The organism is Aeromonas sp. PrichA-15 (genome assembly GCF_017939245.1).
In the GTDB taxonomy this organism is placed as follows: domain Bacteria; phylum Pseudomonadota; class Gammaproteobacteria; order Enterobacterales; family Aeromonadaceae; genus Aeromonas; species Aeromonas caviae.
In genome coordinates, this window is the sequence record NZ_JAGKRH010000014.1 from 1 (window position 1) to 43,973 (window position 43,973).

Below are 43,973 nucleotides of genomic sequence, written 5' to 3' on the forward strand. Positions count from 1 at the left end.
AGTGGATACTGAACATGCTGAAGCAAAACAAATCACGTAATCTAAGCATGGCCAACAAGCGCAGGCTCTGCTGTCTGAATGAACAATATTTGTTCGAATGTATGGGGTTGTTCAAAGTATAAACACTGATGCGTCAGCCCTGGCCTTTTTATTGCCATCAGATCGTGTCATGCCCTATTTCGAGGCAGCTCCCCGTGGCCGGATATATTTCCCGAGAGACACTGCTGATGACATTGAAAATAAAAAGAGAGGCAGCCATGGCTGCCTCTCTTTTTTATTGGCTCGGGGTGCAGAGATTATTTGCAACCCTCTACCGAGGTGGAGTTGATATAGCTGACCTCGCCGGCCGGCTGATAATCGGCGACCTGAATGGTCTTCTTCGCCGCGATATAATCCTTCAGCACACCGGCATCCACCAGACCGGCATTGATGGTGTCGATCTTCGGATAACCGTCACCACCGGCCGCGCTGAAGCTCGGGATGGAGAAGCTGTAGGTTGCTGCCGGATCGAAGGCCTTCCCGCCGATGGTGGCGATGTCCACGCTCTTGGCCTGGCAATCCACCGTCATCTTGATGCCGCCGAACTGGGCATAGCCACCGGTATTGGCGGTCTTGGTCGCGACCTGACCCAGGTAGGTCAGCAGCTCGTTGCCGCTCATGGTCGCCTTGTTGACGGTGTTGCCGAACGGATGCACGGTCAGCACGTCACGGTAGCTGATGTCCCCTACCGCGATGGAGGCACGCACCCCACCGGAGTTGACGATGCCAAAGTCGGTGCTCAGCTTCTCGGCAGTCGCGGTGGTGATGAGACGACCCAGGTTGGTCTGCTTGTTGCGCACGTTGGCGCGCTCACCGTCCAGTACGCCATCGGTGGCACCGATGACCACACCCAGCTCCTGCTGTCCCTTCTCCTGATAGGTGAGCAGGGTGTTGTAGAGCTCGGGCTCCTTGACGATCTCTTCCTGAATGAAATCACCGTCCGCGTTCTTCAGGTTGACCGGGATCAGATCGTACTGGGTCAGGGTCAGCTTGCCATTCTGATAGTCAAACTGGGCACGACCCACATACTTGCCCCACTCGTGAGCCTGCATGATCCAGGTGCCGTTCTGCTGATCCGGCTGGCAGTCGTCGCCCGGCTTGAAGTCGGCGTACTTATCCGGGGTGCCCGGCTCCATGCAGACCGGGTTCTGGGAGTGACCACCGATGATGGCGTCCAGGGTGCCTGCCGGCAGCGCACGGGCCATCTCCACGTCACCCGGTGCGTTGCTGCCGTGCTGACCATTCTCGTAATGGCCCATGTGGGTGATGGCAAGAACCAGGTTCGCCTCTTTGTTGTCGCGGATCTGCTTGCCGAGATTGGCGGCTTCCGTGGTCGGATCGCGGAACTCCAGGGTCTGGACGTTGTTGGGATCCACCAACTGTGCGGTGTCCTCTGTGGTCAGACCCAGCACGGCGACCTTGAGGCCGCTTTCCAGCTTGAACACCTTGTAGGGATCGAAGTAGCGCTTGCCGCTCGTCTTGTCATAGATGTTGGCGGAGATCATCGGGAACTGGGCCCACTGACGCTGTTTCTCGAGGATGGTCAGGGGGTTGTCGAACTCGTGGTTGCCCACCGCCATGGCATCGTAACGGATGCTGTTCATGGCCATGAAGTCCGGCTCTGCATCCTGCAGATCCGACTCTGGCACCCCGGTGTTGACGTCACCGCCGGAGAGCACCAGCACTTCGCTGCCCGCCGCTTTCGCCTCGGCACGCAGCCGCTCGACCAGGGTCTTCTGGGCCGCCATGCCATATTCGCCCTTGTCGTTGTGCCAGAAACGACCGTGGGTATCATTGGTATGCAAAATGGTCAGCTTGCAGACATTTTCGGTGCAGGGGGCGACGCTGTCGTTGCTTGAGGTATTGCAGCCGCTCAATGCGGCAAGCACTGCCAGTGCGATACTTCCTTTGACAAATTTATAATTCATTTCCATATCACCTTGTTATTTTGTTATTGGACGACCCTATCCAGGATCGGGCGGTAATATAACAAACAACATGTGACGGTTTTTCATCGGCGACTCACAAATTCCGCCAAATGTGATCATCCACGCAACCTGTTTCCCCTATTTGGAACAGAGGCACCCCACTCGCAGAGCAATTTCCCCCATGATGGCAGCCCGCCGGTAACGGTTATGGCATACTGCCCGCCAATCAATGCCAAGGAGTGCCTGGAATGGCCAAGTACGACAAAATTTCCCCCGAAACCCAGCAGGAGGCGATGAAGATCGCCCGTGCCAACCAGAAGCCGGGGCAGACCAAGGAGCAAACCCAGCTCATCGCCCAAGGGATCCAGAAGGGCATAGACGAATACAAGAAACAGATGAAAGCGAAGGCCCGCGAAGCCAGCCGCCAGAAGAAACTGCAAGCCAAAGCCAGGCACTCTTCCCAAGAGACGCCGGAAGAGGAGAGCGAAGCCGAGGTCATCGAGCTCACCCGCCAGCACCCGCTGCCCTGGATCCTGCTGGTGCTGAGCTGGCTGGTATTTGCCGTGTTCTGGTTCCGCTGATCCTGCCCAGGCAAACCTTTGCCCTGCGATCCGCTTCACAGCCCGGGCGCGGGGGACTGGTCATTCCCCACCCGGACTGCCTACACTCTGCCCCCCTTATCAGGAGACACTCATCATGAACCCGGCCCCGCTCTATCTGCTGGCTCCCCTCGCCCTCTTCCTCGTGACCCTGGTGCTCTATCGCATCTCGCCACTGCGGGCGGTCGCCGCCGGCCATGCCCGCTGGTTTATCCTGCCCGCCTTCACCCTCTTTATCCTGCTCATCGTCATCAATGGCGCTGCGGATCCCGCCCTGCGAAGCCCTGCTTTCCACTGGCTGATGCCGGGGTTCGGCTTTGCCCTGAGCCTGTTCCCTGCCCTGCCCAAGGCACTGGTACCGCGCCTGGCTATCAAGGAGGGAGCCTTTGCTGCCCTGGGTCTGATGCTGATGAGCCTTGCCATGGTCTACTGATCGGCAAGCGCTGGCGTCACGATGGCGCCAGCCCTCTTCTTGTACAAAGAATGGCCTTCAGGCATCTTGGTGGGCGGATAACCGGCATGGAGGCCAGATGAACAATCCGCCCGATTTCATGGCACTGTGGGATTATCAGGATCCCGCCGCCAGCGCCCAGCGTTTTCAAGCACTGCTGCCCGAGGCGCGTGCCACCAACCTGCAATGGGAGCTGGAGCTCCTCACCCAGATAGCCCGCACCCATTCGCTGCAACGCCAGTTTGCACAGGCGCACCAGCTGCTCGACGAGATAGAACCCCGCCTCACCGAGGCGACTCCACGGGCCCGCCTGCGCGCCTTGCTGGAGCGTGGCCGCACCTTCAACTCCGCCGGTGACAAGGCCAGCGCCAGAGCCCTGTTTGAACAGGCCTGGCAACTGGGAGAGCAGTACGAAGAGCACTATCTGGCCATCGATGCGGCCCACATGGTGGCCATCGCCGCCCCCCTGGAGAAGCAGAGCCACTGGCACCAGCTGGCGATGACCCTGGCCGAGCGCAGTCACGACAAGCGGGCACGGGGCTGGCTCGCCACCCTCTACAACAATCAGGGCTGGACCCTGTTCGAGCTGGGTCGCCTCGACGAGGCCATCGCCTGTCAACAAAAGTGCCTGGCCTGGCACGAGCAGCACAACAACCAGGGCAAAGCCTTTATCGCCCGCTGGAGTCTGGCGCGCCTGAGCCGGGCCCAGGAGCGCCATGAACAGGCCATGGCCGAACTGGCGCAGTTGCGCGACGACATGGCCGCCGCAGGCACCCCCGAGGATGGCTATGTGTTCGAGGAGCTGGGGGAGAATGCACTCGTGCTCAATGATCCCGCGGCACCCGAGTTCTTTGCCCGCGCCTGGTTTCTGCTGTCACAGGATGGCTGGTTCACCGCCAACGAGGCAGAACGGCTGGCCAGGCTCAAGCAGCTCGCCAAACTCTGATAGGCGTGCGGGGCGGCCAATTGGCCGCCCCGCACATCAGCATGTCTGCCCGGGAGCAGAGGTGACGGCTCAGGCCGGACTCGCCTCTTCCCAGCTCTGCTTCTTGCGATAAATCGTGGAAGGGCTTATTTCCAGCAGGGCCGCCGCCTTGGGGATGTTGCCGTCACAACTGGCGATGGCCTGCTCGATGGCCTCCTTCTCCACCTGCCAGAGCGGACGGACCTGCCTGCGAACGACCACGGGTTCTGACTGGGGATCCGCGATCCCGACCGCAGGCTCCGGGGCCAGGGTACGCCCCCCGTTGAGGGGAGGTGGCAGGATATCCGGGCTCACCAGCTCGCCATCGTTGAGCACCACTATGTTGCGCACCACGTTTTGCAGCTCGCGCACGTTGCCGGGCCAGGGGTAGTCGAGCAGCACCTGCACTGCGTCCGCATCAAAGTCCCTGAACCGCTTGTTCTCCTCACCGGCATAACGCAGCAGCAACTCCCGGGCCAGCAGCAGGATGTCCTCTCCCCGCTCCCTCAGGGGGGGCAGCGCCAGCGGGATCACGTGCAGGCGGTAGTAAAGATCTTCACGAAACCGTCCGGCCTTGACCTCCACCAGGGGATCTCGGTTGGTGGCGCAGACAAAGCGCACATCCACCGTCTCCAGCTTGCCGCTGCCGACCCGCTGCAGGGTGCCGGTCTGAATGAAACGCAGCAGCTTGCTCTGCAGGTCGAGATCCATCTCGCAGATCTCGTCGAGGAAGAGGGTACCGCCGTCCGCCAGACTGGCCGCCCCCTTGCGATCCCCCTGGGCACCGGTAAACGACCCCTTCACGTGGCCGAAGATCTCGCTCTCCATCAGATCATGGGGAATGGCGGCGCAGTTGAGGGCGATGAAGGGCTGATCCCGACGCGGGCTGCACTGGTGGATGGCCTCGGCGCACACCTCCTTGCCGGTGCCGCTCTCGCCGGTGATGAAGACGGTGGCCTTGCTCGGCGCCGCGCTCTCGATGATGCGATAGACCGCCTGCATCGCCATGGAGGCGCCAATGAAACCGGCAAAGGAGCTGCGCTCGAAGTTTTCCCGATACTGGGCCACCAGCGAGCTGAGTTGCTGGTGCTTCAGGGCATTGCGCGCCGTGGCGCACAGGCGCTTGCCATCGAACGGCTTGGTGAGAAAATCGAAGGCCCCGAACCGCATAGCCTCCACCGCCACATCCACCGAGCCATGAGCGGTGATCACCACCACGGAGCAGGGCAGTTGCCGCTCAGTGATCTGCTGCAAGATGTCCATGCCGGACATGTCGGGCAACTCCAGGTCGAGCAGCACCACGGGGGGCGGGCTTGCCAGCAATTGTGCCAAAGCCTGCTGGCCACAATCTGCCAGCTGCACCTCGTAGCCATCCTGGGCCAGATACTGCTCATAGACGACCGCCAGACTGCGGGTATCTTCCACCAACAGGACACGGGGTTTGCTTTCAGCCACGAGATCCATCCTTGCGCTTGATTTTGTTGTCTATTCTGGGGGCTAGCCGCCACACACTCAAGACGGCCTCATCGCTTTATCCGGGGGATTGCGACAATACACAAGCAAAAACGGCTCCCTGGGGAGCCGTTTTTATGGTGCTTTGAGCTTATTTCTTGGCGTTGTCGCCATCGGCAGACGGTTTTTCGATGGCCAGCAGCTCTACGTCAAATACCAGCACGGCGTTGGCCGGGATGGAACCTGCACCGTGCTCGCCATAGGCCAGCTTGGACGGCAGGAAGAACTTGAACTTGGAGCCGACCGGCATCAGTTGCACCCCTTCGGTCCAGCCCGGGATCACCTGGTTGAGCGGGAAGGTAGCTGGCTCGCCGCGATCGACGGAGCTGTCAAACTTGGTGCCGTCGGTCAGGGTACCGGTGTAGTGTACCTTGACGATGTCGGTGGCCTTCGGCTTGGCGCCGTCACCCATCTTCTCGACCTGATATTGCAGGCCGGACTCAGTGCTCTTCACGCCCTCTTTCTTGGCGTTGGCAGCCAGGAACTCTTCACCCTTCTTCAGGTTTTCCACGGCATCCTTGTCGGCCTTAGCCTTGGTCAGCTCGTTGATCTTGGCGTCGTATTCCTGCAGAACCTTCTGGATCTCCTCGTCGGTCATCTTGGCTTCTTTGCCCAGACCGTCGGTGACACCCTTCAGGATCACGGTGTTGTCCAGCTTGATGCCGAGCTCCTGCTGGCGCTCCAGGGTATTGGCGATATAACGACCCATGGAGAGGCCGATCGCATAGCCGGATTGCTCTTCAAAGCTCTTGGCCTCAGCCTTGGGGGCCTCTGCCGGCTTGCTGGCTTCTGCCTTGACCTCTGCGGTGTTGGTCGCAGCAGGTTTCTCATCTTTTTGGCAAGCAGTCAGACCGACGGCAACCGCCGCAGCCAACAGGGACACCTTCAGAAAATTGTTCATCAGTTTCTCCAAAACTCTAAATACCGCTCTCGGTTCCTTCGTGAAATGAGAGGTTTATCGTGATAAGCGCCTTATACTAACGCCGTGATCGCAGGTAACGAAAGCATGAGACAGGAAAAATGATCAAAAGTGCCATTTATCTCATCGGTATTTGCCTGATGCTGACGGGGTGCGAACAACGCTCACTTCCCAGCCAGCAGATCCACCTCGCCAACCAGGGTCTGCTGAGCGCGGATCTCGCCAGTTCCGGCAAGCTCGCGCTCGTCTCCAGCCTGAGTCAGGGCACTGTGGTGTGGGATCTGGAACAGGGCAAGGAGCGCTGGCGCTGGCGCCAGAGCGATGATCAGGAGGAGTTCGTCACCCTGACCCGCTTCTCCCCCGATGACAGCCATGCCATCACCGCCACCCAGCACACCTTCGCCATCTGGCGCTTGCAGGATGGCCGCTCTCAGGGCTACTACTCCCTGCCAGAATCCCGCCTGCGCGATGCGGCGATCTCGGCGGATGGCCGCCAGGTGCTCATCGGCCGTGAAGACGGCAAGGCGGAAGTGGTCGACACCCAGACCGGACGCCGGCTGCAATTCCTCGGCCACACCGAACAGGTCAACACGGTGGATCTCTCCCCCAATGGTCGCTATGCCCTCACCGGCGGCAACGATTACAGCGCCTATCTGTGGGATACCCGCACGGGCCAGGTGGTGTGGCGCTTCAACCACGCCGGGCGAGTCGTGATGGCGAGACTGGATCCGTCCGGACGCTTCGCCTTCACCGCAGACAGTCGCCAGGCCAGCATCTGGGATCTCAAAACCGGCAAGGAGCACAGCCGGTTGCAATATGATCACCGCTTCGAGGTCTACACCAGCGCCCGCTTTGCCAACGGCGGCAACTGGCTCATCACCGGCGCCCCCTCCCGCCAGCTCACTCTGTGGCAGGTGAGTGACGGCCAGCCGTTGCAGAGCTGGCGCGTCTCGCCCCATCCCAAGGTGAAACCGCCGAGCGCTGTGGTCTATGGCGTGGCTTTGCGCGACAATGACCACCTCGTCAGTGCCAGCTCCAGTGGCCTGGCTGAAATCTGGACTATCAAGTAAGGACCAAAAGGCCCATGAGTCAGCAACTAAACGAACGCCTCGAAACCCTGGAAAGCCGCCTCGCTTTTGCCGAATACACGGTGGAGCAGCTCAACGACGAGGTCACCACCCAGGGTCGCGAGCTGGACCGGCTCAAACACCAGATCCATCTACTGGTGGATAAATTGCAGAGCGTACAGCCGAGCCAGATCGCCAGCATGGCCGAAGAGACGCCGCCACCGCACTACTGATGAGTGCCAGCCATAAAAAAACCCGCGCCATGCGCGGGTTTTTTTATCATCGGCCAGGCCGTGATCAGTGCTGATGGCCCTTGCCACCACAACCGCCACCACCGCAGCAACCACCGTGACCGTGATCGTCGCCGTGATCTTGTGCATGGTTGTGACCATGGCCGCCACAGCAGCCACCGTGGTCATGATCGTGATCATGGCCGTGATCATGGTCATGACCATGATCGTGACCGCAGCCACCAGCGCCGTGCACATGGCCATGGGCCAGCTCTTCGGCGGTCGCGGCACGCACGTCCTTGATCTCGACCTTGAAGCCCAGGGTCACGCCAGCCAGGGGATGGTTGCCGTCCACCTTGATGAACTCCTCGGACACCTCGATGACGGTCACCGGACGGTGACCATCGTCGGTCTCGGCCACAAAAGTATCCCCTTCAGACACTTCCATACCGTCGAACAGCTCGCCGGGCACTTCCTGCACCAGATTCTCGTCGTACTCGCCATAGGCCTGGTTCGGCGTCAGGGTGACGTCGAACGCCTCGCCCACGCTGCGACCTTCCAGCTCGGCTTCGAGGCCGGAGACCAGGTAACGGGTACCGTGCAGATACACCAGCGGCTCTTTACCGACAGTGGTGTCGATGACTTCACCGTGTTCGTCGGTGACCGTGTATTCCAGCGTAACCACGCTCAGGGGAGCTACTTTCATGTCAGGGATCCTGCGGATAGAAAAAAACGGGCCCAGAATACCTCAAAAAGGCAGACAAGCATATGGTCGGCCCGGCTTCAATGTGATGAAAAAGTCATCAACAGCGACCAGCCTGACCGGCGTACCATCACCTTGAGGCATGGCACTCACTCGGGACGAAACACCCCAATCACCTGCTCCGCCTCGCGCGTCACCTTGTCCACCTGCTCCTGGGTCTGCACCTGGGTATCCCCGCACTCGACACAGGTCACCTTCTCGACTCCATGCTCCATATACAGCATCATGGTGTCCATCTTGCCGCACGCCGGGCAAACCGCCCCGGCAATGAAGCGTTTTTTACGTCTGGTTTCCATTTTTGTTACCTCCAGGCAGCATCATATCAGGGTTTTTACATGCATCACGCCATCGAATATCAGCATTTTTCCACTTCCACCCTTCAGGTCGGCCCCCGCAAGCGCTCCCCCATGGGCCAATTGCTGCGCGTCACCCAGGGGGCGGCGCTGCTGAAATTGGGTGCCCATGAGCTGTTGTTGACACCTGGCAGCCACTTCTGGCTCTGTGCCGATGCCCTCGCCGCCTTCACCCCTCTGGCTGGCTGCCAGCATGATCTGCTGGCCTGCTCCGTGCGGGTGCCCCAGCCCGCCCAGGCTGGCTGGTTGCAGGCAAGCCCGTTGATGGACGCACTGCTGGACAGCCTGGCGGCCTGGTCACGCCCCCGCGACTGGCAAGGCCCCTATGGGCAGCGGCTGCAAGTGGTGGGGGATGAGTTGCATGGCTGCACCATCTCGTCACTGGGAGATCAGGCATTGCAAGATGCCTGGCAAGCCCTGGCCAGAGCGCAGCCGGATAGCGTGGCTGCCTGGCAGACCCTGCTGGGTACTCGCGGTCTCGAGGGCCCGGACGCCCGGGCACTGAAGGATCAGTGGCAACTGTTGCAGGGGATTCGCCTGCTGCGAAGCGGCAGCACGCCGTCACAGGTGGTGAGCAGGCTGGGTTATCGGGATGAAAGCGCGCTGGCCGAGGCTCATCTGCAATGGCTCGGGGCGCCCCTCTCCCCTCAGCCTTCCGCGACCCGATAAGAGAGGCATAAAAGGATGGCAAAAGAAATCCAGTTTTGCGGCTCACCGCCGCTAACAACAAAGGAGTCATTCATGTCACCATCCTTTATGCTGAACACCCGATTGACCGTCACCGACTAGATCAACAGGACATCCGCCATGACGAGCAAGGCCAACCAATCCCAGGGCATGTTGCTGTTCCACCTCTCTGCCAGACAATCCTTCGCCATCGGTACCCTCAAGGTGAAGGAGATCGTGCCCTACACCCAGCTCACCGCCCTGCCACAATCCCATCCCACCGTGCTCGGGGCCGCCAGCATGCGCGGCACCACCATCCCGGTGATCGACATGGCAATGGCCGTGGGCTACCGCCCCATCAGCCGGGAGGAGATGCCCCGCTGCTTCATCATCATCACCGATTGCCGCCGCACCCTGGTGGGCTTTCTGGTGCGGGGCATCGACAAGATCACCGAGTGCAACTGGCGTGACATCGAGCCGCCCCCTCCCTCCTTGGGACAGAACGTCTTCGTCACCGGCGTGACCCGGGTGGGAGATCAGTTGATCCAGTTGCTGGATGTGGAACTCATCCTGTCGCGGGTCTATCCGGACGATCCCAGCCATCTCTACCCCGTGCTGACCGACGTGCAGCGCGAGCGGCTCAAGCCGATGCGGATCCTGCTGGTAGACGACTCCTCTGTCGCCCGTCGCCAGCTCATGGCGGCGCTCGATTACATCAACATCCCCTACGAGGTCTGCACCAACGGACGCGACGCCCTCACCCTGATGCAGACCCGGGTCTCCCAGGGCAAGCGGATCGACATCCTGGTGAGCGATATCGAGATGCCGGGACTGGATGGTTACGAGCTGGCCTTCGAGGTGCAGAGCGATGCCAAGCTGGCGGGAGCCTACATCATCCTGCACACCTCCCTCTCCAGCGAGATCAGCGTGGAGCGGGCCCATCAGGTCGGCGCCCACGAGGCGCTCACCAAGTTTGAAGCCAACGAACTTATCCAGGCCATGCTGCGCGGCGCCGAGCACCACGATCGTCTGCTGGCCTGATGTCGCGGCGAGCCAAGGGCTCGCCGCCCCCTTTTCCTCCCTGCTCTTCCGAGTCGTTGCATGTTGACAGAAAGCCACTTTCACGCCCCCTGGTGGGCCCGCAACCCCCATCTGCAAACCATTTTGCCCAAGTGGCTGCGCCGCTCGCCTGCCCGCTTCATCCAGGAGCGCTTCGAACTCCCGGACGGCGATTTCGTTGATCTGGCCTGGAGCGGCGAACCCGGCCAGGATGAACAACCCCTGGTGGTGGTGTTCCACGGACTGGAGGGGAGCATTCACTCCCACTATGCCAAGGGGCTCTTTGCCCACCTGCAGCGGCAAGGGAACGAGGCGGTGCTGATGCACTTTCGGGGGTGCAGTGGCGAGCCGAACCGGCTGCTGCAGGCCTATCACTCGGGCGCCATCGAGGACGCCCAGGCGGTAATTGCCGAGCTGGGGCGGCGTTTTCCTGGCCGTCCCCTGGTCGCCATCGGCTATTCCCTGGGGGGCAACATGCTGGTCAATCTGCTGGCGCGGGCCTGCCCGGCACCATTGAAAGCGGCGGTAGTAGTATCGGCACCGCTGCAACTGGCAAGCTGTGCCGATCGGGTCAATCAGGGCTTCTCACGGGTCTATCAGAACTACCTGCTGCGGACTATGCGAACCAACCTGCAAAGCAAGATCCGGCGCCAGAGCGCGGCACGGGCGCGCTGGCAGCCGACCCAGATCACCCGCATCGCCACACTGAGGGAGTTCGACGAGCTGGTGACGGCACCGCTCCATGGTTTCGAAAGCGCCGATCACTACTACCAGACCTGCTCCGGCCTGAGCCTGCTGGCCCGCATTCCCATCCCGACCCTCGTCATTCACGCCGCCGACGATCCCTTCATGACCGATGCCGTCATTCCGGCGGCGGAGCAGCTCTCCCCTCTGGTGCGCTACGAGCTGAGCCGCCAGGGCGGCCACGTGGGCTTCCTGCACGGCTCTCCCTGGCGCCCCCGTTTCTGGCTGGATGAGCGCATCAGCCAGTGGTTGCGGCAACAGACTCAGGGTGCGAGCCGATAACCGTTGCGCCCCTCTTCCTTGGCCTGATAGAGGGCGCCATCGACCCGCTCGAGCAACATGACGAGGCTCTCCCCGGCTCGCCACTGGGCTATCCCCTGGCTCAGGGTGAGGTGGGGGGCTACGTCGGAATCCTCATGGGGCAGAGCCCTGGCCGCCAGAGTGGCGCGAATGCGCTCCGCCACCTCCTGGCCACCGGCCAGCGTCGTCTCCTGCAGCAACACCACGAACTCCTCTCCCCCGTAGCGCGCCACCAGATCGCCGGGCTCCCGCACACTCTCCTCCAGGCACTCGGCCACCAGGATCAGGCACTCATCCCCCGCCTGATGCCCATAGCGATCGTTGTAGCGCTTGAAGAAATCCACATCGAGCAGGATCACGGTGAGCGGTACATCCTGGGTGGTGCCTTGCGCAATGGCACGCTTGCACGCCTGATCGAAGTGGCGACGGTTGGCTATGCCGGTCAGGGGATCCCGGTTGGCCATGGCATTCATCTTGTTTGCCAGCATCAGGTTGTCGTGTTCCCTTGACACCGCAAGCTCGAACCAGCCGTTGAGCATGCGCCGTCCCGTCTCCAGCACCACTAGCAAGACCCCGACCACTATGGTGTTGACCAGAACAAAGGGCTCAGGACTCCAGGAGGCTCTCACCAACAAGAACAGCAGGGGGACCGACACCAGTGCGTAAAACAGCCGCACATCGCAATACGCGGCGACGAGACCGGTCAGCAGCAACAGACTGACCATGTTGAAAATGAAACTGAAGCCCCCCTTCAAGTCGACGATCGAGATGGTGTAACCCACCATGGCCCAGGCCAGCCCCCAGGCCAGGGCACAGACGCACAGGGACACCAGCCAGATGGCATGGGATTGACGGGAGAGCCAGCCCCACCCGAGCGGCAGCAGCAGGCCAACACCTATCATGGCAAAGAGCTGCCATTTGTAGGACCAGGGCAGGTTGCCGACCAGTACCAGGTGTGCATCCCGATAGATGTAGAAGCGGGTCAGCAGAAATACGAGGGCGATGAGATTGATGACCCAGTACCAGCGCAAACCGGCGCTCAGGGCGCGGCGGCGGGCATCGAACAGGTGCTGTTCGAATTGACTGGAGGGTCGGCGTGCGTCAATGGATTGCATGGCACCCCTCGTCCAAAACGAGACAAATCCCTTGCGCTTGCCGACCAGACACCGACAATATCCGCAACCCACTGAGTGAAGATGAAATCATGATTATCCCCTGGCAAGAACTGGAGCCGGACACCCTCACCAACCTGCTCGAACACTTTGTGCTGCAAGAAGGCACCGAATACGGTGAACAGGATGTCAGCCTGACCGACAAGGTCGAAGCAGTCAGGCAACAATTGCTACAAGGTAGCGCCGTGCTTGTCTACAGCGAGCTGCACGAAAGTGTCAATGTCGTCCCAAAGACTCATTTAAGCAAGTCACCCACTGACGACTTCCCCCAAGCGTAACGCGGTCACGGCTTATCGGGCGGCTCACCCCGCCCTCCACCTATCCAGCTCACATCATCAGGCCGCATGACCAGTTCGCCACCCAGCAGCACCTATTCCAACGTACCCAGAGCACAGGGCAGCCCTTGTTCACCGCTATTGCCGGGAAGCGTGGGGGCAGCGGGAGGATGACGGCGCACTTGACCGCACTTTGGGCCACCCCTTATAACGGAACTCCCAAGGAAGAGAGAATTCTATGTCCGCCAAGCATCCCATCATCGCGGTCACCGGTTCGTCCGGTGCCGGTACTTCCACCTCCACCAACGCCTTTCGCTCCATGTTCCACCAGCTTGGATACAAGGCGGCCGTGGTCGAGGGGGACAGTTTTCACCGCTACACCAGGCCCGAGATGGACGTGGCTATCCGCAAGGCCCGGGAGCAGGGGCGGCATATCAGCTACTTCGGCCCGGAGGCCAACGACTTCGGTCTGCTCGAGTCTTTTTTCCAGGAGTATGGCCAGAGCGGCACAGGCCAGTACCGGCGCTATCTGCACAGCTTCGACGAGGCAGTGCCTTTCAACCAGATGCCTGGCACCTTCACCCCCTGGCAGGATCTGCCCGGCGAGACGGATCTGCTGTTCTACGAAGGACTGCATGGCGGCGTGGTCACGGGGGAACACAACGTGGCGCGGCACGTGGACTTTCTCATCGGCGTGGTGCCCATCGTCAACCTGGAGTGGATCCAGAAGCTCATTCGCGACACCTCGGAACGCGGCCACTCCCGCGAGGCGGTGACCGACTCCATCGTGCGTTCCATGGACGACTACATCAACTTCATCACGCCGCAGTTCTCCCGCACCCACATCAACTTCCAGCGGGTGCCGACCGTCGATACTTCCAACCCCTTCAGCGCCAAGGTGATACCCAGCCTGGACGAGAGTATGCTGGTGATCAGGTTTCGGGGCATCAAGCAGGTGGACTTCCCCTACCTGCTGTCGATGATAGACGGCGCCTTCATGTCCAGGATGAACACCATCGTCGTGCCGGGTGGCAAGATGGGCTTTGCAATGGAACTGATCCTGCGCCCCCTGATCCAGCAACTGATCGAAACGGGCAAGATCACCTGAGCCAAGGAGCTTAATGATGCGCGCTGCACTTCTCTCATTCACGCTGGCAACCCTGCTGGGCGGTTGCAGCTCCGGCCCCGCCGCACCCACGGTCGAAACGGGCACCATGGTGGTTCGCCCGGCGGAGCATTGGACCTACGGGACGACACCACGCTATGCGCTGGCCGAACAGTTCCAGTATGCGGGCAACAGCGCCGCGTCCTGGCTCGAGCCGGTACAGCAGGCCGTCATCCGGCAACTGGACGGCAAAGGCTGGCGCAGCGTTCCCCTGGATGAGGCCGACGTCTGGGTCGCCATCGGGGTAGCTGGCAGCCAGGACATGAGCGATGGCGAGATCTTCTCCCGCCTCGGCATGACACCGGGCCTGAACGCCGCCGCCAATGCCCGCAAGGGGACCCTGGCCGTCGTGCTGCTCGACGGGCATAGCCAGAAAGCTGTATGGAGCAGCGCCATCCAGCTCGCCAGCGACGCGCCTGTCGCAGAGGAAGCCCGTGGCCAGCTTAGCCAGCAACTGGCCGCCCAGCTGCTGGGCTCGCTACCGTCAGAGTGATGTCTCTTTCAACAAAAACGGCCTGCTTCACGCAGGCCGTTTTCCATGCACGCCGTGACGGCATCAGGGTCACTTCAACTCGCAGGTCAGCTGGGTCACACCGCTCTTGACCAGGGTAGCCTGCTTGTCCTGACGGGAGAAGGTAGTCACCCCGTCGGAATAGCTGGCAGTCTCTTTGGGCGACTCGATGCGCCCCAGCTTGTGATAGACACCGGCATAAGGGAACTGCACCATGTCGGCCTGGGCATCATAGGTGATGGCCAGCAACTCTTCCCCGCACTGATACTGGCTGTATTGATACTGGGTCGGCTGCGGCATGCTGCAGGCGGCCAGACCGAACAGGGGAAGCAACATCATCATTTTTTTCATCGCACTTTCCTTATGTCATGGCGTTATCGACGGGACAAACTATAGCGGTCAACCCTCAAGAATTTGATAACTATGGGTAATTTCTACCGCTTTTTCCAACATCAGGGAAACTGAACAATATTTTTCCATGGACAGATCCACCGCACGGGCGACCTGCTTCTCCGCCAGCCCCTTGCCGGTCACCACGAACTTGAGGTGGATCTGCTCAAATACCCGGGGAACGGTATCGGCGCGGGTCCCTTCCAGTTCGACATGGCAGGCGGTCACGGACTGACGAGCCTTCTCCAGGATGGAGACCACATCGATGGAGCTGCAACCGCCGACAGCCAGCAGGATCATCTCCATCGGGCTGGCACCTTCACCCGGGTTGGCGCCATCCAGGGTCACCTGATGACCGGACTCGCTCTCCCCCACAAACTTCATGCCTTCCACCCAGCTGACCTTGGCTTTCATCTCTCACTTTCCTCTCAATGACGACGGTTCTAACGCCCATAGCATACCTCAAGCCGGGGTCGAGTGGCACATGCGCCAGGATCTTGCCCGTTCCCGACGATAAAGCCCCGTTTGTGGCGACAGCAGCCTCTCCTGCGAAACGGACGACGACCCAAAGGGAAATAGATCGAAATCAACATCCGACCTCCTCTTCTTGCCTAGAATGCCCCGGACGACGCAGCAAATGGCGGCTCACCGGTGGACGGCAAAACCCCAAAGCCTTGTCAGCACAGGCAAAGGCTCTTATTCTACTGCGACCAAAGAGTAAGGAATGGCAAGCTTGGCAACTTGCCTGGACGCACAGTCCATAAAAATGACACTACAGAGGAAGTCTCATGATCATTGGCAAACCGCAAAGCGATCCCACCCTTGAGTGGTTCTTGTCGCATTGCCACATTCATAAGTATCCCGCCAAGAGCACCCTGATCCACGCCGGTGAAAAAGCGGAAACCCTCTACTACATCGTCAAGGGCACCGTCGCCGTCCTAATCAAGGATGACGAAGGCAAGGAGATGATCCTCTCCTACCTGAATCAGGGGGATTTCCTGGGCGAGATGGGGATGTTCGAAGAGAACGAGAATCCGGAGCGTTCCGCCTGGGTGCGTGCCAAAGGCGCCTGTGAAGTCGCCGAGATCTCCTACAAGAAGTTCCGTCAGCTGATCCAGGTCAACCCGGACATCCTGATGCGTCTATCCGGTCAAATGGCCAAGCGCCTGCAACACACCAGCCAGAAGGTCGGCAACCTCGCCTTCCTGGACGTGACAGGCCGCATTGCCCAGACCCTGCTCAACCTGGCCAAACAGCCGGATGCCATGACCCACCCGGATGGCATGCAGATCAAGATCACCCGCCAGGAGATAGGCCAGATCGTCGGCTGCTCCCGTGAAACCGTCGGCCGCATCCTCAAGATGTTGGAAGAGCAGGAGCTCATCTCCGCCCACGGCAAGACCATAGTGGTGTTTGGTACCCGCTGACCGGGTTCCGCCGACGGCGCCCGCACAGCGCCGTTGGATAAAAAGGCTGCCCATGGCAGCCTTTTCCGATCCTCTCCCCTATAATCCCGAACGCCCCGCCGTCATGGCCTTCGCCAAGAGAACTTCTATGCACCTTCAATGCCCCCTTTGCCGCAGCCCCCTGCACCTTCATGCCGCCTCCCGCGGGGTCTATTGCGACAACAAGCACCACTTCGATCCCGCACCGGAAGGCTATCTGGACCTCATCCCCGGCAAGAAGAACCCCAAGGACAGTGACAGCCGGGCCCTGCTGCGCGCCAAGCGCCGCTTCCTGGAACAAGGCCACCAGCTGCCTCTGGTGGACGCCATGGCGAACCTGCTCGCTCCTCTTGGCGAGCGCGAGCTTGTCCACCTCGGCTGTGGCGAGGGGTACTACTGCCGCGCCCTGGCTGAGCGGCTGTCCGGCTGGCATGTCGGCGGTTTCGATCTGGCCAAGAATGCCATCTTCGCCGCCAACAAGGCGCAACCGGAAGGCCAGTTCGTCATCGCCGACCCGGCGCGCGCCCCGCTACTGCCTGGCACGGCCCAGGTGCTGCTGGTCAACGACCTCAAGGTCAAGACGGAACTCCTGGTCAGCTGGCTGGCGCCGGGCGGCTATCTGCTCCACGTGCAGCCAGGCCCTCGCCATCAGTGGCAATTGCGCGTCAGCCTCAATCCGGTGAGCATGGAACATCCCCTGAGTTGGCCCGCCCTCACCGGGCTTGTCAGTGTTGCCCAGCAACGCGCCCAGTTCAGTACGGCGCTGGATCAGGGCCTGCGCGAGCACATTCTGGAGACCAGTCGCCTCGGCTGGCGTGCCAGCGGCGAGCAGCGCCACGCCTTCACCCACCAGGGGCCCGACGCCCTCGAGCAGGATCTGCTGCTCAGCCTGTGGCAAAAACCGCTGTAAACCGGTGACAAACCATGAAAAAAGGCCCTGACGGGCCTTTTTGACAAAGCGAGTGCGCCTTTCCCCTGACAGGAAGAGACACCCGACCACGCAGCAAGACAAAAATGGGGCCCTCGGCCCCATTTCTCATCACGGCAGATCAGTTGCAGCTCGCCGCGCCCTGATCGACCCAGACGGCGGCCTTGCCGGGCTCATCGCCCTTGGTCCAGTACTGGGCCTTCCACTTGCGGCCGTTGTGGCTGGTGACATCACCGCCGTTGTAGACCACTCCGGCATCCCAACCCAGTTGCACCTGGCTCACCAGTTTCCACTGATCGGCGGTGCGGCTCGGCTCGTTGCCCTGGGTCCAATACTTGGCCTGCCACACCAGTTGCTTGTGGCTCACCTTGTCATTGGTGTTGTAGACGGTACCAGCACTCCAGGCAGGATGGTTGGCCGCATCCGGATCGCTGGCCTCGCAGCCACCACCTGTACTGGCCGGCTTGACGGTCAGGCGGGTAACGGCTGTGGCATCCAGCGCCCCGTCGGTGACCACCAGGGTCAGATCGTAGGCCGTATCACTGGTCACGTTCGAGCCCGTGACCACCAGGGTCGCGCTGTCCAGACCGGTGGCGCTGAGTCCGGCCGGCACTGTCCACTGATAGCTCAGGGCATCACCATTGGGGTCGGAAGCGGTGGCCTTGATGCTCACCTGCTTGCCGGCCTCGACGGTCGCACTGGCCGGTACGCTGACCACGGGGGGCAGGTTCGGCTGCGGCGCCTTGTTGGTGACCACCACCTGATCCTTGGCCGAGAGCCCCTGATCGTCGGTCACGGTCAGCTCGAACACCAGATTGATGTCGCTGCTGACGGCATCCAGTACCACACGGGCCTTGGCCTGGGTGGCATCCAGCAGGCTGGCCTGGGGTCCGGAGACCTGTTTCCAGCTGTAGGTCAGCGCCCCGTTTTCCGGATCATGGGAGGCGCTGCCGTTGAGGGTCACCTCGGCCGGACCGGTGGCACTCAGATCGCTGCCGGCATTGGCAACCGGCGGCTTGTTGACCGGCGGCAGCGTACCCTCGCCGTGGCCCAGCCCCTCGTGCATGGCGTTGAGGATGTCGCCGTTGTCCGCATCAATTTCCCAGGCGAACAGACCGCCGAGCTGGTTCGCCAGCACGTACTGCCCCTTGGCCTTGACCGAGCGGTCGTTGTCAAAGGTGATGAGGTCGCCACTGCTGGCCTTGAAGACATAGGGGGCCTCGGCCGACTCGTCATAGCCCTGCTCCCAGCCTGCGCCCATGCGGTTGTTGACGATGTCGCGGTAATCCACCACGCCATTTTCCCAGGTACCGCTCACCGGTCCGGTGGCGGTGCCGGTGAAGGGGTTGCCGGCCTGGTAGTTCTTCACTCCGGTCCAGCCACGGCCATACATGGCCGCCCCCACCACTATCTTGCCCGGTGTCACCCCCTGACCCAGCAGCGCCTTGACGCCCTTGTCGGTGGTGTACTTGGTGGCCGGATCCCAGCTGGAGGCAAAGAGGTTGGTCTGGTGGGCCAGATTCGTCAGGTCGAAGGCGCCGCTGAAGTCGTAGCTCATCAGGAAGATGTGGTCCATGTACTGCTGGGCCGCCTGATAATCCACCTTGGCAATCTTGTCACCGCCGGCGCTGATGGCCGAGGTCAGCTCATACTGGCGGCCGGTCTCGGCTTCCAGTTCATCGAGCATGGCTCGCAACTCCTTCATCAGCACCACATAGGTAGCGCCGTCATTCGGGCCGCCCAGGCTGGGGTTGGCCCCCTGTCCGCCCGGGAACTCCCAGTCGATGTCCACGCCGTCGAAGAATTTCCAGGTCTGCAGGAACTCTTTGACCGAGGCGACGAAGGTATCGCGCTTGGTCTTGTCACCCAGGAAATAGAAGGGATCGGAGAGGGTCCATCCGCCGACAGACGGCAGGATCTTGAGGTCCGGGTGGGCCTGTTTGAGGGCCATCAGGTTGCCGAAGTTGCCCTTGTAGGGCTCATCCCAGGCGCTGAGGTTGCCCTGAGACATCTGGATCGCCGCCCAGGGATCATGGATGGAGACCTTGAAGTCTTCGCGGCCCGCACAGGAGCGCTGCAACGCCTCGAAGCTGCCGGAGATCTCTTTGAGGCTGTCGTTGATGCCGTTGCCACCGCAGATGGGGGTGAAGCCGTAGAGGATATGGGTCAGGTTCTGGGCCGGGATCTTGTCCACGGTGAACTTGCGACCATAGACACCCCACTCCACGTAGTAGGCCCCCACCACCTTGCCGGACTTGTTGGCGTAGGGCTTGTTGTTCTCCTTGAGGGGCGCATTGAGCGGCGCCAGGTGGCTGCCGTCGGTATCGGCGACCATCAGCTCCTTCTTGTCGGAAAGGGTGCAGCCATCGGCGTTGCACAGGGCCACCTGCATCTGGTAACGCCCCCCCTTGGTGACCTTGAAGTTGGCGGTACCCGCGGCGGAGGCCGGGCCTGACCACACCTCCTTGCCGTCGAGCAGTACCTTGGCGGTCTGTCCGACGTCACCGGACCAGAGGTTCCAGGTCACGCTGACGGGAGCGCCATCCTTGTGGACGGTCACCAGCTGGTTGTAGGCCGAAGCGGCCTGATTGACTTCAACGATGGCAAACTTGGTGGGGCCGGAGCCAATGGTGGGTTTGCCCGGGGCAGCGGCGAAGGCGGAGGTAGTGCAAAGCCCCCCGACCAGAAGCGCCAGCAGGGAAAGTTTTGGACTTAACATATTTGAACTTCCTTATTTCGTTATTGGAATTAACAACGAAAAAGGCAACGCAACCTGCCAGGTAACGCAGACAACATCGCAACCATGGCTTGGCCCATGGACGATACAACCTGTGGTGGCCCCGCTATCCTAGGTACGCAGACCCTTAGACCGGAAGCTTTGCGTCCCGGACTTTCATCCGGTTTGCCTTTTTGCACAACTTGATTTGCGACAAAAATAATCGCCGAATGACTATAGAGGAGAGTCGCCCGGGTGCCACCTGCCAAAAGTGACACCCAACAAGACTCAATTATCACCAAATCTGGAAAATGGCGACGAAAGAGGCGCAATCATCGGCGATCATGACGTCTGGATGGCATCCAGAAAATGTTCAGCCAATGCTCGATTCTGTGAGACCAGTCACTGAACCGGCATCAGCAGGCTGTTCATCAGGGCGCGCAGCTTGAGAGGTTTGACCGGTTTGCTCACGTAGCCGAAGCCGTGCTCACGGATCTGTGCCTGCAACTCGCTCTTGCGATCCGCACTGATGATGATGCCGCCGATACCGTTGCCGTGGGCCAGCCTGATCATGTGCAGCGCCTGCAACCCTGTCTTGCCGTCATCCAGGTGATAATCCGACAGCACCAGCGCAGGAAGGAAGCCGCCGCCAATGATCTCTTCCGCCTGCTCCTGGCTCTGGGCACAGCGCACCTCGCAGCCCCAGCGTCCCAGCAGGGACGCCATCGCGATGAGGATATCCTCCTCGTTGTCGATGCAAAGGATCCTGACCCCTTCCAGCTGACTGTCTCGCAAGGCCGGGGTCGTCACCTGGCTGGGGATGACGGGCCGGGTCGCGAGGTTCAGGGTGATGGCAAAGACGGACCCCGCTCCGGGCCAGCTGCGCAGGGAGAGCTGATGACCCAGCACCTGCGAAATGCCGCGGGCGATGGCGAGCCCGAGGCCAAGTCCCTGCTCCCTGGCGGTGCGGGAGTGATCGAGGCGGGAAAACTCGTCGAAGATCGCCTCCTGCTTGCCCTCCGGGATGCCGGGGCCGTTGTCCCACACCTCGATGCGCACCTTATCCCCCATGCGGCGACAGCCGAGCAGCACCCGACCGCCGGGGTTGTAGCGAAATGCGTTGGTGAGGAAGTTCTGCAACACCCGCCGCAGCAAGCGCACATCGCTGTAGACCGCAAGGCGGCTCTCCACCACGGAGAACTGGATCCCACCGGCCTGGGCCAGCACGCCGAATTCCGCCTTGAGATTGTCCAGTACATCGCTCAGGGCGAAATCGAGCTTCTTCGCCTTGAACTTGCCCGCCTCGAGGCGCGAGATGTCCAGCAGATCCGTGATGAGATCCTCGGTCGCCCCCAGGGCGTCGTCGATGTGACGAGCGATGCGAGCCGGTTCGTCCTCCGGGGGCAGCATCTCCAGCAAGGAGGAGGTAAAGAGCTTGGCCGCGTTCAGCGGCTGGGTCAGGTCGTGGCTCACCGCCGCAAGGAACCGGCTCTTGGACTGGTTGGCCCTCTCCACCTGCTGGTTTACCAGCAGCAGTTGGCGGTTGAGTTCGGAGAGCTCGTGGGTGCGCTCGGCCACCCGCGCCTCCAGGTGCTCGTTCGCTTCCCGCAGCACCCGCTCCGCCGCCCTGAACGGGGTGATATCGGTGAAGGTCATGACAAAGCCCCCCGCAGGCATGGGGTTGCCCTGCATCTCGATGACCCGGCCATCGGGACGCTCCCGCGCCGAGACATGGGGGCTGCCACGCTTCATGAAGGCAACCCGCCGCGCCACCTGGGCCTCGATGTCTCCCTGGCCGCACAGCCCCTGTCCGGCGTTGTAGCGGATGATCTCCTCGATGGAACGGCCCACCTGAATGAGACCGGGGGGATAGGAGAACAGCTCGATGTAGCGTCGGTTCCAGGCCACCAGCCTGAGCTCCCTGTCCACCACGGAGATCCCCTGCCCCATGTGTTCGATTGCCCCCTGCAACAGGCCGCGGTTGAAGCGGAACATGTCGGAGGCCTCGTCCACTATGGTGGCGATCTCCTCGAGCTGCATGTTGCGTCCCTGCAGGGCGGAGGCCAGCACCAGGCGGGCGGACGAGGTACCGAACACCCCGGCCAGCAGTCGCTCCGTGTGAGCGATGAGCTCGGCGGAGGCCTGCATCTGGGGCGCCAGGGTGCCTCCCCGCTCGCCGGCGAAGCGGCCGAAGGCGCGCTTGACCCGACTGGAACCGACGAAGCGGGCTGCCAGCATCTCCAGCTCCTTCACCGAGACCCGCGCATGATAGAGCGCCGAGGTATCCCGGCTCGTCTTGCCGACGAAGTTGGCGGCCTGCAGCCGCTCGCTCACCGCCGCCCGAGACAGCAGGGAGCCCGCCACATAGCCGACCAGGTTGAGCAGAAGACTCAGGAAGAGGCACCAGGCCCCCAGGCTCAGATCCCGCACCGCCGGCCAGTCCGGCGGCGCCAGCAGGGCTTCGAGAGGGGAGCCAGCCAGCAGTCCGCTCTCCGCCAGCAGGGTCACGAACCAGAGGCTGACCCCGAGGGCGAGCCCGAGATAGACCCCCTTGCGATTGCCATGACGCCAGTACAGGCCGAGCAGCAGGGCCGGTGCGAACTGAGCCACGGCCCCGAACGAAAGATAACCGATGCGCGACAGACTGGTGAGATCCCCGAGCCAGAGATAGAGCGCCCAGGCCGCCAGCAAAATCAGCAAGATGGCGCCCCGACGCACCTGCAGCAGCAACCGCATCAGGCGCTCGTCCCGCCCCTGTTGCCAGACCCGGCGCAGCAGGACCGGCAACACCAGATCGTTGCTCACCATGATGGCCAGGGCGATGGTGCAGACGATCACCATGCCGGTGGCCGCCGAGGTACCGCCGAGAAATGCCAGCATCGCCATGCCGTCGAATCCGAGGGACATGGGGAGGCTTATCACATAGGTATCCGAGGCCATGTCTGCCCCGACCCACTGCTTGCCTGCCAGCGCCAGCGGCCAGATGAAGAGCCCCATCAGGAAGAGATAGAGGGGGAAGATCCAGCGGGCCCAGTGCAAATCCTGCCCCTGGTTGTTCTCCACCACGGTCACGTGAAACTGGCGCGGCAGGCAGATGACGGCGCACATGGCGATCAGGGTGTAGATGGCGAGCTCCAGCAGGCCGCCCGGCGTCACCGCCACCACCGCATCGAGGAAGTCGCCCGCCACCAGGGTACGCGCCTCGCTCGGTCTGGCGATGATGAGCCAGAGCGCAAAGCCCCCCACCGCCATGAAGGCGAGCAGCTTGACCACGGACTCGAAGGCGATGGCCACCACCATGCCCCTGTGGTGCTCGGTGGCATCCAGGTTGCGGGTGCCGAACAGAATGCTGAACAGGGCCAGCAGCAGGGTGACACCCAGCGCCAGCTCCGCCATGTTGCTGGTGGGGCTGACCCCCGTGCTGTTGGCCATCAGCAGATCGAGCCCGGTGACGATCGCCTTGAGCTGCAGCACCAGGTAGGGAAGTATCCCCATGACGGCGATGAGGCTGATCACCATGGCCAGGCGCTGGGACTTGCCATAACGAGCGGCGATGAAATCGGCGATGGAGGTGATGTGCTCGCGCTTGGCCACCAGGATGAGGCGGGCCAGCAGGCGCCAGCCAAACAGGAACACCAGCATGGGGCCCAGGTAGATGGGCACTGGCGACCAGGGGGATTCGCTGGCCTGGCCCACGGTGCCGAAGAAGGTCCAGGAGGTGCAATAGACCGCCAGCGACAGGCTGTAGAGCAGAGGCTGCCCCTTGGGGCGACGGCGCTTGTTCTTGTCCGCCACATAGGCGATGAGGAACAGCAAGCCCAGATAGGCGAGCGACAACCCGATCAGCAGCCATCCTTGGTGCATCTCTCTACTTCCCTTGTCCAGATAAGTCGGAGGCCTGCCGCGCCAGAGACCGGCAGACCTGTGTCATCGGCCCTGTTCAGGGCTCTCTTCGCGCAGCCGCAACACGAAGACCGGCAGCACTACCAGCACCATGATAAAGAAGATGCCGCCTCCCAGCGGCTCGAACACCACGCCGCAGATCGCCATCAGGGCCGCCACCGTCATGCCAAGACCCAGGGCCGCATAGAGCGCCTGGGTGGGGATCTGCTGCTCCGCGGGCAACTGGCGGGTCATGAAGCGGATGGCGCCGAGGTGACTGACGCAGAAGGTGACCCCGTGCAGCAGTTGGCCGAGCACCAGCACCGCCAGGTCGGTAGAACTGCCGAGCAGCACCCAGCGCACCACACAGCCAAGGGCCCCCACCAGAAACAGGGTCTGGGCGCCAAAGCGCTGGAGGAAGCGCTTGTCCGCGGCGAACATGGCGATCTCCGCCACCACTCCCAGAGCCCAGAGATACCCGATCAGGGTGCCGCTGTAGCCGGCGCTCTTCCAGTAGATGGCGCTGAAACCGTAGTAGGCCGCGTGGCTCCCCTGCAGCAGGGCGGTGATGAGCAGGAAGCGGCGCACCGGGGCCGACCTGAGCGTGACGAGCAGCGAGGCCTTGGCACGCTCCCCTTGCAGCTCCCGGGGGGCGGGTCGCAGCGGCAGCAGGCTGAGCCCCAGCATGATCAGCAGCCCGGCCACCATGGTGTGCAGCACCCAGTCGCTGCCAAAGTTGCCCACCAGGGCCCCCACCAGGGTGGAGGCGACGATAAAAGCAAAGGAGCCGCACAGCCGCACCTTGCCGTAGTCGAGGTGGGTCTGAACCACCATACGGGTGGCAAGCGCCTCTCCCATGGGCATCAGGGTCGGGTAGATGAAGTTGGCCGCCAGGGTCAGCACCACCAGCCACCAGAGGTTGTGGCCCAGATAGAAACCGAGGAAGGCCAGCAGACTCAGCAGACAGAGCAGCCGGGTGACGGGCAGCAACTGGCCGGCACCCTTGACTCGCCCCATCACCATCAGGTTGCCGGCAAAACGGATGGCCATGCCCACCCCCAGCAACAGCCCTATCTGTTCAGTACTCACCCCGATGCCTTCCAGCCAGAGCGACCAGAACGGCAGGTAGGCGCCATAAACGAAGTAGAAGGCACCAAAAAACAGGGCTAACCAGGAGAACGCGGACATAGAGGCTCGGGCTGCATGACAAGGGGCACAAATGATAACCGATTTCGGGGCGGGGATCCCCAGGCGGCATGACAGATAAAAACCATAATTATCAATAAAGTTGAACCTTTGTCACATCCCCCTGTCTATTGGGTAACACCGCTTCCTGATGAGTGTTGCAATCCTTCCACCCGCCCCTGGCGGGTTTCTTTTTTGCAGACGCCGACCTTCATGACAAAAGGGGCCCGAGGGCCCCTTTTCCTTCATGCTGGTCGACGACCATCAGAACACGTACTTGACCCGTGCACTGAGGTTGCGGCCAGGCTCGGTCTGCTTGCTGGTATCTGCGGTGGCGGCAAGGCCGGTGATGCTCTCGTAGCTCACGTACTCCTTGTCAAACAGGTTGAACACCCCCACGTTGAGCTGCAGGTCCTGCACCGGCTTGAACTGGGCATAGAGATCCACCACGCCCCAGCCTGCGCTCTTGATGTTGTCGTTGCCTCGCGCATCCTTGCCCACCTTGTCCATGTCGTCGGCAAAGCGCAATGCGGTGTTGATGTTCCAGTTCGGCTGCTCCAGACGCACCCCGACGCTGCCGTTCAGGGGGCTCAGGCTGTTGATGTAGTTGCCCTCGCCATCCTTGCCCTCGATGTAGGCCAGGTTGCCCCAGACGTTGACCAGCTCGTTCAACCAGTAGTCCGCCTTGGCCTCGGCCCCCTTGGTGGTCGCCTTGTCCAGGTTCTGGTACTGATAGAGGGCGGTACGGCCTTCGGTGCCCACGGCCGTCAGTTCGATGAAGTCATCGAACTTGTTGTAGAAGGTGGCCACTTCATAGCTGAACCCGCCACGGCTGCCGCGCACCCCCAGATCGATGCCGTCGCTGCTCTCTGGCTTGAGGTTCGGGTTGGGCTCGATGCGATAGCCATACGCCTGGTGGTTCAGGGTGGAGAAGGCGTTGTCATACATGGGCACCTTGAAGCCGTGGCTGTACTGGGCGAACAGGTTCGCTGCCTCGTGCGCCTTGAACACCAGCCCCAGCTTGGGAGAGAACTCCCCTTCGGAGATCTTCTTCATGTTCTCGCCGGTGTAGGCGGGATCCTCGTCCGGGGTCATCTTGTAGTAGTCATAACGCACGCCCGGGGTCAGCACCCAACGCTCGCCGAACTTGATCTCGTCAAAGGCCCAGAGCGCACTGCGCTCGCTGGTGGTGGAGGGGAAGCTCAGCTCGTTGTAGCCGACGAAGTCACCCGGAACGGTCGGCCCCTTGAAGCGGGTGCGCTCGTTGTCGGTGTGCTCGTATTCCAGGCCCCAGGCCAGACGCTGGCTGGCGAGCGCCTTGTTGAACTTCACCTGGGCGCCCAGGCTCTCCTGCTCGAAACCGTTGTGATCCAGGGAGTTCTTGGTCACATAGGGGTTGCCCGGTATGACCGGATACTTGGACGAAGCGTACTGATCCAGGGTCTGCTTGGCGCGGCTGTAGTAGATCTTGCTGTCCACGCGATCCGCCCAGGGGGCGTTCAGGGCAAGGCCATGATCCAGTACCAGGGAGAGGTTGTCGGTCTCCTTGTCGGTAATGGGCTGGTTGAAGACGGAGCCCGCCTTGGTCAGATCGATGGCATCCGGATCCTGCCCCTCGGTGAAGTAATCCACCGTCAGTTTCAGGAACTGATCATCGGAGAGATTCCACTTGCTCTTGAACAGCACGGCCTGGCTGACGATGTCGAACTCGTTCTTGTCGCCGTCATAATTCTGGGTGACACCGCCATCGCGCCAGGTGTAGCGCAGCAGGTTCTCGACTTCCCCGGTGCGCAGCGCCCCCGTGATGCCGGCCATTCTCTGGTGGCTGCTGGAGGCATAACCCGTGGTCGCATCCAGATAGCTGTCGCGGCCCTTGAGGAAGTCGCCAGCATCCTTGGTGGTGATGGCAATGACGCCTCCCAGAGCATCGGAACCGTAAGCGGCGGAGGCCGGCCCTTTGGCCACTTCCACCTGCTTGATCATGTCGGTGTCGAAGTAGGTCTGACCCACGCCGCCATTCTTGTAGGCATCGTTCTGGCGCACACCGTCCTGCACCACCTTGACCCGGTTTTCGCTCATGCCGCGAATGGTGAAGGTCTGGGCATCTCCTGCGCCTCCCTGCACGCTCACCCCGGGCTCATAGCGGAACAGATCGGCGACGTTGCTGACGACCTGCTCTTCAATCTGCTCCGAGGTAATGACGGCGATGGGACCGGAAACATCTTCCAGCTTCTGTTCCATCCGGGAGCCGCTGACGACCATGACTTCATCGGCTTTCTTGTCTGCGGCGAAAGCGGGGGAGATCAGCCCTGCCGCCACGGCGAGGGCTATCAGGGAGGGGGTGTTGTTGTGCGCCACTGCAAAGTCCTTATTGGGAATTATTATCAAGCGGAAGGCATATTACCCCGCCAGAGACAAAGAACAATAATAAAGTAAATCATTCTCATTTCACTTTATCGTCATTCCCCCTTACACTGGCGCCACTTTTTCGCTCGCCATGCCGCCATCCCATGGTGCAGCCTTTTCCCATCCCCTGTTTCGTGAGTGAGTAACCATGATCCGACGACTCCCCCTGCTCGCCCTGCCCCTGCTGCTGGCCGCCTGCGCCACCACGTCGCAGAACACCCCACCCGAGACCCTCTATGACGCACGGCTCGATACGGCCCAGGGGCAGGCGTTGACCCTCGAGCAGGCGGTGGCGCGGGTGGCGGATGCCGACATCGTGCTGGTGGGGTAGCTTCACACTCACCCGGCCATCCATCTGTTGCAGGCCCGTCTGCTGGCAGGGCTTGACGAGATGTCGCAAGCCGATGGCCGGGCCCTGGTGCTCTCCATGGAGCAGTTCAGCCGCGCCGATCAGCCGGTGCTGGATGCCTACCTGGCCGGACGCATCGGCGAATCGGCCCTCATTCGAGATGGCCATGCCTGGCCCAACTACCAGAGTGATTACCGCCCTCTGGTGGAGTTCGCCAAGGCGCAGCACCTGCCAGTGATTGCCGCCAATGCCCCCAAACCTCTGGTGAGCTGCGTCGGTCAGGAGGGACCGGCCTGGCTCGACAAACTGCCGGCCAATCGCCGCAGCCAGCTTGCCCGCGAGCTGACTCTGGGGGATGACGGCTACCGCCAGAAGTTCATGGCCTCCATGCACCATGGGGATGCGGACGGCAACGCCCGTCGCTTCGCCGCCCAGACCAGCTGGGACGACACCATGGCCGAAAGCATGGTGGATTATCTGGGCAAGCATCCCGGCAGGCGCATCATGCATATCGCAGGCAACTTCCACGTGGAAGGGGGGCTCGGGATCGCCAGTCGCATCGCCAGCCGCAATCCGGCACTCAAGGTGGCACTCATCGTGCCGCAAACCGGTGACGAGACAGCCCCCGGGAGAGACGCCGATGTCAGGGTCCACATCGCTCCCCTGCCGGAACGCTGGCTAAATGCAAAGGAAATGAAGCAAGATATGGGCGCACTGCATCAATCCCGAAGCCGTGACTGCAGCCAATGGTTGCAACCCTCAAAATAGCCCAAGGATTTCATATGGATGTGTTACTCGTCATCGACATGCAACAGGGGTTGTTCGATAACCCCCGCCATCAGGATGCCCAGGTCATCGCCAACATCAATCGTCTGGCCGATCGCGTGCGGGGCCAACACGGACGGGTCATCTATGTGCAACACGACGAACCGGGTTCCGAGCTGGAACCTGGCAGTGCGGGCTGGCAACTGCACGCCGATCTGGCCCCGTCTCCCCACGACAGCCGGGTGCGCAAGACCGCCTGTGACAGCTTCCTCGACACCGAGCTCGGCTTCCTGCTGGCAGAGCAGTCGGTAGACAGACTGCTCATCTGCGGCTGTGCCACCGACTTTTGCGTCGATACCACGTTGCGCAGCGCCGCCGCCAGGGGCTTTGACGCCTTTGCGGTGACCGACGCCCATACCACGGCGGACAGGCCGCACCTGAGTGCGGAGCAGATCATCCAGCACCACCACTTCATGTGGCGGCATCTGAGCCTGCCTCAAGGCAGAAGCGTGACCCTGCTCACGACGGATGAGCTGCTGGCCACCATTTAACCCGAGCGGGCGTGATAAGCTGCCCGCCCTGAAGCGATCACCTGATTGGAGTCTTGTGTGCGTCAACTCTCTGCCGTTGCCCTGCTGCTGTCGTTACCGGCGATCACCGCCTGCTCCGGTCTGCCGGGGATAGCGCCCGATGGCCCGGCCCCCCTGTTCCACACCCACATCAACGAGGAGGGGAGCAAGCGCTTCACCTTCGAGGCCGCGCCCCTAGACGCCCTGCCGGGCCGCTTGCAGGAGGACGATGACAGTCGCCTGACCCGCCGCAGCAAGAGCCTGCTGGAGCGCCGGGAGGCGCTGCAGGACGATCAGCTGACCCAGATGCTGGCGACGAACAAGTATTGCCGCAGTGGCTACATCGTCCTCAGCCAGACCTCCTGGAAGATCCGGGGAGAATGCAACGAGACCGCCTCCCAGGCCGATCGCGATGCCTTCCCCAACCAGGCCTCCTGGCAGGAGTGACCTGGGCGTGCAGACAACAAAACGGGCAGCCTGGGCTGCCCGTTTTTCATGCCAGACTCGTGTCCGTCAGACAGGTTCGTCCGCCGGGCTGGTCAGCTCGGCGCCGTTGTCGATGCGCTTGTGCCCCTCCACCAGATGGACGAAGTCCACCAGCTCGTCGCCGGAGACGCGGAACGCCTGGCCGAAGCCCTTGACGAAGAGTCCCTGCTCGGGCTTGAGGCGAAACAACACGAAGTCCTTGAGGTTGGAAAGCCCCCTGACTATCTCGCCGAAGCGCCCTTCCAGCGCCGAAACGGCCTGCTCCCAGCGCACGTCGTCCCGGGACACCACCTCGGCCACCGCATCGAAAGTGAGGCGCTTGCGGGCAAACAGCTCGCGGGCGCCGCTCTCGTCCTCGATCAGCATCAGAGAGACCCTGGGCACCTGTTGCAGGTTGCGGGCGTGGCGGGCGATCTCGGAGATAAGCACATAGTAGCCATCCTCCTGCAGCACGAAGGGGGCATAGCTGGCATTGGGGTTGCCTTCGCCATCCACGGTCGCCAGCTGCAGGGTGCGGCAACCGTCGCGGAATTCGCGGATCTCCGGTTGCAGGCGATTTTGCAGACGATCCTGACGTTCACTCATGCTTTCACTTCCTCTTGATACTGGTGGCGCAGGGCCATGAAACGCTCTACTTGATCAGGCAGCAGCTGGCGCTGCTCGTCGCGGCCCAGGTAGATCTTGAAAATGCAGCGACCGCTGTGGCCGAAGAACTGGAAGGAGTGCCCCTCCTTGCCCATGAACAGCTTGCTGACCAGGGCGATACCCACCACGTTGTCGAGCCTGAGGTGACCGTGCATCTCGCCGTCCCGTCCCATCAGGTTGTAGTAGCCGCGTGCCGTCTTGCCCTTGGGGAAGGGGGCTTTCACCTCGAAGATGGAGCCGTCGGACTCGACGATGGTGGTCACCGGGCCCCAGCCGGCCAGATCCGCCAGCAGGGCTTCGGCCTGATCGCTCGGCACCTGGGTCATCAAGTCGGCGGGCAGGTGGCGCACCACCTCCCACTCGCTGACGGCCAGCTGGGTGGCGATGCTGGACGGATGGGCGCTGGGGTCCTGCTCCAGCAGTGTCTGAATGCGTTGTGCAATGCTCATCGGTTCTCCCCCTGGATGATCTGCAATGGTGCTCGATGTCGCGGCGGATACTGTAATGAAGCGACCCACTTAACGCAATTGATAATCGATTTCATTCTCAGTGCATTTTTCTCGCGGGCTTGATATTCTCGGCGGCAATCCCACTCTCACTCACTCCTCGGAGGTTCGCATGGGCCGTCGTTTTGCCCTCGCTCTCAGCCTGTTAGGCTGCGCCCTTTCCCTCTCTTCCCTGCCCGCCGCGGCGAAGGAGCGTATCGTCAGCATAGGCCCGGCCACCACGGAACTCATCCTGGCGCTGGGGGGCCAGCAGAGCCTCATCGCCACCGACATCAGCAGCCCGGAGCCGAAAAACCTGCCGCGGGTCGGCTACCACCGCGCCCTGGCCGCCGAGGGGATCCTGAGCCTGGCCCCGACCCGGCTGATCGGCAGTGACGAGATGGGGCCGCCGCCCGCCCTGGCACAGCTTCGCCGGGCCGGGGTCGCGGTGGACGTGCTGCCCACCGCCCCCACCCTCGCCAACCTCGACGAGCGCATCGACACCCTGGCCGCCCTGCTCAAGGATCCGGCCGCCGGCGCGCGCCTGAAGGCGGAGATCCGGGCCCAGAGCGATGCCCTGGCCACCCAGGCAAAGCAGAACAAGCCGCTCAAGGTGCTCTTCCTGCTGCTGCACAAGGGGCAACCCACCAGCGTCGCCGGTGGCAACACCACCGCCAGCGCTCTCATCACCCTGGCCGGTGGCGTCAACCCGGTGGCCCGGCTGCACGACTACAAACCCGTTTCCACCGAATCCCTCATCGAGCTGCAGCCGGATCTGGTGCTGGTGAGCGGGCGCGACTGGCAGCAGTATCAGGATCCCGCCTCCGTGCTGGGCCAGGTGCCGGCACTGGAAGCCACCCCCGCCGGCAAGCGCGGGGCCATCCACGCCATCGACGGCCACGCCCTGCAGGGGGGCCTGAGCCTTCGTTCCCTGCAGCAGGCGAACCAGATCGCCCAGTGGATCAAGCAAGGATCATGATGCGCCTGCCACTGCCCTGGCTGCTGGCCCTCACCGGCGGTGCGCTGGCACTGCTGCTGGTCGGCTCCCTGGCGACCGGCCCCATGTCCCTGTCGTTTGGCGAAAGCCTGCGCGCCCTGTTCGCCGGGCAGGAGAGCGGGATGGAGGCCCACAAGCTCCTCGTCGTGAAAGAGATCCGCCTGCCCCGCACCCTGCTCTGCATCGCGGTGGGGGGCATCCTCGGCCTCTGCGGCGCCGTGATGCAGGGGCTGTTTCGCAACCCCCTGGCCGATCCCGGCATCATCGGCGTCTCCGGCGGCGCGGCGCTCGGCGCCGCCCTGGCCATCGTGCTGCTGGCTCCCCTGGGACAGCAGCTGCAGGCGTTGCTCGGCCTCGGCCTGCTGCCCCTGCTCGCCTTCCTCGGCGGGGCGCTGACCACCACCCTCGTCTATCTGCTCGGCACCCGGGAGGGAGGCACCTCGGTCACCGTCATGCTGCTGGCCGGCGTCGCCATCACGGCGCTCTCCGGCGCCGTGATCGGCCTGCTCACCTATCTCGCCGACGATCAGATGCTGCGCAACCTGAGCCTGTGGCAGATGGGATCGCTGGCAGCAGGCAAGCCGGTGGACGTGGCTCTGGCGCTGCTGACCCTGGCAACCCTGCTGCTGCTGTTCGCGCGCGATGCCAACCCCCTCAACGCCCTGCTGCTGGGCGAGGGGGAGGCTCGCCACCTGGGGGTGAACGTGCAGGCCCTCAAGCGGCGGCTCATCCTGCTCACCGCCGCCGGAGTCGGCGTGGCGGTGGCGGTGGCGGGCATGATCGGCTTCGTCGGCCTGGTGGTGCCCCATCTGGCGCGGCTGCTGGCCGGCCCCAACCACGTCCGGCTGCTGCCGCTCTCCGCCTTGCTCGGGGCAGCCCTGCTGCTGGGCGCCGACATGCTGGCCCGCACCCTGCTGGCGCCGGCCGAGATGCCGGTCGGCATCATCACCGCCCTGATGGGGGCTCCCTTCTTCATCTGGCTCTTGGTCAAGAGCCGCCGGCCCCTGTAACAGGAGACAGTCCCCTTGCCCGGAACCCCCTCCCCCCTGCTTGAGTGCCGGGAGATCAGCCTCACCCGGGGCAACCGCCTCATCCTGGACTGCCTGGATCTCAGCCTGCAGGCGGGCAGTCTGACCGCCTTGCTCGGCCCCAATGGCGCGGGCAAGAGTTCGCTGCTCAAGTGCCTGACCGGCGAGCTGGCCTGTCAGGGCTCCATCACCCTGTTCGGCAGGGAACGCCAGAGCTGGGCCGGCAACGAGCTGGCGCACCGGGTCGGCGTGTTGCCCCAGAGCTCCTCCCTGAGCTTTCCCTTCCTCTGCGAGGAGGTGGTGGCCATGGGGCGCCTGCCCCACAGCGAGCCCGCCAGCCGGCGCGACCACATAGTGCGGGCCGCCATGGCCCACGCAGGGGTGGATCATCTGGCTGGCCGCCTCTACCCGGGCCTCTCCGGCGGGGAGCGCCAGCGCGTGCAGTTTGCCCGGGTACTGGCCCAGATCTGGCAGGCGCCCGACGAGCCCCAACAGCCGAGGCTGCTGCTGCTCGACGAACCCACCTCGGCCCTCGACCTCAAGTACCAGCACCAGCTGCTCGCCATGGCCCGCGCCCTGGCCGGCCGCCACACCGCCGTGCTGGTGGTGCTGCACGATCTCAACCTCGCAGCCCGCTACGCCGACCGGCTGGTGATGCTGGCGCAGGGCCGCCTGATGGCGGACGGCGCCCCGGCAGAGGTGCTGACGCCGGCGCTCATCGAGCGGCTCTACGGCTACCCGGCCCAGGTGCTCCACCACCCCCGGAGCGGCCTGCCCATGGTGATCTGATCTCGGGCCCGCCGCCGTCCATCGCGATAACCCCCCAGGCCCCGGAAACGGACCGCCCAGAGAGCCGGGGCCGAGCACCAGCCCCCCCAGACTGCAGATACAAAAAGAGCGCCATCAGGCGCTCTCTTTGTTTCACGGCAAGCCGGCGGCTCAGGCAATCTGATAGCGGCCCGGCTTGTGATTGAGTGTCAACACCAGGTTACAGATGATGGCGGCCACCACGGAGAGGGCCAGCAACCAGGGGGAGACCACGAAGAAAGAGGCGATGACGATGGCACAATCCAGCCCCATTTGCAGCTTTCCCGCCCGGATGCCGAACCTGTCCTGAATGAAGAGCGCCAGGATGTTGAAGCCCCCCAGGCTCGCCTTGTGGCGGAACATGATGAGCAGCCCCATGCCGATCAGGGTGCCCCCGATCAGGGCCGCATAGACGGGCTCAATCTTGCCTATCTGCAACACGGCGTTGAGGTGATCCGTCATGAAGGAGACGGTGGCCACGGCGGCGAAGGTATTGAGGGTGAAGCGCGGCCCCATCCTGAGCCAGGCCAGGGCATAGAAGGGCAGGTTCATGGTGAAGAACAGCAGGCCGAAGCTGATGCCGGTCACCTGCTGCAACAGCAGGGCCAACCCGGCGGTGCCACCGGTGAGCAGCCCGACCTGATGGAACAGGAAGATGCCGAGTGAAACGAAACCTGCCGCGGTCAGCAGGGCGAGCACATCCTCATAGAGCGGGTGCGCAGAGCGGGGGGTGTTGTCCATAACCGGGTGTCCATGCGAAGTGAAAGAGTGTCTGCCGCCATCTCTGGCGGGAATGAGCCCCGTGGGCCGGGACTTCGTAATGGCCACAGTGTCCGGTTTGAGTGAGCCGGATCACAAGTCCGCGACCACACGCACCAAAATGGTGCTCGTCAGCCCAGCGTTACAGCCCCTGCACCAAGATCTGCCACTCCCTCTTGGGCCAGGCTGAAGAGAACCTGAAGAAACGCTGAAAACCCGGCAGAGCCCGCTGTTCACGGGGTTTAATCGCTCTAGAATGGCTGTCTTGCAACAAGTCTGCCTCAAGGAGCTATCGCAGATGAGAGTCACCGTATTCGGGATAGGGTATGTCGGTCTGGTCCAGGCCGCCGTGCTGGCGGAGATGGGCCACCAGGTGACCTGCGTGGATGTGGATGCCGCCAAGGTGGCGCGCCTCAAGGAGGGGTTCATCCCCATCTTCGAACCCGGCCTCGCCCCCATGGTGCAGGCCAACCATCAGGCCGGCCGCCTGCACTTCACCACGGATGTGACCGAAGGGGTAGCCTTCGCCGAGCTCATCTTCATCGCGGTCGGTACCCCGCCGGACGAGGACGGCTCCGCCGATCTCAAGCACGTGCTGGCGGTGGCGGGCACCATAGGTCAGCTGATGCAGGCAGGCAAGGTGGTGATCAACAAGAGCACTGTGCCGGTCGGCACCGCCGCCAGGGTACGCCACCATATAGAGGCCATACTGCGCGATCGCGGCGTCGAGCTGCCCCTGGAGGTGGTCTCCAACCCCGAGTTCCTCAAGGAGGGGGCCGCCGTCAATGACTGCCTGCGGCCGGATCGCATCATCATCGGTACCGGCTCGTCCCATGCCTTCGCCCTGCTGGAAGAGCTCTACGCCCCCTTCAACCGCCAGCACGATCGCATCATCCAGATGGACGAACGCAGCGCCGAGCTGACCAAGTACGCCGCCAACGCCATGCTGGCCACCAAGATCTCCTTCATGAACGAGATGGCCGGGCTGGCGGAGCGCCTCGGGGCCGATATCGAGGAGGTGCGCAAGGGGATAGGCGCCGATCCGCGCATCGGCTATCACTTCATCTACCCGGGCTGCGGCTACGGCGGCTCCTGCTTCCCCAAGGATGTGAAGGCGCTGATCCATACCGCCAGCGAAAACGGCTGTGACGTGCCCCTGCTGCGCTCGGTGGAGCAGGTGAATGACAGACAGAAGCACAGGCTCGCCGAGCGCCTCCACCAGCACTTCGGTGCAGACTTGAGCGGTCTCACCTTCGCGCTCTGGGGGCTGGCCTTCAAGCCCAACACCGACGACATGCGCGAAGCCCCGAGCCGGGTGCTGATGGAGGCCATCTGGGCCGCCGGCGGCAAGGTGCAGGCGTTCGATCCCGAGGCGATGAAAGAGGCCCAGCACCTTTACGGCCTGCGCGACGATCTGGCCCTGTGCGGCACCCAGGAAGCCGCCCTCAAGGGCGCCGATGCCCTGCTCATCTGCACCGAGTGGCAACAGTTCCGCGCCCCCGACTTCGAGCTCATCAAACGCACCCTGAAGCAGCCCGTCATCCTCGACGGCCGCAACCTCTATGATCCGGCCCGCCTGCACCAGCGCGGCTTCACCTATTACGCCATTGGCCGCGGCAACAGCCTGGAACAGGCACGCATTCTGGAGAAGGCACAATGAAGTATCTCGTCACCGGCGCCGCCGGCTTCATCGGTTTTCACCTGGCGCAGCGGCTCATCAAGGAGGGCCACGAGGTGGTCGGTCTCGACAATCTCAACGACTACTACGAGGTGAGCCTGAAGGAGGCGCGCCTGGCCCGGCTCCTGCCGCTGCCCGGGTTCCGCTTCGAGCGTTGCGATCTCGCGGACAGGCAAGCCATGGCGGCATTCTTTGCCCGCGAGAGTGCCCGGGAGCGGTTCGATCGGGTGATCCACTTCGGTGCCCAGGCCGGGGTGCGCTACTCCCTGGACAACCCCTTTGCCTACGCAGACAGCAACCTCACCGGTACCCTGACGGTGCTGGAGGGATGCCGCCATCACGGGGTCGGGCACCTGGTCTACGCCTCCTCCAGCTCGGTATACGGCCTCAACGAGCAGATGCCGTTCAAGACCTCGGACGGGGTGGATCACCCCGTCTCCCTGTATGCGGCGAGCAAGAAGGCCAACGAGCTGATGGCCCACTCCTACTCCCACCTGTATGGATTGCCGACCACGGGACTGCGCTTCTTCACCGTCTACGGCCCCTGGGGACGCCCCGACATGGCGCTGTTCAAGTTCGTGCGCGCCATCCTCAATGGCGAGCCCATCGACATCTACAATCAGGGCCAGCTCAGCCGGGACTTCACCCACATCGACGACATAGTGGAAGGCATAGTGCGCATCGCGGACCGCCCGCCGGTCGGCGAGGCGAACTGGCATGGGCAGACCGAGTCGAGCCCGGCCCCCTATCGGCTCTTCAACATCGGCAACGGCAGCCCGGTGCGGCTGCTGGACTTTGTGGAGGCCATCGAGGCAGCCCTCGGCAAGCAGGCCATCCGCAACATGATGCCCATGCAACCCGGCGATGTGCTCGCCACCTGGGCCGACACCGAGGCGCTGTTCGAGGCGACGAGTTATAGACCCAGAGTCGGGTTGAAAGAGGGGGTCGAGAGTTTCGTCAACTGGTACAGATCCTACTACCAAGCCTGAGCCCCGAACGGGCGCTGTTCGTACCGAAGCTACCGGCTATAGACCCAGAGTCGGGTTGAAAGAGGGGGTCGAGAGTTTCGTCGACTGGTACAGATCCTACTACCAAGCCTGAGCCCCCAACGGGCCCTGTTCGTACCGAAGCAACCGGCTATAGACCCAGAGTCGGGTTGAGGGAAGGGGTAGAGAGCTTCGTCCACTGGTACAAGGCATATTGCAAGGTCTGATCGCACCGGGGGATCCGACAACAAGAAGGGCTGCCACTGGCAGCCCTTCTGCTTATCCGGACCCGGGTCTCCAGCCTCAGGGGCCGGGGGCATAGTGGAACGGCTCAACCCCGGGGGTAAGCCCGCGGCACTCGGGCTTGAGGGCCGAGCTGTCGGCCAGCATCCAGTCGGTGCGGTGGCGATTGCCGAGATTCTCCATGAGGGAGGGCTCGAAGCAGCGCGCCATGAGATCGGCTGCCCCCAGCACCTGGCGGCCGGGGGCGGCTGCCACCCAGGCCGCCGCCTCGCGAGCCTGCTCCTCGTCCGGCATCCGATAGGAGTAGTGCCAGAGCGGCTGACGGGTAAACAGCAGATGCTGCTCCTTGAAGCCGGCCAGCAGCAGCGCGTTCTCCGCGGGCACCCGCTCCACCGCCAGTGCCATCACCCCCTCGGGGGTGCGCAGGTCATTGAGCTTCACGCAGATCCAGCAGGAGTAGATCAGCCAGCCCACCGCCAGCGAACTGAGGATGGCGGTGAGGGGCGCCCGGCGCAGCCCGGCGTTGAGGAGCAGCAGCGCAACCCCCAGCACCAGCAAGGGCAGCCAGGGGGCCGGCCCCAGCTCTCCGGCCTTGCTCGCCAGCCTGGCACTGAAGACCAGCGCCGCGGCACCGCCCACGCCGACGATCCCCAGCAACCAGCCAAGGCCCGACAGCAGACTGCCGGGCCAGCGCCGGGCCAGCAGATCGGCGATGAAGGGGGCCGTCAGCAGGGCCAGAGCAGGCGTGCCCGGCGTGACATAGACGCCGCGCTTGCCCGGCGACACCGAGAAGAACACGATCACCAGCACCAGGTAGCCGAGCAGCAGGATGATGCGCTTGTCCCGCCCCTGAACGGCCTTGCGCCACGCCACCACCAGCCAGGGCAGCAGCAGGGAGAGGGGCAGCCAGAATGGCGGGATCACCGAAGAGAGGTAATACCAGAAGGGTTTGACGTGGTGCCAGGAGTTGGCATAGCGGGTCACCGTCTGGCGCAGCAGTATGTTGTCCCGGTAGGCCTGCAGCACGGGATCCCCGCTCTGGGCCACGGCGAGCAACATGGGCACCAGCCACAGGCCGATGGCCAGCAGCATGAACAGGGGCCCCGCCAGCCCTTTCAGCCAGTCGGCCCAGGAGGCGGCGCGGATCTGCTCCCTATGGGTCCAGACAGCCGGGATCAGGATCAGCACGGCCAGGATCCCCACCCCCTTGGTGATGATGCCAAGGCCGGCGGCGAACCAGCCGAGCCAGTACCAGCGCCAGCCCCCCTCGCAGAGCAGGAAACGGATGAAACCGTAGACGCCGAGGGTGATGAAGAAGGTCACCAGGGCGTCAATCTGCGCCGTCTTGGCCTGCAGGGTGAACTGGACGGTGAACAGCAGCAGCAGGCCGGCCATGAAGCCCACTTGCGCGCTCCACAACCGGCGGCCCAGATCCCACACCAGCGCTATGGTCAGCAGACCCGCCAGCAGGGAGGGCAGCAGGAAGGCCACCTTGATGGAGCCGGTCAGCAGATACCCTATCGCTATCCCCCACATAAACATGGGGGGCTTGTCCGGGTAGATCTCGCCGCCGCGCATGGGGAACAGCCACTGGCCGCTCTCCACCATCTCCTTGGCCACCAGGGCGAAACGGGGCTCGTCGGCCGGCCAGGGATCCCGCAGGCCCAGACCCGCTCCCAGCACCACCAGAGCGATCAGCAGCAACCAGCCCAGGGAGCGCTGGTCGAGCAAGAAGCGATCACTCGCCACCATCGCGCACCTCCCGGTTGGTGGCCAGCTTGTCCCGGTTCCAGCCGCGATGCTGGATGTCCAGATAGAGGCTGTAGAGGGCGGTGAAGGTGGGGAAGAGATTCTGCAGCACGCCGACGGAGTCCTGCTTGGGGGAGAAGACGAAGTAGCTCAGCGTCATCAGGCTGCCGAGCACACTCATGTACCAGAACAGGCGGGGAATGACGGGCCGCCCGGCCCGCTTCGAGGCAATGAACTGCACCAGCCAGCGGCCGCCGAACATGAGCGCCCCGGTGTAACCGATGATCTTCCAGCCGGTGACATGCAGACCGGTCCAGTCCAGCCAGTCCAGTGGCATGGAGAGCAGGGTATCCATCACTCCAGAATCTCCCGGATCTCGACCACCTTGGAGCGGCGCTGCAACCACCAGACGCCGACCACGTCCACCAGCCCGACCCAGAGCCGGTTCCAGACACCGTACTTGGAGACACCCGCCTGCCGAGGCCTGTGATTGACCGGCCAGGGAGACATGGCGCCCCCTTGCGCCTGGATCAGGGCGGGAATGTAGCGGTGCATGTGATTGAAGGAGGGCAAGCGCAGGTACCATTCACGGCGCACCACCTTGAGCCCGCAACCGGTATCCGGGATACCGTCCTTGAGCAGCAGATCGCGAAAACCGTTGGCCAGTTTCGACGAGAGGCGCTTGACCCAGTCGTCGCGGCGCGTGACGCGATGGCCGATGAGTCCCACCTGATTCTTGTCCGCCTCGAAGCGGCGCTTGGCTTCCTCGAGCATGGCGGGAATGTCGGCCGGATCGTTCTGGCCATCCCCATCGAGGACCACCAGCCAGTCACCGCGCCCCTGGCGCACGCCGCTCAGCACCGCCATGCTCTGGCCGACGGCCCTGACGTGTCGCACCACCCTCAGTCTGGCAAAGCGGGCCTTCAGCTCGCACAGGAGTGCGTAGCTGTCGTCCTCGCTGCCGTCATCCACATAGATCAATTCGTAGTCGTAACTGCCCCCCAAAGCGGTATCGATTTCAGTGATGAGGGGGGCCAGATTGTCCCGCTCATCCTTGGCTGGCACTACGACTGATACATCCACTGAATAACCCATAAGAGCTTCCCAACAATTGAAGAACGCAACTAATCCTGTTGCTCACATCATGCGATAGGGAGAGGGCCTTAACGCCATAACCCACTAAAATACAAGGTATTGCATCATGACGTTCGCAGTCTACCACTCTGCAATTAACGACGGCATCAACCACTGTGCATTACGCAGTCATTTTGTCCTGCCGCTCTTCCGGGCACCGCAACCCGCAGGTGCATCTCCTGGTCAAAAGTTCCATACCATTTTCGTCTCTGATGAACTGAGACATAACCACATGTTCCATCATCTGGCTGGCAGCCAGCCCACCTAGAACCTATATCTTGCGGATACGAAAATGAGGTATCCATCATGCAGAGACTCTGCATCTGGGGCTGGGGGCTCCTCCTCCTCCTGACCACGACCCCGGCCCACGCCGAAGCCTTTCGCCAGGCCCCCAAGGCGATGAGCGCCCTGCGCCAGGGCGCCACCCTGGAGCGCAGCAACCCGAGGCAGGCCATCGCCCACTACTGCTCTGCGGCTCGCCTCGGCAACCCCGAGGCCTATTTCCGCATCGGCCGCCTGCTGGCTCGCGGCCCCCAGGGGATCCGCAACGCCCGCAGCGCCAACGCCTACCTGGCCATGGCCATGCGCCTCGGCAACCAGCAGGCCGCCCGCTACTACAACGCACGGGTCGGCAATGCCCCCCTGGGTAACTGCGGCGTCGGGGGAGGTGGCGGCGCCCCCTGGGTGCAACCGGGCACGCCGTTCGATCTGGAGCACTACATCGCCCGCCAACCGGTCGCCAAGCAGCAGCTAGCAAGCCAGATCCGTAAGGCGGCCCTGCGTCACAAGGTCGATCCCAGGCTGGCACTGGCCATCGCCATCGCCGAATCCAATCTGAACAGCCAGGCCGTCTCCCCCAAACAGGCGCAGGGGGTCATGCAGCTCATCCCCGAGACCCAGGCCCGCTTCGGCGTGACCCGTCCGTTCGATGCGCAGCAGAACATCCGTGGCGCCATGATCTACCTGAAATGGCTGGAGAAGCAGTTTGGCCCTGACTGGGTCAGGATCAGCGCGGCCTACAATGCCGGGGAGCAGGCCGTGATGCGCCACGGTGGCGTGCCTCCCTATCAGGAGACCCAGGAGTATGTGCAGCGGGTGCTCTACTACTCGGGACACGATGCGGACAAGGGGCAGAAACGGCCACGCTGACCACCATCCGGGCCCGCACCGCCGTTCAGTGGGTATCCTATCGGGCCAGAGTTAAGGAAGTCTTAAGCATGAGCCCCGGCGGGTGGCCTGATGCGGCCCTCCCGCTCCCCAGCCTAGCCAGCGCCAGCCCCCCGGTGGCGGCTTTGCCGCCCTCCTCCCATTGGTTTACAATCGACGGGTTTTTTGGAACCGTGTCGGCCCCGCCGACCCGGCCCCACCACGACATCAGTCTGTTAATGCCAAGACATTAAACTGCTGAAAGGAAGAGAATTAGCCAATGGCTCAATTTATTTACACGATGAACCATTGAAGCCGCGCGCGAGCCAGCATGAGCTACAAAGAGCCGCATAAAGCTGGCAAATTCAGAGGCTTACAATTAGTTATCAGCAGCTAATCTTGGCTTTCCCCAGCTCTTTTCGTGGCCCCATTTTAGCCCCAAACACATCATTCCTGCATTTTTTGGCCCCAAGATGGCCCCAAACTGGAGCATCATTTCTGGGGGTAATCATGGCGATTGTTGTGGCGCCCATAGTTCCAGATCGCGATTCGAGCCTCAGAGCCCCGGCACATGGCCGGGGCGGGTTCAATTACTTTGGCAGCACATCGGCACAGGGGCGCGGCACCAGGACGGTTTTACCCTGGTGCTGCTCCTGCACCTGACAGACAGGGCCGGGGGCGGTCGCGGCATTCCACGCCCAGCCAAGCAGCACGGCGACGACGATAGCCGTAATCGGATCAAGACGAACGATCATGGTGTCCCCTATGCCCAGACGTATTGCGGGGTTTCGACTACCACCGTCACCGGCGCCAGGGCGGCGGCCAGGGCGGCGTCGGTGGTGCGCACGTTGGCGTGATAGCCGGGAACGGCCTCCCGCACCTCCAGCTCGATGCCATCGACAACCCGCACCTCTCCGGTGGGGCTAGTCACCATGCCCGGCGGCAGCAGTTGCAGCGAGGCGGTGGGGTGATAGAGGGCGCCGGTTTCGCTGTCTTTGACGAAGCCAGCGACCTGCAGGGCTTTGATCATGGCGGCCTTGTCGGCCGCCTTTAAGTTGAGGTCGATAAAGTCGGTCATGCGATAGCCTTCATTTGATCGTCAGTAAGAGCGCGGCGCCAGACTCGTAGATTGCGAACATGGCCGAACAGGTTTTGCGTACCAGCCGCACCTGACCCGATATTTGTCACCGCGCTGTTTGGAAGGATGGCACCAGTCCTAGTGACGGAAGCGGAAGCTGAACCACATCGCACCGTAATCTGATCACCTTTGATGCGATATACAACCGTCTCAATGGCCCCCGGAGCGTTCTTCAATAAGTACCCCTGTTCAACAGTTCCTCCGCGCATTGCAAATCGAGTGCTATCCCCAATAAGCCATGTTGTATCGGAGACGTTGAACACCCTCGGGTAGGTTGAGAGCGGGATAGATTGGTTTCTGCGCACCTCAAAAGCCACAGTCATATCTCCCCCGCCGACCGGGATATTGAGCGGGTTTTGCAGCGTAAGAAGGTCAGCTGACCGCGTTGCCGCAGCTCCGTTTGTAGGTACCAGGGCGCTGGCTACGGGGTTGTTTTCAAGCTGGGAGCCATAAACAAAGAACGCCATAGGGGCGCTGTCTGCCTGAATGATAAATGCCGCATTCGCGCCAGCGGCTCTGGTCTGAGTTACCGAGTATCTCTTCCACTCTGTCGTCAGCGTGACCGGAACTCCAACAGAACCATTGTGAATACCGATCCTGACAACCTCACCACCAACGGCCCCTTTGAGCCAAACGGATGTTGTATAAACAGCGCCATCAACCAGTGCAGCAGTTAATTCAGGGTTGGTGCCGGTATATCTGGATGTAACATCAAAACGAGTTGCATCATTCGCATTGAAAGGGCCAGGCTGGTTTGCTGTCGCTACTGAACCAGCACCCCATACCGTGAATGCGTTATGGTACTTAACAAGGTTAAGCGCCAAGCCATCAAGTGACAGCCCCCACTGATCAAACGTTGGCTCATTCACCGCTGCGGTGGTGAGAACCCCATCACGGTTGGTATAGGTCTTGGTGGTGCTGCGGGTGAATGTCAGCATCCGCGCGATCACATCATCCCCCACTTTGACCTCGCGGCCGTAGCCGGTAAACAGCCTCAGCGAGTCGGTCAGCGGCGCCCACACATCCGGCAGCGGGAGGGCGGCGGCAGCCACGATCCCCGCTGCCCGGTCAGCCTCGGTGAGGGCGCGATCCGCTTCGGTCTTTGCCCGGTCGGCTTCGACCTTGGCGCGGGCCGTCTGCCCCTCCCCTTCGCTGGCCACCTTCTTCCAACTGGGGATGGTGACGTTGGCGCCAGTGTCCGGGTTGAGGATGGCGACATCCCCCGAGCCGGTCAGCCAGGTCATCATACCGTCGAACCAGGTGCGATACTTGGCCACCAGGGAGGCCAGGTCGGCGGCAAACTGGCTGATGGTCGAGGTGCGGGTGATGTCGATCCGGTA

43 protein-coding genes, 2 pseudogenes and 1 riboswitch are annotated in these 43,973 nt (G+C 62.6%); of the genes and pseudogenes, 24 read left to right on the forward strand and 21 right to left on the reverse strand.

Going from position 1 to position 43,973, the window contains the following annotated elements; all coding sequences use genetic code 11:
• Positions 1–122, forward strand: a pseudogene (locus J9889_RS02285) (ISAs1 family transposase); the annotation flags it as partial.
• A 174-nt stretch (positions 123–296) separates the two neighbouring features.
• On the opposite strand, the gene ushA reads toward J9889_RS02285, so the two are convergent.
• Positions 297–1,967, reverse strand: coding sequence for a bifunctional UDP-sugar hydrolase/5'-nucleotidase UshA (ushA, locus tag J9889_RS02290; RefSeq protein WP_210555913.1), 1,671 nt, complete (start codon positions 1,965–1,967; stop codon positions 297–299).
• 248 nt (positions 1,968–2,215) lie between these two features.
• Here ushA and J9889_RS02295 point away from each other — a divergent pair, with 248 nt between their 5' ends.
• The 3 genes from J9889_RS02295 to J9889_RS02305 all read left to right on the forward strand — a co-directional run bounded on the left by J9889_RS02295 (position 2,216) and on the right by J9889_RS02305 (position 3,963).
• Positions 2,216–2,548 carry a DUF2956 domain-containing protein gene (locus J9889_RS02295; RefSeq protein WP_210555914.1) on the forward strand — a complete coding sequence of 111 codons (333 nt, stop codon included), beginning with the start codon at positions 2,216–2,218 and terminating at the stop codon, positions 2,546–2,548.
• 115 nt (positions 2,549–2,663) lie between these two features.
• Positions 2,664–2,999 carry a hypothetical protein gene (locus J9889_RS02300; RefSeq protein ID WP_010673254.1) on the forward strand — a complete coding sequence of 112 codons (336 nt, stop codon included), beginning with the start codon at positions 2,664–2,666 and terminating at the stop codon, positions 2,997–2,999.
• A 97-nt stretch (positions 3,000–3,096) separates the two neighbouring features.
• A complete protein-coding gene (locus J9889_RS02305) occupies positions 3,097–3,963 on the forward strand; it encodes a tetratricopeptide repeat protein (RefSeq protein ID WP_210555915.1) in 867 nt (288 codons plus the stop codon).
• A gap of 69 nt (positions 3,964–4,032) precedes the next feature.
• On the opposite strand, the gene J9889_RS02310 is transcribed toward J9889_RS02305, so the two are convergent.
• Both J9889_RS02310 and fkpA read right to left on the reverse strand, forming a co-directional pair.
• Positions 4,033–5,436 (reverse strand): sigma-54 dependent transcriptional regulator, encoded by a 1,404-nt coding sequence (locus J9889_RS02310; protein ID WP_041211199.1) that lies wholly within the window; start codon positions 5,434–5,436, stop codon positions 4,033–4,035.
• Positions 5,437–5,584: 148 nt separating this feature from the next.
• Positions 5,585–6,394 carry an FKBP-type peptidyl-prolyl cis-trans isomerase gene (gene fkpA, locus J9889_RS02315; protein ID WP_210555916.1) on the reverse strand — a complete coding sequence of 270 codons (810 nt, stop codon included), beginning with the start codon at positions 6,392–6,394 and terminating at the stop codon, positions 5,585–5,587.
• A 119-nt stretch (positions 6,395–6,513) separates the two neighbouring features.
• Here fkpA and J9889_RS02320 point away from each other — a divergent pair, with 119 nt between their 5' ends.
• Positions 6,514–7,482 carry a PQQ-binding-like beta-propeller repeat protein gene (locus J9889_RS02320; RefSeq protein WP_042016813.1) on the forward strand — a complete coding sequence of 323 codons (969 nt, stop codon included), beginning with the start codon at positions 6,514–6,516 and terminating at the stop codon, positions 7,480–7,482.
• Between the two features lie 14 nt (positions 7,483–7,496).
• Positions 7,497–7,712 carry a SlyX family protein gene (locus J9889_RS02325; RefSeq protein ID WP_010673249.1) on the forward strand — a complete coding sequence of 72 codons (216 nt, stop codon included), beginning with the start codon at positions 7,497–7,499 and terminating at the stop codon, positions 7,710–7,712.
• A gap of 64 nt (positions 7,713–7,776) precedes the next feature.
• Here J9889_RS02325 and J9889_RS02330 read toward each other — a convergent pair whose 3' ends face one another.
• Together J9889_RS02330 and J9889_RS02335 are read right to left on the reverse strand one after the other, a co-directional pair.
• A complete protein-coding gene (locus tag J9889_RS02330; RefSeq protein WP_210555917.1) occupies positions 7,777–8,415 on the reverse strand; it encodes a peptidylprolyl isomerase in 639 nt (212 codons plus the stop codon).
• A gap of 146 nt (positions 8,416–8,561) precedes the next feature.
• Positions 8,562–8,768, reverse strand: coding sequence for a YheV family putative zinc ribbon protein (locus J9889_RS02335; protein WP_039040049.1), 207 nt, complete (start codon positions 8,766–8,768; stop codon positions 8,562–8,564).
• Positions 8,769–8,807: 39 nt separating this feature from the next.
• On the opposite strand from J9889_RS02335, the gene J9889_RS02340 reads away from it, so the two are divergent.
• The 3 genes from J9889_RS02340 (at position 8,808) to J9889_RS02350 (ending at position 11,576) form a co-directional block, all read left to right on the forward strand.
• Complete coding sequence (locus tag J9889_RS02340; RefSeq protein WP_210555918.1) at positions 8,808–9,494, forward strand: hypothetical protein; 687 nt, start codon at positions 8,808–8,810, stop codon at positions 9,492–9,494.
• 138 nt (positions 9,495–9,632) lie between these two features.
• Entirely contained in the window at positions 9,633–10,532 is a 900-nt protein-coding gene (locus J9889_RS02345) for a chemotaxis protein (RefSeq protein ID WP_210555919.1), read from the forward strand.
• Positions 10,533–10,592: 60 nt separating this feature from the next.
• Positions 10,593–11,576 carry a hydrolase gene (locus J9889_RS02350; protein WP_210555920.1) on the forward strand — a complete coding sequence of 328 codons (984 nt, stop codon included), beginning with the start codon at positions 10,593–10,595 and terminating at the stop codon, positions 11,574–11,576.
• Here the strand turns inward: J9889_RS02350 and J9889_RS02355 are convergent.
• A complete protein-coding gene (locus J9889_RS02355; RefSeq protein WP_202042080.1) occupies positions 11,558–12,709 on the reverse strand; it encodes a GGDEF domain-containing protein in 1,152 nt (383 codons plus the stop codon). The genes J9889_RS02350 and J9889_RS02355 overlap by 19 nt on opposite strands.
• A gap of 89 nt (positions 12,710–12,798) precedes the next feature.
• On the opposite strand from J9889_RS02355, the gene J9889_RS02360 reads away from it, so the two are divergent.
• The 3 genes from J9889_RS02360 to J9889_RS02370 all read left to right on the forward strand — a co-directional run bounded on the left by J9889_RS02360 (position 12,799) and on the right by J9889_RS02370 (position 14,699).
• The gene (locus tag J9889_RS02360) at positions 12,799–13,044 is read left to right on the forward strand and encodes a YheU family protein (protein WP_010673242.1); all 246 of its coding nucleotides are present in this window, start codon (positions 12,799–12,801) and stop codon (positions 13,042–13,044) included.
• Between the two features lie 235 nt (positions 13,045–13,279).
• Complete coding sequence (locus J9889_RS02365; protein ID WP_010673241.1) at positions 13,280–14,149, forward strand: phosphoribulokinase; 870 nt, start codon at positions 13,280–13,282, stop codon at positions 14,147–14,149.
• Positions 14,150–14,165: 16 nt separating this feature from the next.
• Entirely contained in the window at positions 14,166–14,699 is a 534-nt protein-coding gene (locus tag J9889_RS02370; protein WP_109111707.1) for a DUF4136 domain-containing protein, read from the forward strand.
• Between the two features lie 69 nt (positions 14,700–14,768).
• Here the strand turns inward: J9889_RS02370 and J9889_RS02375 are convergent, their stop codons facing one another.
• Together J9889_RS02375 and J9889_RS02380 are read right to left on the reverse strand one after the other, a co-directional pair.
• Entirely contained in the window at positions 14,769–15,068 is a 300-nt protein-coding gene (locus J9889_RS02375; RefSeq protein WP_010673239.1) for a hypothetical protein, read from the reverse strand.
• Positions 15,069–15,116: 48 nt separating this feature from the next.
• Entirely contained in the window at positions 15,117–15,521 is a 405-nt protein-coding gene (locus J9889_RS02380; RefSeq protein WP_010673238.1) for an OsmC family protein, read from the reverse strand.
• A gap of 374 nt (positions 15,522–15,895) precedes the next feature.
• On the opposite strand from J9889_RS02380, the gene crp reads away from it, so the two are divergent.
• Positions 15,896–16,534, forward strand: a complete 639-nt coding sequence (crp, locus tag J9889_RS02385) for a cAMP-activated global transcriptional regulator CRP (protein WP_010673237.1) — start codon at positions 15,896–15,898, stop codon at positions 16,532–16,534.
• A gap of 127 nt (positions 16,535–16,661) precedes the next feature.
• On the forward strand, positions 16,662–17,462 hold the full coding sequence (locus J9889_RS02390) for a putative RNA methyltransferase (RefSeq protein WP_210555921.1): 801 nt from the start codon (positions 16,662–16,664) through the stop codon (positions 17,460–17,462).
• 139 nt (positions 17,463–17,601) lie between these two features.
• Here J9889_RS02390 and J9889_RS02395 read toward each other — a convergent pair whose 3' ends face one another.
• From J9889_RS02395 to J9889_RS02410, 4 genes are all read right to left on the reverse strand, one after another.
• Complete coding sequence (locus tag J9889_RS02395; protein WP_043152616.1) at positions 17,602–20,199, reverse strand: glycosyl hydrolase family 18 protein; 2,598 nt, start codon at positions 20,197–20,199, stop codon at positions 17,602–17,604.
• Positions 20,200–20,310: 111 nt separating this feature from the next.
• A riboswitch (cyclic di-GMP riboswitch) is annotated at positions 20,311–20,397 on the reverse strand.
• 201 nt (positions 20,398–20,598) lie between these two features.
• Positions 20,599–24,060: a PAS domain-containing hybrid sensor histidine kinase/response regulator gene (locus tag J9889_RS02400; protein WP_210555922.1), complete on the reverse strand. Its 3,462-nt coding sequence runs from the start codon at positions 24,058–24,060 to the stop codon at positions 20,599–20,601.
• A gap of 63 nt (positions 24,061–24,123) precedes the next feature.
• Positions 24,124–25,266 carry a 3-phenylpropionate MFS transporter gene (locus J9889_RS02405; protein ID WP_210555923.1) on the reverse strand — a complete coding sequence of 381 codons (1,143 nt, stop codon included), beginning with the start codon at positions 25,264–25,266 and terminating at the stop codon, positions 24,124–24,126.
• 261 nt (positions 25,267–25,527) lie between these two features.
• The gene (locus J9889_RS02410; protein ID WP_210555924.1) at positions 25,528–27,621 is read right to left on the reverse strand and encodes a TonB-dependent hemoglobin/transferrin/lactoferrin family receptor; all 2,094 of its coding nucleotides are present in this window, start codon (positions 27,619–27,621) and stop codon (positions 25,528–25,530) included.
• 196 nt (positions 27,622–27,817) lie between these two features.
• Here J9889_RS02410 and J9889_RS02415 point away from each other — a divergent pair.
• From J9889_RS02415 to J9889_RS02425, 3 genes and pseudogenes are all read left to right on the forward strand, one after another.
• A pseudogene (locus tag J9889_RS02415) lies at positions 27,818–28,786 on the forward strand (ChaN family lipoprotein).
• Between the two features lie 14 nt (positions 28,787–28,800).
• The gene (locus tag J9889_RS02420) at positions 28,801–29,334 is read left to right on the forward strand and encodes a cysteine hydrolase family protein (RefSeq protein WP_052815191.1); all 534 of its coding nucleotides are present in this window, start codon (positions 28,801–28,803) and stop codon (positions 29,332–29,334) included.
• Positions 29,335–29,391: 57 nt separating this feature from the next.
• Positions 29,392–29,799, forward strand: coding sequence for a hypothetical protein (locus J9889_RS02425; protein WP_134695477.1), 408 nt, complete (start codon positions 29,392–29,394; stop codon positions 29,797–29,799).
• A gap of 66 nt (positions 29,800–29,865) precedes the next feature.
• Here the strand turns inward: J9889_RS02425 and hutZ are convergent, their stop codons facing one another.
• Entirely contained in the window at positions 29,866–30,423 is a 558-nt protein-coding gene (gene hutZ / locus J9889_RS02430; protein ID WP_210555925.1) for a heme utilization protein HutZ, read from the reverse strand.
• Positions 30,420–30,932, reverse strand: coding sequence for a heme utilization cystosolic carrier protein HutX (gene hutX, locus J9889_RS02435; protein ID WP_210547983.1), 513 nt, complete (start codon positions 30,930–30,932; stop codon positions 30,420–30,422). Before hutX ends, hutZ begins: the two co-directional genes overlap by 4 nt.
• Positions 30,933–31,101: 169 nt before the next feature.
• On the opposite strand from hutX, the gene J9889_RS02440 reads away from it, so the two are divergent.
• From J9889_RS02440 to J9889_RS02450, 3 genes are read left to right on the forward strand one after another with little or no spacing between them, the layout of a single operon-like run.
• Positions 31,102–31,947 carry an ABC transporter substrate-binding protein gene (locus tag J9889_RS02440; protein WP_210555926.1) on the forward strand — a complete coding sequence of 282 codons (846 nt, stop codon included), beginning with the start codon at positions 31,102–31,104 and terminating at the stop codon, positions 31,945–31,947.
• A complete protein-coding gene (locus J9889_RS02445; protein WP_210555927.1) occupies positions 31,944–32,975 on the forward strand; it encodes an iron ABC transporter permease in 1,032 nt (343 codons plus the stop codon). The genes J9889_RS02440 and J9889_RS02445 overlap by 4 nt, the downstream gene beginning before the upstream one ends.
• Positions 32,976–32,990: 15 nt before the next feature.
• The gene (locus J9889_RS02450) at positions 32,991–33,782 is read left to right on the forward strand and encodes a heme ABC transporter ATP-binding protein (RefSeq protein WP_210555928.1); all 792 of its coding nucleotides are present in this window, start codon (positions 32,991–32,993) and stop codon (positions 33,780–33,782) included.
• Between the two features lie 150 nt (positions 33,783–33,932).
• On the opposite strand, the gene J9889_RS02455 is transcribed toward J9889_RS02450, so the two are convergent.
• Positions 33,933–34,541, reverse strand: a complete 609-nt coding sequence (locus tag J9889_RS02455) for a YitT family protein (protein ID WP_134695483.1) — start codon at positions 34,539–34,541, stop codon at positions 33,933–33,935.
• 316 nt (positions 34,542–34,857) lie between these two features.
• Here J9889_RS02455 and J9889_RS02460 point away from each other — a divergent pair, with 316 nt between their 5' ends.
• Both J9889_RS02460 and J9889_RS02465 read left to right on the forward strand, forming a co-directional pair.
• A complete protein-coding gene (locus J9889_RS02460; protein ID WP_210555929.1) occupies positions 34,858–36,219 on the forward strand; it encodes a UDP-glucose/GDP-mannose dehydrogenase family protein in 1,362 nt (453 codons plus the stop codon).
• Positions 36,216–37,226, forward strand: a complete 1,011-nt coding sequence (locus tag J9889_RS02465) for an NAD-dependent epimerase (RefSeq protein ID WP_210555930.1) — start codon at positions 36,216–36,218, stop codon at positions 37,224–37,226. Before J9889_RS02460 ends, J9889_RS02465 begins: the two co-directional genes overlap by 4 nt.
• Before the next feature lie 300 nt (positions 37,227–37,526).
• On the opposite strand, the gene J9889_RS02470 is transcribed toward J9889_RS02465, so the two are convergent.
• From J9889_RS02470 to J9889_RS02480, 3 genes are read right to left on the reverse strand one after another with little or no spacing between them, the layout of a single operon-like run.
• On the reverse strand, positions 37,527–39,218 hold the full coding sequence (locus J9889_RS02470) for a glycosyltransferase family 39 protein (protein ID WP_210555931.1): 1,692 nt from the start codon (positions 39,216–39,218) through the stop codon (positions 37,527–37,529).
• On the reverse strand, positions 39,205–39,570 hold the full coding sequence (locus tag J9889_RS02475; RefSeq protein ID WP_043758321.1) for a lipid-A-disaccharide synthase N-terminal domain-containing protein: 366 nt from the start codon (positions 39,568–39,570) through the stop codon (positions 39,205–39,207). Before J9889_RS02475 ends, J9889_RS02470 begins: the two co-directional genes overlap by 14 nt.
• Positions 39,570–40,298, reverse strand: coding sequence for a glycosyltransferase family 2 protein (locus tag J9889_RS02480; protein ID WP_223915106.1), 729 nt, complete (start codon positions 40,296–40,298; stop codon positions 39,570–39,572). The genes J9889_RS02475 and J9889_RS02480 overlap by 1 nt, the downstream gene beginning before the upstream one ends.
• 118 nt (positions 40,299–40,416) lie before the next feature.
• Between J9889_RS02480 and J9889_RS02485 the strand changes: the two genes are divergently transcribed.
• Positions 40,417–40,617, forward strand: a complete 201-nt coding sequence (locus J9889_RS02485; RefSeq protein WP_210555933.1) for a hypothetical protein — start codon at positions 40,417–40,419, stop codon at positions 40,615–40,617.
• A gap of 38 nt (positions 40,618–40,655) precedes the next feature.
• A complete protein-coding gene (locus J9889_RS02490; RefSeq protein ID WP_210555934.1) occupies positions 40,656–41,498 on the forward strand; it encodes a lytic transglycosylase domain-containing protein in 843 nt (280 codons plus the stop codon).
• Positions 41,499–42,085: 587 nt separating this feature from the next.
• Here J9889_RS02490 and J9889_RS02495 read toward each other — a convergent pair.
• The 3 genes from J9889_RS02495 to J9889_RS02505 form a co-directional block, all read right to left on the reverse strand.
• Positions 42,086–42,250 carry a hypothetical protein gene (locus J9889_RS02495; protein ID WP_210555935.1) on the reverse strand — a complete coding sequence of 55 codons (165 nt, stop codon included), beginning with the start codon at positions 42,248–42,250 and terminating at the stop codon, positions 42,086–42,088.
• A gap of 8 nt (positions 42,251–42,258) precedes the next feature.
• Positions 42,259–42,573 carry a hypothetical protein gene (locus tag J9889_RS02500; protein WP_210555936.1) on the reverse strand — a complete coding sequence of 105 codons (315 nt, stop codon included), beginning with the start codon at positions 42,571–42,573 and terminating at the stop codon, positions 42,259–42,261.
• The coding region (locus J9889_RS02505; protein ID WP_210555937.1) for a hypothetical protein at positions 42,570–43,973 on the reverse strand (1,404 nt) is incomplete at its 5' end. The genes J9889_RS02500 and J9889_RS02505, both read right to left, overlap by 4 nt.

Coding starts and splice junctions, on each gene's coding strand:
- J9889_RS02495 (WP_210555935.1), bottom strand. CDS start 42,250: ATGATCGTTCGTCTTGATCCGATTACGGCTATCGTCGTCGCCGTGCTG.
- J9889_RS02370 (WP_109111707.1), top strand. CDS start 14,166: ATGCGCGCTGCACTTCTCTCATTCACGCTGGCAACCCTGCTGGGCGGT.
- J9889_RS02455 (WP_134695483.1), bottom strand. CDS start 34,541: ATGGACAACACCCCCCGCTCTGCGCACCCGCTCTATGAGGATGTGCTC.
- crp (WP_010673237.1), top strand. CDS start 15,896: ATGATCATTGGCAAACCGCAAAGCGATCCCACCCTTGAGTGGTTCTTG.
- hutX (WP_210547983.1), bottom strand. CDS start 30,932: ATGAGCATTGCACAACGCATTCAGACACTGCTGGAGCAGGACCCCAGC.
- ushA (WP_210555913.1), bottom strand. CDS start 1,967: ATGAATTATAAATTTGTCAAAGGAAGTATCGCACTGGCAGTGCTTGCC.
- J9889_RS02485 (WP_210555933.1), top strand. CDS start 40,417: ATGACGTTCGCAGTCTACCACTCTGCAATTAACGACGGCATCAACCAC.
- J9889_RS02490 (WP_210555934.1), top strand. CDS start 40,656: ATGCAGAGACTCTGCATCTGGGGCTGGGGGCTCCTCCTCCTCCTGACC.
- J9889_RS02365 (WP_010673241.1), top strand. CDS start 13,280: ATGTCCGCCAAGCATCCCATCATCGCGGTCACCGGTTCGTCCGGTGCC.
- J9889_RS02330 (WP_210555917.1), bottom strand. CDS start 8,415: ATGAAAGTAGCTCCCCTGAGCGTGGTTACGCTGGAATACACGGTCACC.
- J9889_RS02375 (WP_010673239.1), bottom strand. CDS start 15,068: ATGAAAAAAATGATGATGTTGCTTCCCCTGTTCGGTCTGGCCGCCTGC.
- J9889_RS02400 (WP_210555922.1), bottom strand. CDS start 24,060: ATGCACCAAGGATGGCTGCTGATCGGGTTGTCGCTCGCCTATCTGGGC.
- J9889_RS02440 (WP_210555926.1), top strand. CDS start 31,102: ATGGGCCGTCGTTTTGCCCTCGCTCTCAGCCTGTTAGGCTGCGCCCTT.
- J9889_RS02500 (WP_210555936.1), bottom strand. CDS start 42,573: ATGACCGACTTTATCGACCTCAACTTAAAGGCGGCCGACAAGGCCGCC.
- J9889_RS02305 (WP_210555915.1), top strand. CDS start 3,097: ATGAACAATCCGCCCGATTTCATGGCACTGTGGGATTATCAGGATCCC.
- J9889_RS02360 (WP_010673242.1), top strand. CDS start 12,799: ATGATTATCCCCTGGCAAGAACTGGAGCCGGACACCCTCACCAACCTG.
- J9889_RS02405 (WP_210555923.1), bottom strand. CDS start 25,266: ATGTCCGCGTTCTCCTGGTTAGCCCTGTTTTTTGGTGCCTTCTACTTC.
- J9889_RS02390 (WP_210555921.1), top strand. CDS start 16,662: ATGCACCTTCAATGCCCCCTTTGCCGCAGCCCCCTGCACCTTCATGCC.
- J9889_RS02345 (WP_210555919.1), top strand. CDS start 9,633: ATGACGAGCAAGGCCAACCAATCCCAGGGCATGTTGCTGTTCCACCTC.
- J9889_RS02300 (WP_010673254.1), top strand. CDS start 2,664: ATGAACCCGGCCCCGCTCTATCTGCTGGCTCCCCTCGCCCTCTTCCTC.
- J9889_RS02295 (WP_210555914.1), top strand. CDS start 2,216: ATGGCCAAGTACGACAAAATTTCCCCCGAAACCCAGCAGGAGGCGATG.
- J9889_RS02340 (WP_210555918.1), top strand. CDS start 8,808: ATGCATCACGCCATCGAATATCAGCATTTTTCCACTTCCACCCTTCAG.
- J9889_RS02350 (WP_210555920.1), top strand. CDS start 10,593: ATGTTGACAGAAAGCCACTTTCACGCCCCCTGGTGGGCCCGCAACCCC.
- J9889_RS02420 (WP_052815191.1), top strand. CDS start 28,801: ATGGATGTGTTACTCGTCATCGACATGCAACAGGGGTTGTTCGATAAC.
- J9889_RS02465 (WP_210555930.1), top strand. CDS start 36,216: ATGAAGTATCTCGTCACCGGCGCCGCCGGCTTCATCGGTTTTCACCTG.
- J9889_RS02460 (WP_210555929.1), top strand. CDS start 34,858: ATGAGAGTCACCGTATTCGGGATAGGGTATGTCGGTCTGGTCCAGGCC.
- J9889_RS02395 (WP_043152616.1), bottom strand. CDS start 20,199: ATGTTAAGTCCAAAACTTTCCCTGCTGGCGCTTCTGGTCGGGGGGCTT.
- J9889_RS02325 (WP_010673249.1), top strand. CDS start 7,497: ATGAGTCAGCAACTAAACGAACGCCTCGAAACCCTGGAAAGCCGCCTC.
- J9889_RS02355 (WP_202042080.1), bottom strand. CDS start 12,709: ATGCAATCCATTGACGCACGCCGACCCTCCAGTCAATTCGAACAGCAC.
- J9889_RS02470 (WP_210555931.1), bottom strand. CDS start 39,218: ATGGTGGCGAGTGATCGCTTCTTGCTCGACCAGCGCTCCCTGGGCTGG.
- J9889_RS02445 (WP_210555927.1), top strand. CDS start 31,944: ATGATGCGCCTGCCACTGCCCTGGCTGCTGGCCCTCACCGGCGGTGCG.
- J9889_RS02320 (WP_042016813.1), top strand. CDS start 6,514: ATGATCAAAAGTGCCATTTATCTCATCGGTATTTGCCTGATGCTGACG.
- J9889_RS02335 (WP_039040049.1), bottom strand. CDS start 8,768: ATGGAAACCAGACGTAAAAAACGCTTCATTGCCGGGGCGGTTTGCCCG.
- J9889_RS02380 (WP_010673238.1), bottom strand. CDS start 15,521: ATGAAAGCCAAGGTCAGCTGGGTGGAAGGCATGAAGTTTGTGGGGGAG.
- fkpA (WP_210555916.1), bottom strand. CDS start 6,394: ATGAACAATTTTCTGAAGGTGTCCCTGTTGGCTGCGGCGGTTGCCGTC.
- J9889_RS02475 (WP_043758321.1), bottom strand. CDS start 39,570: ATGGATACCCTGCTCTCCATGCCACTGGACTGGCTGGACTGGACCGGT.
- hutZ (WP_210555925.1), bottom strand. CDS start 30,423: ATGAGTGAACGTCAGGATCGTCTGCAAAATCGCCTGCAACCGGAGATC.